45 protein-coding genes, 1 tRNA gene, 1 other RNA gene and 1 pseudogene are annotated in these 57,671 nt (G+C 71.7%); 13 read left to right on the top strand and 35 right to left on the bottom strand.

The features are described 5' to 3' along the window. Positions 1–24 precede the first annotated feature (24 nt). From ACZ45T_RS29345 to ACZ45T_RS29335, 3 genes are all read right to left on the bottom strand, one after another. Entirely contained in the window at positions 25–417 is a 393-nt protein-coding gene (locus tag ACZ45T_RS29345; protein ID WP_468446498.1) for a type II toxin-antitoxin system death-on-curing family toxin, read from the bottom strand. Positions 418–437: 20 nt separating this feature from the next. Continuing rightward, positions 438–638 (bottom strand): hypothetical protein, encoded by a 201-nt coding sequence (locus ACZ45T_RS29340; protein ID WP_468446496.1) that lies wholly within the window; start codon positions 636–638, stop codon positions 438–440. 170 nt (positions 639–808) lie between these two features. Continuing rightward, on the bottom strand, positions 809–2,269 hold the full coding sequence (locus tag ACZ45T_RS29335) for an MFS transporter (RefSeq protein ID WP_468446494.1): 1,461 nt from the start codon (positions 2,267–2,269) through the stop codon (positions 809–811). Between the two features lie 182 nt (positions 2,270–2,451). Between ACZ45T_RS29335 and ACZ45T_RS29330 the strand changes: the two genes are divergently transcribed. Together ACZ45T_RS29330 and ACZ45T_RS29325 are read left to right on the top strand one after the other, a co-directional pair. Beyond that, positions 2,452–2,523, top strand: a tRNA-Cys gene (locus ACZ45T_RS29330). 597 nt (positions 2,524–3,120) lie between these two features. Beyond that, entirely contained in the window at positions 3,121–3,690 is a 570-nt protein-coding gene (locus ACZ45T_RS29325) for a neutral zinc metallopeptidase (RefSeq protein ID WP_468446492.1), read from the top strand. A gap of 94 nt (positions 3,691–3,784) precedes the next feature. On the opposite strand, the pseudogene ACZ45T_RS29320 reads toward ACZ45T_RS29325, so the two are convergent. From ACZ45T_RS29320 to ACZ45T_RS29255, 14 genes and pseudogenes are all read right to left on the bottom strand, one after another. Beyond that, positions 3,785–4,624, bottom strand: a pseudogene (locus ACZ45T_RS29320) (tyrosine-type recombinase/integrase); the annotation flags it as partial. A gap of 169 nt (positions 4,625–4,793) precedes the next feature. Then, positions 4,794–5,954, bottom strand: coding sequence for a hypothetical protein (locus ACZ45T_RS29315; protein ID WP_468446490.1), 1,161 nt, complete (start codon positions 5,952–5,954; stop codon positions 4,794–4,796). Between the two features lie 515 nt (positions 5,955–6,469). After that, a complete protein-coding gene (locus ACZ45T_RS29310) occupies positions 6,470–7,036 on the bottom strand; it encodes a hypothetical protein (RefSeq protein ID WP_468446488.1) in 567 nt (188 codons plus the stop codon). After that, a complete protein-coding gene (locus tag ACZ45T_RS29305) occupies positions 7,037–9,322 on the bottom strand; it encodes a hypothetical protein (RefSeq protein ID WP_468446486.1) in 2,286 nt (761 codons plus the stop codon). It abuts the gene before it with no gap. Positions 9,323–9,333: 11 nt separating this feature from the next. Continuing rightward, on the bottom strand, positions 9,334–9,759 hold the full coding sequence (locus tag ACZ45T_RS29300) for a hypothetical protein (protein ID WP_468446484.1): 426 nt from the start codon (positions 9,757–9,759) through the stop codon (positions 9,334–9,336). Between the two features lie 72 nt (positions 9,760–9,831). Beyond that, positions 9,832–11,007 carry a type VII secretion-associated serine protease mycosin gene (gene mycP, locus ACZ45T_RS29295; RefSeq protein WP_468446482.1) on the bottom strand — a complete coding sequence of 392 codons (1,176 nt, stop codon included), beginning with the start codon at positions 11,005–11,007 and terminating at the stop codon, positions 9,832–9,834. 21 nt (positions 11,008–11,028) lie between these two features. Beyond that, positions 11,029–12,495, bottom strand: coding sequence for a WXG100 family type VII secretion target (locus ACZ45T_RS29290; RefSeq protein WP_468446480.1), 1,467 nt, complete (start codon positions 12,493–12,495; stop codon positions 11,029–11,031). Then, positions 12,492–13,001 carry a hypothetical protein gene (locus tag ACZ45T_RS29285; RefSeq protein ID WP_468446478.1) on the bottom strand — a complete coding sequence of 170 codons (510 nt, stop codon included), beginning with the start codon at positions 12,999–13,001 and terminating at the stop codon, positions 12,492–12,494. Before ACZ45T_RS29285 ends, ACZ45T_RS29290 begins: the two co-directional genes overlap by 4 nt. 186 nt (positions 13,002–13,187) lie before the next feature. Then, a complete protein-coding gene (locus tag ACZ45T_RS29280) occupies positions 13,188–15,488 on the bottom strand; it encodes a xanthine dehydrogenase family protein molybdopterin-binding subunit (RefSeq protein ID WP_468446526.1) in 2,301 nt (766 codons plus the stop codon). Positions 15,489–15,532: 44 nt separating this feature from the next. Further along, entirely contained in the window at positions 15,533–17,584 is a 2,052-nt protein-coding gene (locus ACZ45T_RS29275; protein ID WP_468446476.1) for a 2Fe-2S iron-sulfur cluster-binding protein, read from the bottom strand. After that, the gene (locus ACZ45T_RS29270; RefSeq protein ID WP_468446474.1) at positions 17,581–18,498 is read right to left on the bottom strand and encodes an FAD binding domain-containing protein; all 918 of its coding nucleotides are present in this window, start codon (positions 18,496–18,498) and stop codon (positions 17,581–17,583) included. Before ACZ45T_RS29270 ends, ACZ45T_RS29275 begins: the two co-directional genes overlap by 4 nt. 222 nt (positions 18,499–18,720) lie before the next feature. Continuing rightward, positions 18,721–20,358: a beta-N-acetylhexosaminidase gene (locus ACZ45T_RS29265; protein WP_468446472.1), complete on the bottom strand. Its 1,638-nt coding sequence runs from the start codon at positions 20,356–20,358 to the stop codon at positions 18,721–18,723. 146 nt (positions 20,359–20,504) lie between these two features. Further along, positions 20,505–20,789 carry a DUF3039 domain-containing protein gene (locus ACZ45T_RS29260; RefSeq protein WP_063754862.1) on the bottom strand — a complete coding sequence of 95 codons (285 nt, stop codon included), beginning with the start codon at positions 20,787–20,789 and terminating at the stop codon, positions 20,505–20,507. A gap of 28 nt (positions 20,790–20,817) precedes the next feature. After that, positions 20,818–21,378 carry a YqgE/AlgH family protein gene (locus tag ACZ45T_RS29255; protein ID WP_468446469.1) on the bottom strand — a complete coding sequence of 187 codons (561 nt, stop codon included), beginning with the start codon at positions 21,376–21,378 and terminating at the stop codon, positions 20,818–20,820. Between the two features lie 275 nt (positions 21,379–21,653). On the opposite strand from ACZ45T_RS29255, the gene murA reads away from it, so the two are divergent. Then, positions 21,654–22,994: a UDP-N-acetylglucosamine 1-carboxyvinyltransferase gene (gene murA / locus ACZ45T_RS29250; RefSeq protein ID WP_326590227.1), complete on the top strand. Its 1,341-nt coding sequence runs from the start codon at positions 21,654–21,656 to the stop codon at positions 22,992–22,994. Between the two features lie 316 nt (positions 22,995–23,310). On the opposite strand, the gene ACZ45T_RS29245 is transcribed toward murA, so the two are convergent. The 8 genes from ACZ45T_RS29245 to ACZ45T_RS29210 form a co-directional block, all read right to left on the bottom strand. Next, entirely contained in the window at positions 23,311–23,592 is a 282-nt protein-coding gene (locus ACZ45T_RS29245; RefSeq protein WP_007264399.1) for an HU family DNA-binding protein, read from the bottom strand. Between the two features lie 363 nt (positions 23,593–23,955). Next, entirely contained in the window at positions 23,956–25,359 is a 1,404-nt protein-coding gene (locus ACZ45T_RS29240) for an NAD-dependent malic enzyme (RefSeq protein WP_468446467.1), read from the bottom strand. A gap of 447 nt (positions 25,360–25,806) precedes the next feature. Next, positions 25,807–28,113, bottom strand: coding sequence for a HelD family protein (locus ACZ45T_RS29235; protein WP_468446465.1), 2,307 nt, complete (start codon positions 28,111–28,113; stop codon positions 25,807–25,809). Positions 28,114–28,218: 105 nt separating this feature from the next. Beyond that, entirely contained in the window at positions 28,219–28,779 is a 561-nt protein-coding gene (locus ACZ45T_RS29230; protein ID WP_468446463.1) for a CGNR zinc finger domain-containing protein, read from the bottom strand. Positions 28,780–29,033: 254 nt separating this feature from the next. Then, positions 29,034–29,588, bottom strand: a complete 555-nt coding sequence (locus tag ACZ45T_RS29225; protein ID WP_468446461.1) for a GNAT family N-acetyltransferase — start codon at positions 29,586–29,588, stop codon at positions 29,034–29,036. Positions 29,589–29,597: 9 nt separating this feature from the next. After that, positions 29,598–30,773 carry a uroporphyrinogen-III synthase gene (locus ACZ45T_RS29220; protein ID WP_468446459.1) on the bottom strand — a complete coding sequence of 392 codons (1,176 nt, stop codon included), beginning with the start codon at positions 30,771–30,773 and terminating at the stop codon, positions 29,598–29,600. Positions 30,774–30,868: 95 nt separating this feature from the next. Further along, positions 30,869–32,239, bottom strand: a complete 1,371-nt coding sequence (locus ACZ45T_RS29215; RefSeq protein ID WP_468446457.1) for a nitrate/nitrite transporter — start codon at positions 32,237–32,239, stop codon at positions 30,869–30,871. A gap of 97 nt (positions 32,240–32,336) precedes the next feature. Beyond that, positions 32,337–33,302: a LysR family transcriptional regulator gene (locus ACZ45T_RS29210; RefSeq protein WP_468446455.1), complete on the bottom strand. Its 966-nt coding sequence runs from the start codon at positions 33,300–33,302 to the stop codon at positions 32,337–32,339. A 94-nt stretch (positions 33,303–33,396) separates the two neighbouring features. Between ACZ45T_RS29210 and ACZ45T_RS29205 the strand changes: the two genes are divergently transcribed. Further along, the gene (locus ACZ45T_RS29205) at positions 33,397–34,632 is read left to right on the top strand and encodes an MFS transporter (RefSeq protein ID WP_468446524.1); all 1,236 of its coding nucleotides are present in this window, start codon (positions 33,397–33,399) and stop codon (positions 34,630–34,632) included. Between the two features lie 97 nt (positions 34,633–34,729). Here ACZ45T_RS29205 and ssrA read toward each other — a convergent pair. From ssrA to ftsE, 5 genes are all read right to left on the bottom strand, one after another. Continuing rightward, positions 34,730–35,118, bottom strand: a transfer-messenger RNA (tmRNA) gene (gene ssrA / locus ACZ45T_RS29200). Positions 35,119–35,220: 102 nt separating this feature from the next. After that, positions 35,221–35,706, bottom strand: coding sequence for an SsrA-binding protein SmpB (gene smpB, locus ACZ45T_RS29195; RefSeq protein WP_393748020.1), 486 nt, complete (start codon positions 35,704–35,706; stop codon positions 35,221–35,223). Between the two features lie 18 nt (positions 35,707–35,724). Next, positions 35,725–36,903: a S41 family peptidase gene (locus ACZ45T_RS29190; RefSeq protein ID WP_468446453.1), complete on the bottom strand. Its 1,179-nt coding sequence runs from the start codon at positions 36,901–36,903 to the stop codon at positions 35,725–35,727. A gap of 67 nt (positions 36,904–36,970) precedes the next feature. Next, a complete protein-coding gene (gene ftsX, locus ACZ45T_RS29185) occupies positions 36,971–37,939 on the bottom strand; it encodes a permease-like cell division protein FtsX (RefSeq protein ID WP_468446451.1) in 969 nt (322 codons plus the stop codon). 17 nt (positions 37,940–37,956) lie between these two features. Beyond that, positions 37,957–38,646 carry a cell division ATP-binding protein FtsE gene (gene ftsE, locus ACZ45T_RS29180; protein WP_030011324.1) on the bottom strand — a complete coding sequence of 230 codons (690 nt, stop codon included), beginning with the start codon at positions 38,644–38,646 and terminating at the stop codon, positions 37,957–37,959. 238 nt (positions 38,647–38,884) lie between these two features. Here ftsE and ACZ45T_RS29175 point away from each other — a divergent pair, with 238 nt between their 5' ends. Beyond that, the gene (locus ACZ45T_RS29175) at positions 38,885–39,079 is read left to right on the top strand and encodes a hypothetical protein (RefSeq protein WP_365177396.1); all 195 of its coding nucleotides are present in this window, start codon (positions 38,885–38,887) and stop codon (positions 39,077–39,079) included. A 65-nt stretch (positions 39,080–39,144) separates the two neighbouring features. Here the strand turns inward: ACZ45T_RS29175 and prfB are convergent, their stop codons facing one another. Next, entirely contained in the window at positions 39,145–40,254 is a 1,110-nt protein-coding gene (gene prfB / locus ACZ45T_RS29170; protein ID WP_468446448.1) for a peptide chain release factor 2, read from the bottom strand. A 314-nt stretch (positions 40,255–40,568) separates the two neighbouring features. On the opposite strand from prfB, the gene ACZ45T_RS29165 reads away from it, so the two are divergent. Continuing rightward, positions 40,569–41,573 carry an isopenicillin N synthase family dioxygenase gene (locus ACZ45T_RS29165; RefSeq protein ID WP_468446446.1) on the top strand — a complete coding sequence of 335 codons (1,005 nt, stop codon included), beginning with the start codon at positions 40,569–40,571 and terminating at the stop codon, positions 41,571–41,573. A gap of 113 nt (positions 41,574–41,686) precedes the next feature. Here ACZ45T_RS29165 and ACZ45T_RS29160 read toward each other — a convergent pair whose 3' ends face one another. Together ACZ45T_RS29160 and ACZ45T_RS29155 are read right to left on the bottom strand one after the other, a co-directional pair. Beyond that, positions 41,687–42,937 (bottom strand): serine/threonine-protein kinase, encoded by a 1,251-nt coding sequence (locus ACZ45T_RS29160; protein ID WP_468446444.1) that lies wholly within the window; start codon positions 42,935–42,937, stop codon positions 41,687–41,689. Positions 42,938–43,096: 159 nt separating this feature from the next. Then, positions 43,097–44,845 (bottom strand): serine/threonine-protein kinase, encoded by a 1,749-nt coding sequence (locus ACZ45T_RS29155; RefSeq protein ID WP_468446442.1) that lies wholly within the window; start codon positions 44,843–44,845, stop codon positions 43,097–43,099. A 448-nt stretch (positions 44,846–45,293) separates the two neighbouring features. Here ACZ45T_RS29155 and ACZ45T_RS29150 point away from each other — a divergent pair, with 448 nt between their 5' ends. The 5 genes from ACZ45T_RS29150 to ACZ45T_RS29130 all read left to right on the top strand — a co-directional run bounded on the left by ACZ45T_RS29150 (position 45,294) and on the right by ACZ45T_RS29130 (position 54,410). After that, complete coding sequence (locus ACZ45T_RS29150) at positions 45,294–48,332, top strand: FHA domain-containing protein (RefSeq protein WP_468446440.1); 3,039 nt, start codon at positions 45,294–45,296, stop codon at positions 48,330–48,332. A gap of 108 nt (positions 48,333–48,440) precedes the next feature. Beyond that, positions 48,441–49,805 (top strand): ABC transporter substrate-binding protein, encoded by a 1,365-nt coding sequence (locus ACZ45T_RS29145; protein WP_468446438.1) that lies wholly within the window; start codon positions 48,441–48,443, stop codon positions 49,803–49,805. Then, positions 49,802–51,112 (top strand): carbohydrate ABC transporter permease, encoded by a 1,311-nt coding sequence (locus ACZ45T_RS29140; protein ID WP_468446522.1) that lies wholly within the window; start codon positions 49,802–49,804, stop codon positions 51,110–51,112. The genes ACZ45T_RS29145 and ACZ45T_RS29140 overlap by 4 nt, the downstream gene beginning before the upstream one ends. Then, complete coding sequence (locus tag ACZ45T_RS29135) at positions 51,109–51,969, top strand: carbohydrate ABC transporter permease (RefSeq protein ID WP_468446436.1); 861 nt, start codon at positions 51,109–51,111, stop codon at positions 51,967–51,969. The genes ACZ45T_RS29140 and ACZ45T_RS29135 overlap by 4 nt, the downstream gene beginning before the upstream one ends. A 170-nt stretch (positions 51,970–52,139) precedes the next feature. After that, positions 52,140–54,410 (top strand): bifunctional glycosyltransferase/CDP-glycerol:glycerophosphate glycerophosphotransferase, encoded by a 2,271-nt coding sequence (locus ACZ45T_RS29130; protein WP_468446434.1) that lies wholly within the window; start codon positions 52,140–52,142, stop codon positions 54,408–54,410. A gap of 1 nt (position 54,411) precedes the next feature. Here ACZ45T_RS29130 and ACZ45T_RS29125 read toward each other — a convergent pair whose 3' ends face one another. Both ACZ45T_RS29125 and ACZ45T_RS29120 read right to left on the bottom strand, forming a co-directional pair. After that, complete coding sequence (locus ACZ45T_RS29125; RefSeq protein WP_468446432.1) at positions 54,412–54,765, bottom strand: hypothetical protein; 354 nt, start codon at positions 54,763–54,765, stop codon at positions 54,412–54,414. Between the two features lie 242 nt (positions 54,766–55,007). Continuing rightward, positions 55,008–55,658 (bottom strand): TetR/AcrR family transcriptional regulator, encoded by a 651-nt coding sequence (locus tag ACZ45T_RS29120; protein WP_468446430.1) that lies wholly within the window; start codon positions 55,656–55,658, stop codon positions 55,008–55,010. Positions 55,659–55,798: 140 nt separating this feature from the next. Here ACZ45T_RS29120 and ACZ45T_RS29115 point away from each other — a divergent pair, with 140 nt between their 5' ends. Both ACZ45T_RS29115 and ACZ45T_RS29110 read left to right on the top strand, forming a co-directional pair. Then, positions 55,799–56,737: an ABC transporter permease gene (locus ACZ45T_RS29115; protein WP_468446428.1), complete on the top strand. Its 939-nt coding sequence runs from the start codon at positions 55,799–55,801 to the stop codon at positions 56,735–56,737. After that, entirely contained in the window at positions 56,730–57,521 is a 792-nt protein-coding gene (locus tag ACZ45T_RS29110) for an ABC transporter ATP-binding protein (RefSeq protein ID WP_468446426.1), read from the top strand. The genes ACZ45T_RS29115 and ACZ45T_RS29110 overlap by 8 nt, the downstream gene beginning before the upstream one ends. The last annotated feature ends 150 nt before the right edge of the window (positions 57,522–57,671 follow it).

Raw genomic sequence — 57,671 nt, 5'->3', positions numbered from 1 at the left:
TGACCTCGGGAGGTGCGGTGAGCGTCACATCGCTTCGTGCAGCGCGCGCAGCCGGCGGGCGATCCGCGCGGTGTCCGCCTCGCCTCCCGACGCCACGTCGATGACCAGCGCGTACGCGAGATCCTGGTCGGCGTCGCCGAGATCGACGCCGTTCACGGCGAGGAAGGTGGCGGCGGCGAGCCAGGCGGTGCGCTTGTTGCCGTCGACCAGCGGGTGGTTGGTCGCGATGCCGTGGAGCAGCGCGGCGGCCTGCTCGTACGGATCCTCGTACGCGGGCGTTCCGAACATCCTCGCCCGCGGCCGGTGCACGGCCGACTCCAGCAGCCCGAGGGCCCGCAGCTCGACGGGCTGGTCCTGGGCCAGGCAGGCGTGCCGGGCCAGGTCGAGCACCTCGGCGAGCGTGAGGTGCCGGGTCATTCGCCGGGTCATTCCCCGGGTCATTCGCCGAGCCGCTTCAACAGCCCGGCATGCTGCCCGGCAATCCGCGCGGCGACATCCCCGACCCGCCCCCGCTCGGCCCGCAGATGCGCCCGTACGGCGCCCAGCGCGAGCTCCTCGGGCGGCTGCCCGGTGGCGTCGGCAAGGTCGGCGAGTTCCGCGCGCTCGGCGTCGGAGAGCCCGATGATCAGCTTGTCCATATTCGGAGCCTAGCCACTCCGAACCCACCGCTCCCCACCCTTTTCCGGGGCCCGGGGCGGAGCCCCGGCCGGCAGCCCCACCGGGCCAATTCCAGCCCCGCCGGCGTTTGAGGCGCGGGGTCCGGGGCGGAGCCCCGGCAACGGCGCCGCACCCGTGCCGCGACGCTCGCTCATGCCCCCGCTTCGGGAGCGTGCAGCCGGGTCGCGACCCAGGCCCCCACCAGCGCCACGGCGGCCATCGGGAGGAACACCACCACGAAGGCGGCGGGATGCGAGGCCCCCGCCCCCTCGGCGGCAACGGCATGGCCGGCCCCCACCGCTCCCCCGCCCAGCGCGGCGAACGCGGCGCCCCCACCGGCCAGCAGCACGACATTGGCCAGCGCGTCCGAGATCTGCAGCGCCGCCGAATTGGCTCCCGCCTCCTCCGGCGCCGACAGCTTCAGCAGCAGCACGCTCGTGGAGCCGATGACCAGGCCCATGCCCAGGCAGCCGACCGCCCAGGCCAGCGCCAGCGTCCACACCGGCACCGACTCGATCAGCACGGCCGGCGCGGCCGCGATGGCGACGGCCACCATCACCATCCCGCCCACCATCAGCCGCTCCCGGTACGGGGCCATCCGCCCCTTCGACTGCACCCACGAGCCGCCCGCCCACGTCACCCCGCCCAGCGCGAGCGAGAACCCGGCCAGGGTGGGGCTCAGCCCCCTCTGAGTCACCAGCATCAGCGGTACGAAGCTCTCCGCCGCGATGAACGACCCCGCGGCCACCCCGCGCAGCAGCACCACGGACGGCAGCCCGCGCCGCGCCAGGTACGTGCCGCGCGGCAGCAGCCCCAGCACGGCAGGGACGAGCAGCGCCACACCGGCGGCCCCCGGTACCAGCGACCACCACCTCAAGTCCTGGGCGGCGTACTGCAACAGCCCCGCCCCCAGCGAGATCCCGAAGGCCAGCCGGATCCGCCGCCGGTCGAAGGCCACGGGCGGGGCGTCCGGATCCACCGGCCCGGACGCGGTCCGCCGAATCGCCGGCAGGGCCACCACCAGCGGCACCACCACGAGGGCCGGTATCCCGAGGAACACCCACCGCCACCCGAGGTGCTCGGTGACGGTCCCGGAGGCCAGCGGCCCGACGATGGACGGCACCACCCAGCTGGCGGCGAAAGCCGCCATGATCGCGGGCCGCAGCCGCTCCTCGTAGGCCCGGCTGACCACCACGTACAGCGCGACGATGACCAGCCCACCGCCGAAGCCCTGCACGGCCCGGCCGATCACGAACACCCACATGGCCCCGGCGGTCCCGGACACCACGAGCCCCGAGGCGAACGAGGCGATGCCGACGGTCAGCGGCCGCAGCGGCCCCTGCCGGTCGGCCCACTGCCCGGACAGGACCATGCCGAAGAGGCTGGTCGTGAAGTAGGCGGAGAAGGCGAAGGCGTAGAGCCCGATCCCCTCCAACTCCCGCGCGGCGACGGGCATGGCCGTCCCCACGGCAGTCGCCTCAAAAGCAATCAGGAAAATGACGGAGATGATCCCGATGCTGAGCGTCCGGTACGCGGGCCCGAGGATCCCGCCCCGTGGCAGGGGCGGGACCGGCGCGGCTATCTGGGGCACACGGGGTTCAAGGGCACTCATCGCCCCAGCGTAAGGTGCGTAGCCGCGTCTCGACCCTGTCATTTCGACGGATCCCACCCTGGTCCCCGAGACCTAGGCCTCCGGCCCTGTGTGAACGCGGCATGGCAGTCGCATTGCGGCGCCCGGGAAACCCTTCCCCCGCCCCGCAGCCCCTCGTACGGTCGTACCCATCACCACCACACAGCCGTGTGCCCGAGTGGTTGAGGGACTCGCCTGCAAAGCGAGTTACGCCGGTTCGATTCCGGTCACGGCTTCTGATGCCTTGACCAGGCAAGACAAGAGGGCGGCACCCTTACGGGGGTGCCGCCCCTTCGTGCAGTCGTCTCAGTTCCCGTCTCAGTTGATACCGCGTCACGCGCAGAGCTTGCCGCAGCTTCGCTTTCTACCTGCCTCACAGCAGAAGTGCTCAGTCTCGACTCCCTCCGCCGCCTTCGATAGACGGTCCCCAGAACGATAGTCGCGGTCACAGCCAACAGAGGTCCGGCAACCACGGCCGACAGATGGAAGAGGGCCACTCCAGCCGCTGCGGCTGCGACCCTCAGGGCCGCAACTACAGCCCTGAGGGTCTCACGCAATGCTGCCCAAGACCGCCTTTCAAGTGTGTCCAGAGTGCGAGTTGAGCCTTGTTGGCGTTGACTAGTTGGGTAGTCCATTGCGGCAGCGCTTCCGACGTACGCGCTGGACATTTGAGGACCGGCACACTTCATGCTTCGGAGGAAACAATGGCCAGAGCATGTTGGATACGCATGTGGATGGCACTCGCTACCGCGCTGCTGTTGGCTAGCGGCGGCTGCGAAGATGGCGGGGGACCGTCCGACGGTCCTAGCTCTCCTGCCACGTCGGACGACACAATGGAACAAGACATCGATGCAGCAGTAAATGGGGTTGACGCGTACTGGAAGAAGCACTGGTATGAATTCTTTACCGGCACTTATAGTTCACCCACCGTCTACGGAGAATACGACGGCGCTTCGGCGGTTGAGCCACAGTGCGGAGGGAACCCACCTCTTGTTAACAATGCCTTCTATTGCCGGGACGGGACCGACTTTCTCGCCTGGGACACCCGCCTCATGGAGAATGGCTACGCCGCCGGGGATGTTTATGTGTACTTCATCATTGCGCACGAGTGGGGGCATGCAGTGCAACAGCGTTTGGATGTAACCCTGCGACTCGTAGCCCTCGAGTTGCAGGCTGACTGCATCGCTGGAGCAGAGCTCCATGGTGCCGCGCAAGACGGAACGATCCGCTTCGAAGAAGGGGACTCTGATGAGTTGGGCCGGGCGATCAAGAGCACCGCAGACCGCTTCCCTTGGAACAAGGCCACGGACCACGGTGACGTAAACGAGCGAATTAGCTACTTCAATACGGGGTGGCGGGGAGGAATCACAGCGTGCTTGCCGCAGTCTTTCTTTTCGCCGTAAGTGAAACGATCTCCGCTCCAATCGTCGTGACCTCTCTCAGACCGCCACTCCTGCGGAAGTGGCGGTCTGTCTGATGATTCGGCTCTGTCCGAGATCAGTCAGCCGCATGCTTCCGACTTGCGGTGTCCCAGATCAGGCCGTCCACCTGCCTCGCCACATCGGCCCGAACCGCGTCGACCATGTGCTGAGACCGGGCGGCCATAGCAGTTGTCGACCATCCCATGAGGCCCATGACGGCCCGCTCGGACACACCAAGGATCAGTAGAACTGTGGCGGCCGTGTGGCGCGCGTCGTGCAGACGCCCGTCCCGGACGTTCGCCTCTGCCAGTAGGCCTTTCCAGTCGGCCCAGTCCCTCCGGTGGGAAGGGCTGTGGCCGTATTCGTCGGGGAACACACAACCGCCTTCTACCCAGCGCTGCCCCGCTGCCTGCCGCTCCGCGTCTTGGGCCTCCCAGTGCGCTCGCAGCTGGTCAAGAAGCTGTTCCGGGAGACCGACCGCGCGGCGGCCGGCACGGGACTTGGTAGTAGAAGAAGTCTCCGGGTTGCTGCGCCGCCTCTGCGGGCAGTACCCGGCCTTACGGCCACAGGGGTCGGTGCACCCGTGCGCGTACTGCGGGCGGTGGCGACTACGGCGGACCACAAGGAACCCACCCTCAAGGTCTACGTCCTCCCACTTCAGGCCCAGCACTTCCCCCTGACGCAGCCCGAGGGCGAGGGTGACGGCCCAGCGCGCGGAGTTACGCTGCCGGCCAGAGGCTTCCAGCAGGCGCTGTACCTCTTTCACGGTGTAAGGCTCCACCTCGCAGTCCCCCGCCTTCGGAGCCTTCGCCAACTGAACCGGGTTCTTGCCGAGATGGCCGCGCCGTACGGCCTCGTTGAGGGCAGTGCGGAAGGTGCGGTGCACCTGGTGGGCGGTCCCGGGCTTGCTGCCGTCGTGGACCCTGCGACGGTCGGTAGGCGTTCAGCGTTGGAGGGCAAGGTGCGAGCCGCGCAGAAGCTGCGGATCCACGCCTCCACGGCGCCTTGCCGGTCGATCAGAGTGTTGTCGAGGTCGAAGAGAGCGAGCAGTTGCACCGAGGCAGAGTACGGGTATGAGCTGGCTCTCAGGTGACCGCTTGCTCAATCCGCCTGAGCACCCCGTCAGTCCGCTGAGGCAGCCTTCCCAGGGACGGCGAGTCAACTGCATCCGCACACATCCACGCTGTTCCAAATACGACCATCCCGGCACCCGCCAGCACTATGATCTTGCTCGGATCCGGCAGGAAGCTGAGGACATTGAGGACCCCGAGAGCTGTAATTGCATTTCTGGCATATCCGAGACGTTTGGCGTGCCTATGCTGAAGTTCGGTCAAGCTGGCCTCGGCTGTAGCAATCTCCGCCGGCGTGGCACTGGCCAGGAGATCCCGCCCCTTTGCGCCGACGTCTTCAGTTCGCAATGCCCATTTGAGTACAGCAGCGGCGATTTCTACGTCCCGGAGATCCTCCCAGCGCCCTTCCAGCCACGCCTTACCCTTTGCAACGATGGAATCTGGACCTGCCCCTCCGAGCCAAGCCGTGAGCTTATCCAGCGCCAACCCGACAAGTTTACCTATTTTTTTGCGGATGAGGCTAAGAGTTGCCACCGCCGATTCAATGGCATCCCCAAAACCCGCAGGGAGGATATCGGCGATGGAACTAGCCGTAATACCCACCGCTGGCAGCAGTGCAACCTTCGTGAACACGGAAGATATCGTGCGACCCGACTCGGTAACGATCTTCGATATTGCGGCTCCTACGAAGGCTGGTTCCAGGAGGTTTGGAACAGGCGTGCTCGCTCCCGCGTAGTATCGGCCAGCCACAGCCTGATCGGCCTCCCATACCCGGACTTCCAGTAGCGCGGGCGTAAGGTGCGGCACCGACTGCTCCGATTCAGCCCAGCTACGCAGGGACCTCCGGTCTGCCTCTTGGTCCATCAGGGCCAAGGTTTCAGCGAAGGCAAGGTCTGCGGCGCAAACGCTGAGAAGTGCACCCATCGGGTCATAGAGACCGGGGAGCAACTCACTCGCACCACTGTCATTGACTGCGGTTTCGGATAGATCTTCAGAAAGCAATTCGCCGAGCGTTCGCGAATTCTCCGCGTACAGGTCGATTACTGCTTCTATGGAATCAACCTCAACCTTTGCGAAGGCGTCTTCTACGTCGATCTGCTGGAGCTCTCTAGCTAGCGCATGGGCCGACTCTGTCCATGCCGCACGCTTGGTTTCTCGCACTTGAGAGGACGCCATGCCGATCACCTCTACATGCCGAGAGTGTGGACAACGTACCAACTTCTACGCTATTGGGAGGAGGCACTCACTGCATGTCGAGAACGCTTGTAAGCTTCGAATTGACACACCATTCAACTACTGCTCAGCAGCGGCAACCTGAACGTTCGCTCTGCGCCGGTGGGACCTGCTCTGCACGTGCAGGCTGACATTAGCCTGCCGAAGGATGGTCAACTCCCGTGCGACCGGCGATCCGAAGTGCCTGCGGCCTTTCGGCCAGCACTGCCGGGCTGCCCACCCATCTCAGTTTCCGTCTCGTTCACCCCTGTACGCGGCCGTCCAAGACCGTTCATGCGGTGTGGAAATCGCTGGCCGCGTACGGGGGTGAACGTCCTTGAACGCGTCCGGATCATGCGCTGCCCGACGTGGACAAACCTGCAAAGCGAGTTACGCGGTTCGATTCCGGTCACGGCTTCGCGGCGGGCCGCTCAGGGGCAGGCGCCTCCCCTGGGCGGCCTTCGCCTTTTCCGGCCGCCTCACACGCCGCACTGGGTCTGCTGCTTGGCGTAGTCCACGTACTTCTTCATGAGTTCGGCGAGCACCCGGCGCGACTCACTGGCCTTCTTGCCGTCGACGGATCCGCTCAGCCACAACTCCAGCTCGAAGGAGTCCGCGGCCCCCTTACAGGAGATACCGGCGGCGGCCCCCGTGTCCCACAGCTTGCCGTTCTCCATCGAGGGGATCGGCTCGGGGTTCACCTTCTCCAGTGGCCAGTGGAACCCTTGCCCAACGGGTTGCCGCTTCGCCCAGGCGAGCACGCCGCTCTTGCCGTCGACGTACACGTTGCAGGTCGCGCCGGACCGTTGCGCGGTCAGCTTGAGGTCGGCGGGAGAGTCAACGGTGACTTCGTCTCCGTTGCCCAGCAAGGGCGCCAGATCAGAGGGCGTGAAGGCCCCGAAGCACGTGGTCTGCGGCAGCTTCGAAGCGGCCGACGGCTTCTTCTCCTCGGCGCAGCCCGACAGCAGCAGGGCCGCAACGGCAGGAGCGGCTGCGAGTACGAGCAGGGTGCGGGTACGGGTACGGGCACGGGTGGCGCCGGGCATTCAGGAGCTCCCCTTCGACGAAGCGACCAGGTCCCGGCCCGCGCTGTACCCGTTGGTCGTCTCAGTACCCGCGATTCCTGCCAGTGCACCGATAGTCCGGTCGGTCATCCCTGAACCCTCCGCCGCCTTGCGTACGGAGGCCGCAGCCGATGCCCCCACCGCCTGCTGCGCATCGACGTAAGCGCTCGCCGCAGCCTGCTCGCTGTCGGCGGTCTTCTTCACGATGTCCTTCTTCGCGCCTTCGACCACGCTCTCGGTGATGTCCTCCTGGAGCCACTCCACGACGTCCCCGGCCAACGGGACCATCTCCAAGTACTTGCCGCCGGCTGCGCTGATGACGCGGTTGATCCACTTGGCGTTGTCCTCGACGCCCTTGACGTACTCCTCCTGCTTGTGACCGTTCTCGGCGTACACGCCTTCTGTCCGGGCCTCGGAGAGAATGCCCGCGATCTGACCGCCCGGGTGCACGGCAGAGTGGATCGCCGCGTCCAGATCGTCGTATTCGCTGCGGTGGGCGATGACGTCGTTGATGAGCGTCGTCGTGAACGCACGCTGGGAGTTGGTGATCGCTCCGTACGCGTCCGGGTCCTGCCCGACCGCTCCCAGGAAGCCCGCCATGTGGGACTTGTCGAAGTCGGCCATCACCCCATTGGCCTTGATCAGGCCGCTATTGTTCTCCGCCGAGGCCTGGATGTCCGGCATGTACTCCGCCGCCATCTGGCCGAAGTGCCCGGACAGCCCGTTCAACGGACCCTCCGGGTCCCCCGGCTCCGCGTCGACCAGTTCCGGCTTGTCGCCGATCTTCTCGACGATCCGTTCCATGACGGACGCCATCTCCTTGGTGTGCGCGACCGGCGGGGAGTCCTCGTCTCCGGGGCCGCGATGCGAGACCGCCGCCATCAGCGCGTCGCCGAGCGCCTGCTGGGCCGGGTGCAGGGCGCCGGCCCTGGGGACGTCGAAGCTGTCCATGTACGGCTTCTTGTCGAGCATGTAGTCGACCATGCCCTGGGGCTGGCCGTGCTGGCCCTTGACCGGCTTGTCGTCCTTCGTGACGATGCCGTCCTTGTTGGTGTCCTCACGGACCGGCTCGTTGAAGAGGGACGTCGCCGCGTCCGGGTTGTTGGCGAGGGCCTCCATGAGCCCGGTCAGCGGATAGAAGCCCCGGCCGCCTTCCTTGCCCTGGTTGAGGACCGACTCCATGCCGTACGGGGTGTGGAACTCCCAGGCCTTCGGGTCCTTGCGGTCCATCGCGATCATGTCGCGGCCGACCGAGGTCAGGAACTCCGTGTCGTACGACCCCTCGCGCATCAGCGCGCCGAGGGCCTGGTAGCCGTAGATCTTCCGGACGCCGCCGAAGACGTCCATCTCCTTGCGGCCAGCCTTCATCAGCTGGGTCGTCCAGGCCGCGTCGAGGTGGTTCGGTACGTCCTTGTGCGTCGCGAGGCCGAGCATCGCGCCCATGTCGCTCTGGATGTTCGCGACCATCAGCGCCCGGTCCTTGCCCGCCGGGCCCAGGCTCGTCGCGTCCAGGGACATCTTGGAGTACATCTCCAGGGTGCCCTCGGCACCGATCGTCCGGTAGAAGCCCGTCGAAAACTCGGGGTCCGCGCGGTTGTCGTCGAGCAGTTCCTCCAGCTCGCGCAGCGCCTCGGGGTTGCGCGCGGTGCCGCCCTCGCCGGTGACCTTCTTCATCAGGTCGGCGGCGCGTGCCGCCTGCTCGGCGTCGAGGGTGGTGAACTTCGCGCCGCTGGAGTCGTGTTCGTCCGTGACGTTCGCCTGGAGGGCGCGGACCAGGGAGTCGTCGGCGTCCTGGGCGTCCTCGACGGCTCGGTTGATACGGGACTGCCAGGCGTTGCGGTTCGCGTTCAGGGTCTGCTGGTAGTCGGGGTCGTGCCGGGCCGCGTTCCGGTCCGCCTCGGTGGGCAGGGGGATGGCGGACACCCTGCCGGTGGCGTCGACCTGGAAACCGGCCGCCGGGGCATCCGCGGCGAGCTTCTTCAGCTCGTCCCGCGCGGCCTTGAACGTCGCGTGCGCGTCGGCGAGGAGCAGGTGCATGCCCTTGGCCGCCTTGGCCGCGTCCTCGAACTCCTTGGCCGTCTTGTCGACGAACCCCCGTGCCACGCCCGCGGTGACCCCGCTCCACTCGGCCTTGTCGGACTTGGCCTTCATGCCGTTGCGAGCGGCCTCGGCCATCTCGTCCAGCTTGCCGGCCATCGCGATCCAGTCGGTGACCGCCGTCTGGAGCTTGTCCAGGGGCGCGTTCATCACGTTCTCGTACGTCAGCATGCCGCCGGCCCCTACTTGAGGTACTTGTCGATCGCGGACGCGGCGAAGTCCGCGTGGAGCTGCTGCTCGTCCTTGGCGTGGGAGCTGAGGGAGTAGTTCAGACCGTTGGAGATGTTGGCGCAGGCGGCCACGAGGGTCTTCACCTGGCTCTCCCAGAGCGTGTTGACCTTGAGCAGCGCCGCCCCGCTCGCGAAGCCCTCCTTGGTGAGGGCCCCGGCGGCTTCGGCGGTGGCGGTGGCGGCGTGCTTGCCGTCGGTCTGCAGGCGGGTGTGGAGCTTGTACGCCTCGGAGCCGATGGCACCGATGTGGTCCTGATTGAGTTCGAGATCGCCGCCACCGCCGCCCCCGCCTGGATCGGCGGGTACCTGGTTGAGCCGCATGGAGACATTGGCGGTGGCCGTGGCGCGAGCCGCCGACCATTCTTCGTCGAACGACATCGCGTGAACTCCCGAGTCAGGTCCGGTCAGGTCATGCAGGTCAGTCAGGTCATGCGGGTCAAATCAGGTCGGTCAGCGGTTGCGGCGCACCACGACCACGGTCACGGCTCCGCCGATCAGCACGCAGGCTCCCAGCCCGAGGGCGATCCAGGGGAGGGAACTGCCGCTCTTCTTCTCCTCCGCCTGGGCAGCCGGCTTAGACGCCGCCGAGTCGGGGGCCTTGCCGTCGGGGGAGGCCGAGGGGGACTTGCCCCCTGTCTGGGCCGCCGCCAGGTCGGGCAGCGGGTAGACGTCCGCCGGACCGGGGTCGCCGGGCGTTTGCAGCGCAACGCGGGGGCGGACCAAGCCGTAGCCGACGTAGTCGTTGCGCTGCGAGCCGTCGACGGGCTTGCCGGCGTTGTTCAGCAGGACCCGGAGGACCTGGTTGTTGGTCCAGTCGGGGTGGGCGGACCAGAGCAGGGCGGCCGAGGCGGAGGCGAGGGCGGTCGCGTCACTGGTACCAGAGGACTTGCACAGCCCCGTCTTGCCGGCACAAGCCGTAACGATGTCGATGCCGGGTGCGGCCATCTCCACCTGAGGACCGTACTGCGACTCCTTGGTCGGCTCACCATTGGCGTCCACCGCTCCGACGCCAACAACTCCAGGAGTCGCAGCCGGGTAGAGAAGTTTGTTCCCGCCGTCATTTCCGGTGCCAGCGAAGATCAGCTTCCCCTTGGAGAGGGCGTACTTCACCGCTTCGCTGCGCGCCTCGTCATCCTTGAGCGTGCCGTCCAAGGCCAGGGAGATGTTGATGATCTTGGCGTCCGAGTCTGCCGCATAACGAATGGCAGCGACCCACGACGGGGTTGCCCGACTCGTCTCATGAGGCACACGGATCGGGAGAATCTTGGCACCGGGCGCAAGCCCAAAGGCTCCATCACCACTTGGGTGCTTTCCGCTGCCCGCGATTACTGCGGCCATGGTGGTGCCGTGGCTACTGACGTCGGTCCGCTCGTCGCCCTCGACATTGTCCGGTTCGAAGTCCTTACCGGGAAGAACTTGCCCTTCGAGTTCCGGAATGCGGTTGACGCCGGAGTCGATCACCGCCACGGTGACGCCCTTACCCGTGCTGATCTTCCAGATGTCGTCCGCCTTCATGGCGTCGAGATGCCATTGCTGCGATCGAATGGAGTCCGCGTGGGCCGGGGTCGCGGCGACCCCAGCCAGCAGCAGACCCACCAGGGCCGAGGTCGCCTTACGCATGCGCATCCCGTGCAACGTCCGTTCTGCTCAGTCGATCACCGGCGGAGCAACACGACGGTTGCTCTGCCAGGTCTCTTCGTCCTCGGTCAGGTAATCGGGGCGTTCGCCGCCACCCTCTTCGTCCCGGCGCCGACCCGGAGTGTGCGCACCCGCGCCAACAGCGCCGTTGCGCACCAGTCCCGAACCGCCCTGGGTGAACGGCTGGCCACCGGTGATCGGGCGACCGGCCGCAGACTGACGCCCTCCGACAATGCCTCCCGGCTCCGAGGCCAGTCGACGTCCTGCCGCCGCTCCGCCCGCGCCACCGCCGTGAGCGCCGCCGCCCATCCCGCCACCCATGCCGCCACCCATCGGGCCGCGGCCCATGCCGCGGCCGGCCTGAGCGCCTTCGCCGATGACCGTGCCGCGCGGGATACCCGAGCTGGGGCCGTTGGACGTCACAGGACGACCGCCCGTGATGCCGGTGTCACGCGGGGGCATGCCCGGCGGCATGCCGCCGACCCTGCCACCCTGACCGCCGGGACCCGTCAGGGTCGGGTACGGGCCGAGGCTGGGGCCCGTGCCGAGCCCCTTCACGCCGCCGACCGGCGGGAGACCCATGGGCGGGACGAAGGGGCCGGGGGTGGGACCGACGGGGCCCGGGCCGGTGGGCAGCGGCCCACCGGGCGTGGTCGTCACCGGCGGCACGGTCCGGTCCGGGAGCGTGCCGACGGAGTCGAGGTCCACGTCCACGTTACGGTCCGGGATTCCCGGCACGGACACCGACGGGACCGTGTTGTCAGGCTTCGGCTGGTGCCCTGGCACCCACCCCGGCTCGTTCGCAGAGCCGCTGCCACTCGGTGCCGCCGACGATCCGTAGGAGGAGCCTCCTGTGTAGCTCCCCGATCCGGAACTACCCCCCGAGCGGGCCATATCGGTATCGCCTGCGACCCCCTCCGGCACGAGCACCTTCGGCGGCGGCGGGAACGTCGGGATCGGCGCCTGCTCCATCTGCTGGGACGAAAGGTCGTACCTGCCGGCCAGCTTGGTCATCGCGTCCACGGCCCGCGCGTGGTCCCCGCTCAGCTTCGACCAGGCCTCCTGGCCGAGCTTCACCGCATCCGGGTCGTTGTGGTACTCGCGGGACGTCGCGAGGTTCTCCTTGAGGGTCGCCTCGGCAGACGCGTTGTACTTGGGCATAGCGCCCTTGCCGTCGTCGGTCGGCTTCACCTCACGCATGACCTGAGCCGTTTCCGTCATGGCCTTGCCGCCCGCGGCGCTGTACTCGGCCAGCACCAGCGTGGCACTGCCCGCCTGGTTGACCCAGTTCTGGAAGGCCTCGGCCGCCTCGCCCTCCCAGCCCTTGACCTTGTGGTCCTTGAGCTTGTTCCCGATCTCCTCGATCGTCGTGGCGGCATTGGTGAGCTGCGTTCCGCAGTTACTGGCCTTGTCAGGGTCGATCGCAGCGATCATTGCGTACAGCTGCGCGTGCGTGTAGCCCTCAAACTCGCTCATCCGAAATCGACGCCCTTCTTGCCGTTCGGCTGCGGACTGTTCGGCGTGTCCTGCGGCCTGCTGCCCATCTTGTCCGCGTACGGGTCACGCTTCGGGACGTAATCGGCGTGGGCCTGCTTGGAGATGGCGACCATGCGCCGCTTGGTCTCCTCGTCCACCTCGCTGTAGCCGCCCCCCGCGGACTGGATGGCGATGCCCAGGGCCTCGATCTGCATCCCCAGTCCCTTCGAGAGCTTCTGCAGCTCCGTGTGGACGGTGTTGTACGCCTTGTAGAACTTGTCGGCCTGGGCGAATCCGTGACCCAGCGCGGCCGCCGGCAGGGTTTCGTCCGCCAGCTTCCCGTGGTGCGCCGGAGACTCCTGAAGCTTCTTCAGGAGGTCGTCCACCAGGATTTGATAGTCCTTCAGGTCGTCGTACTGGACCCGCAGCGCCGCGGCGATCCCGCTCGCCACACCCGCCGCTGCGATGCCGATCCCGAACAGACCCAGCCCGTTGTCCTCTGCCACGATGGCCTCCCCGACTCCCCGTCTCCCCGTAGTAGCGGCGCAAGCACCGCTACCGTCCCCGTTCGCACCCGTTCGCACCCGTTCCCACGAGTTCGCACGCGCACGTGCGTACTCTCACCGATCACTCTAGCGACCGGCGCCGACAGTCCCAAGTCCAGGGTTGCACGTGCAATGCGGGTCACACGGTCACGAGTTGGGTACAGCCACCGCCGCCGAGGGCCTGATCGGGAGCCTGTTGACCGGTCGGCCCGTGGCCGCCCGTACCGCCGAGGCTACCGCCGCGGGCGTCGTCACCACAGGGATCGCGCTCGCCGCCTTCGCGCCGAAGGGCGCCACCACGTCGCGCTCCTCGACCAGTTTGACGATGCGGACGGTCGGGGCGTCCAGCGACGTCGGCAGGGCGTAGCCCGTCAGGTCCGGGTGGCGGACCAGGCCGGAGACCGTGCGGAGGTTCTCCGTCAGGGCCGCGCCCATGCCCTGGGTGACGCCCGCTTCGATGCGGGCCTCCAGCTGACGGGGGTTCAGGATGCGGCCCACGTCCTGGGCGACCGCGAGTTCCACGACCCGTACCGAGCCCAGCTCGATGTCCACGTCCACCACCGCGCGGATCGCGCAGAAGGCGAGGCCCACGAACGCGTCGCCCTGGCCGTCCGCGTCCAGGGGTTCCGTCGGGTGGGGGCGGCACTGGGCCGTCGCCCAGAGCTCCTTGCCCGCCATGGCCTCCGTGACGGGCATCGAGAACGCGCCGTCGTACGACGTGATCCGGCCGTCCGCGATCTGGAGCAGCTCCGTCGACATGCCCAGCTTGTGGGCCATGGGCTGGAGGAGTTGGGTGCGGACCATCTTCGCCGCGCGCTCCACCGCTCCGCCCGACACCCACGTGTGCCGGCCGTGCGCCGACGGGCCCGCCGGCGGCTGGTCGGTGTCCACGGGGGCCACCGCCACCTCGTCGACGCCCAGGACCTCCTGGACGATCTGGCGGGCCAGCGTCGCGAAGCCCTGGCCGGTGTCGACGGCCGCGCAGATGACCGTGGCCACGCCGTTGACCACCTTCACGGTGGCCGTGGAGACCTCGTCGGTTCCCTCCGCGCCCAGCATGTGCACCATGCCGACCCCGTAGCCGACCCCGCGCCGTACCGCGCCCGGCTCGCCCGCGCCCTCCGGGCCGCCCGGGAGCAGCCACTCGTCCTCCGGGGTGTCCTTCGGGAGGGCGGGGAGCTCGAAGTCGCGGACCGCGCGCAGCAGTTCGGCCACGGGGGCCGGGCAGGTCACCGTCTGGCCGGTGGGGAGCAGGTCTCCCGTCGCCAGGACGTTGCGCATGCGCAGTTCCGCGCCGTCGATGCCGAGGGCGGCCGCGAGCTTGTCCATCTGGCCCTCGTACGCGGCGCACACCTGCATCGCGCCCTCGCCGCGGACGTGGCCCGACGGCGGGTTGTTGGTGCGTACCGCCCAGCCCTCGACGAAGGCGTGCGGGACCACGTACGGGCCGCAGGCGAAGGCCACCGCCGCCGCCAGGGATTCCGAGGAGGCGTCGGCGTACGCGCCGGCGTCCATCAGGATCTGTGCCTCGACCTTGACCAGCCGGCCGTCCGCGTCCGCGTGGTGGCGGTAGCGCAGCAGGGTCGGGTGGCGGTGGGTGTGGCCGAGGAAGGACTCCTCGCGGGTGGCGGCCAGCTTGACCGGGCAGCCCGTCCGCAGGGCCAGGAGGCCGAGGGGGAGTTGGAACGCCGCGTCCTCGCGGTCGGCCGTCGCGCCCGGCACGCCGGTGACGACCACGCGCACGCGGTCCGGTTCCAGGCCGAAGCAGGCGGCGGCCAGGTCGCGGTCGACGTGCGGGTCAGTGGACGCGGTGTACAGCTCCACGCCGCCGTCGGGGCGCGGTACGGCCAGCCCGGCCTCGGCGCCGATGGGGGCGGGGTCCTGGCGGCCGATCCGGTACAGGCCCTCGACGACCACCTCGCCGGTGGCCTCCGGGTCGCCGTAGCGGAGCGGGATGTGCCGGATCAGGTTGCCGTCGGGGTGCAGCGGGGCGGCGCCGAAGGACTGCTCCGGGTCGGTGACCGGGTCGAGGAGTTCGTACTCGACGGCGATCGCGGCCGCGGCGAGCCGCGCCGTGTCCGGGTGGTCGGCGGCGACAGCCGCGATGGGCTCGCCGTGGTGGCGTACGACGTCGTGCGCGAACACCGGCCGGTCGGCGATCCGGCGGCCGTGCGTGGTGGCGCCGGGGACGTCGGCGTGGGTGACGACGGCGCGCACGCCCGGCATCTCGGCGGCGGCGGTGGTGTCGATGGAGAGGATCCGGGCGTGGGCGTGCGGGGAGCGCAGCACGGCGGCCCACAGCAGGCCCTCGGCCCACAGGTCGGCGGCGTAGGGGAAGGTGCCCTCGGTCTTGGCGCGGGTGTCGGCGGCCGGGACGGAAGCGCCGATTCCGCGCGGTACCCGGTGCTCCTGCTCCGAGGCCTCGGCCGGTGCGGCCAGTGCCGTCACCGTCGTGCCGACCGTTGTCGTCGCCGTCGCCGCGTCCTGCCCGCTCACGCCGTGCCTCCGTGGTGGATGCCGCCCTCGCCGGGCGCTGCCTGGTGCGGGATGCGGGGCTCCGGCGAAGCCGCGGGCTCGGCGGCCGCCGCCTCGCGCTCGGCCACGACCTCGCGCACGGCGTCGATGACCCCCGAGTAGCCGGAGCAGCGGCAGAGGTTGCCGCACAGCGCCTGCCGGGTCTCCAGCTCGCTGGGGGCGTGATTGCCCTCAAGCAGGTCGTGGATGGTCATGGCCATGCCGGGCACGCAGAACCCGCACTGCACCGCACCCGACCTGCACAACGCCTGCTGCACGTCCGAGAGTTCCCCGCCCGTCGCGAGACCCTCGACGGTCCGGACTTCGCTCCCGGCGGCCGTGGCGGCCGGCACCAGGCAGGAGGCAACGAGCCGGCCGTCGACCTGCACGGCGCAGGCGCCGCACTCGCCCTGCGAGCAGCCGTCCTTGGCGCCGGCGAGGCCGAGGCGCTCGCGCAGCACGTAGAGGAGGGACTCGCCGATCCAGGCACCGGTGACGGGGCGGTCGGCGCCGTTGACGCGCAGGACGTAGGAGGCGTGCGGGTGCTCGTGGTGGGCGACGGCCTCGGCTGCCGCTTCTTCTTCGTACGTCGCCACCTCAGCCGGGAAACCTTCGGCGGTACCCGCGTCCGGGAGTTCCACACCGCTGTCGGCGGTGTCCTCACCCGGAGTACGGCCGGCCGGGATCTCCCCCGGCACCGGGGCGGCCTCGGCGAAGCCCCGCCCGTCCGTGTCGGCGGGCTCCGGCGCGGGTCCGGCGGATTCCGCGAAGGCGTGCCCGTCGGTATCGGCGGGCTCCGGCGCGGGCTCGACGGCCAGCGCCTCGGCGACCCGCGCCTCGGCGGGCGCCGCCTCGGCGCGCACCCCACCGAAGAGGTCCAGGCCGCCGGAAACCACCGCCTGCTCGGCGGCGGCGGCGACATGCTCGGCGGGCGCGGCGGGCGCGACGGTCTCGGCGGGCGCGGTGGGCTCAGCGGCCTGCGCCGGCTCGGCGCTCCCGCCCGCTTCGACCGCGTGCCCGAAGGCCATGAAACCGTGCCCGTCGGTACCCGCGGCCTGCACCGGCTCGGCGTGCCCGCCGGCAAACCCCGCGTGATCCACGTGCCCGACCGGCCCCGCGTACTCCGCGTGATCGGCTGCGCCGCGGACGTCCTCGGCCTGCTCCGCCGCCGGGCCGTGCGCGGCCTCGATGTCGTGCGGGGCCGGATGCGCCGGCTCGCCCTCCGGGAGCGGGGTGCCCACACCGGGGCCGCCCAGCACGCGCGGCCCGCGTCCGAGGGCGCCCACTCCGGGCCCCCCGAGCAGCCGCCCGGCGGCATGCGCCGTGGCGGCGGCGGCCGCCGCGTCGTCCGTGCCCGGCAGCACGCCGGCGTTCGGGTCCCCGGCGGGCTGCTGCGTCAGGTAGGCCCACGGGGCCGGGGCGCCGCCCGGCAGCGTCGCCGGGGCCTGGCTCCAGTCGGCGTCCAGCGCGCTCGGCCGGAAATCACCCTGCGCCTCGGGAACGGCCCACTGCCCTGTGGCCGAAGACGCATCCGAATCCGTCGCAGCCGCACCCTGCGGCTCCTGCGCCACCTCGGGGAACCGCCACTCGGCCGTAGCCCCCGGATCGTGCACGGGCGCTGCCACCGGCTCCGGCTCAGCCTCGGCGAACGCCGCCGCCACCGACGCCGGAATCGGGATCGACGCCGGAATCGGCCCGCCCACCGACGCGGACCCCGCGCCCGCCGCGGGCGCCTGCCCGGCCGGAGCCGAACCCGGCGCCTCGGGCCACTGCACCGGGATGGTCCACGTACCGGTGGCCGACGGATCCGTGCTGGCCGAGCCGAGCGGGACGATCATCGGCGGCGGCACGTAGCCGTGGCCGGGCGCCGCGAGGGGCTCGCCGGTCCCGAGCGCGTCCAGCATGTCCTGCGGCAGTTTCACGAAGGCCGTGGCGTCCGAGTCGTACTCGCCGCCCTGCGGGACGGGTTCCCAGCCCCAGCCCGCCGTGCCGTTCCCCTGGGTCACGTTCTCGTTCTCGTTCTCGCTCATGAGGTCAGCGCCCTCCCCAGGGCCCTGCGTGCCAGCACGGCCACCGTCCGCCGCAGATGCAGTACACCCGGAGCCACCGGTTCCCCCTGGTCGGGCACACAGGCGGCCGCGACGTACTCGCCGAAGGCCTCCAGCGCCTCGGGGGCCAGGCTCCGCTCGCCGTCCCAGTCGATCAGCGAGGCCACCCACTGCTCGGCCTCCAGCGGCCGCAGCGGCATCGGGGCGACCGCGCCGATCGCGCAGCGCACGCCCCGGCGCGCGGGGTCCAGTACGAGCCCCACGGACGCCACCGCGCGCCCCGGACCCGTACGCCCCGTGGCCTTCAGGAACACCTGCGGCGCGTGCAGCAGCGGCACCCGTACGAAGCCGATCAGCTCACCGGGCCGCAGCATCTCCCGGCCGGCCAGCAGGTGCGACACCGGGATCTCGCGCCGGCCTCCCGGCCCGACGATCACCAGTACGGCCTCCAGCGCGGCCAGCACGGGCAGTGCGTCACCCGTGGGCGCGGCCGTGGCGATGTTCCCGCCGAGGGTGCCGGCGTTGCGGATCTGCGGGGGCCCGGCGGCGCGCGCCGCGGCCGCCAGCGCGGGGATCAGGGCGGCGAAATCCGGCCGCCCCATCCGTGCGTGGGTGAGGCCCGCGCCGAGCAGCGCGTGGCCGTCCTGGTACTGCCAGCCGCGGATCTCGTTGATCCGGCCCAGGCTCACCAGCGCGGCGGGCCGCAGCAGCCCCGCGTTGACGGCGGCCATGAGGTCGGTGCCCCCGGCGACGGGAACGGCGGCGGGCATGGCGGTGAGCGCCGCCACGGCCTCGTCCAGCGAGGCCGGCAGCGTCACGGACTGCGCCGCCTGCGCCCCGTGGGCCCGCTGAGATGAATCCTGTGCGTGCGGTGCGTGCGGTGCGTGCGTGGTCAACCCAGCTGCCCCTTCCCGATGTCCCGGTCCCGGCGCTCACGCCTGTCCGCCGTACGGTACGTGCTCACCGCCGGGAGGTGGCAACTCTGGCACATCTTCCGGACCGCCCGGCGCGAGGGTCCGCCGGGTGCCCCCCTGCGCACCCCGCCCCGCACACCTCCCACAGATCGCCCGTTTTTCCCCGTATAACCGGACATCTAGATAGAGTTCCGGTTCCCTTCGTCATGCGTTCGGGGGCTCGCCCTCGATCGGGCGTCCGAGCACCCCGGGCCGCCGCTGCCACGGCAGCGGGCCGCCCGGCGGCCGGTAGCCGACCCCCAGCGCGTCCAGCCGCCCGCAGTGCGCCGTCACACGCCCCTCGAACCCCGCGAAGTCCCGCCGCTCCGGCTCCGGCAGCCGCGACCACACCACCTCCGCGAAGGCCGCCAGCCGCGGGAACACCTGGTAGTCGACCCGGCTCTGGTTCTCCATCACCTCGGTCCACACGTTGGCCTGCGCGCCCAGCACGTGCGCGGCGGCCTCCGGCGACAGCTTCGCCGGCACCGGCTCGAACCGGTACACGTCCTCCAGCGAACGCACGTACCCGATGGGCACCGGCTCGTCCCCGCCGCCCGCCTGGCGGTGGTCCAAGTACACCTGCTGCTCGGGGCACATCACCACGTCGTGCCCGGCCTCGGCGGCGGCGACGCCGCCCCCGTAACCGCGCCACGAGGACACGGCCGCCCCCGGCGCGAGCCCGCCCTCCAGGATCTCGTCCCACCCGATCAGCCGCCGCCCGCGCTGCGCGAGCCAGCCGTCGAAGTGCCGGATGAACCAGGACTGGAGCCCGTCCTCCCCGTCCACCCCCAGCTCGCGGATCCGCTCCTGCGCCGCCCGGGAGGCCTGCCACTGCGCCTTGGGGCACTCGTCCCCGCCCACGTGCACGAAGGGCGAGACCTCCGCCGGGAACAGCTCCAGCAGCTCCTCGAAGACCCCCTCGTAGAACCGCAGCACCCCCTCGGTCGGCGCGAGCACGTTCTCGGTGATCCCCCAGTCGTCCCACACCTCCAGCGCCGAGGTGTCGACCACGTCCGTGTTCCCCAGCTCCGGGTACGCGGCGATCGCGGCCTGCGAATGCCCCGGTACGTCGATCTCCGGGACCACCCGTACGTGCCGCTCGGCGGCGTACGCGACGATCTCGCGGATGTCGTCCTGGGTGTAGTAGCCGCCGTGCGGGGTCTCGTTCCACAGCGGCGAGGCCCGGTGCCCCCACCGGCTGCGCGCCCGCCACGCGCCGACCTCGGTGAGGCGCGGGTGGCGCTTGATCTCGATCCGCCAGCCCTGGTCGTCCGTCAGGTGCAGGTGCAGCACGTTGAGCTTGTGCGCGGCGAGCAGGTCGATGTAGCGCAGCACCCCGTCCTTGGGCATGAAGTGCCGGGCGACGTCGAGCATCAGCCCGCGCCACCCGAAGCGGGGGCTGTCGGCGATCCGCCCACAGGGCAGGCTCCACGCGCGCCCGGGCAGCGGCGCCTTGCGGTAGGCGTCCGGCCCCAGCAGCTGACGCAGCGTCTGGAAGCCCCAGAACAGCCCGGCCTCGCTCGCACCCACCAGCTCGACGCCCGTGGCGTCGACCGTGATCCCGTACGACTCGGGCCCCGGCCGCTCCGCGCCCTCCGGGTCCAGGCGCAGCGTCACGTCCGCGGCCGCACCGGGCCCGGCGGCCGGCAGGCTCCAGCCGGTGGCCGCACCGAGCTCCCGGCGAAGCAGACGCGCCACGCCCTGCGTGCCGGGACCGGCCGCGAGGGCCGGCTCGGGGCCGAACTCGTAGCGGAGCCCGTCCTCGTCGAAGACGGCGACCCGGGGTGCGGGGATCAGGTCCATGCGTCAGCCCTTCGCAGCAGCCTGTTGCACCCTGCGCAACACCCGTTCCACAGAGCGCTCGTCGCGCCGACCCTAGTACGCAGAAGGCCCCCGCGGCGCGACAATGCGCGCCCCGGGGGCCTTGGTCCTGCCAGGAGGGGTTGGACCTACTGGTCCTTGCCGCCCTTGTCCTTGTCCCCACCGGGGCCCATGGACTCGTAGATCTCCTTGCACATGGGGCAGACCGGGTACTTCTTCGGGTCCCGACCCGGTACCCAGACCTTGCCGCAGAGCGCGACGACGGGGGTCCCGTCGAGCGCGCTCGCCATGATCTTGTCCTTCTGGACGTAGTGGGCGAAGCGCTCGTGGTCGCCGTCACCGTGCGACACCTGCGGCGTCGGCTCTACGAGGGTTCCCGTGCCAGTCCCGCGCTCGGGCTCAAGAGTGCTCATGGACCCAGGGTACTTAACCGCGCGCCCGTCAGTTGAGCGACGGGTCGTCCGGATAGGTGGCGACCATCGCGAGTTCGCTGCGCTGGCGGCGCAGCACCGCCCGCCACAGCCGTTCCGGATCCGGGAAGGACACGTCGCCGGGCTCCGACTCCACCACGTACCAGGCGCCGTCGCCCAGCTCCGCCTCCAGCTGGCCCGGGCCCCAGCCCGAGTAGCCGGCGAAGATCCGCAGGCCGCCCAGGGCCGCGGCCAGCAGTTCCGGCGGCGCCTCCAGGTCGACCAGCCCGATCGCCCCGTGCACCCGGCGCCAGCCGAGGGGGCCCTCCTCGCCCGGGATGACGGCCAACCCGAGCGCCGAGTCCAGCGCCACGGGCCCGCCCTGGAAGACCACGCCCGGGGCGCCGGCCAGGGGCGCCCAGGGCAGCAGGACGTCACCGACTCCCACGGGAGTCGGCCGGTTGAGGACCACGCCGAGCGAGCCCTGCTCGTCGTGGTCGAGCAGCAGCACCACCGCGCGGTCGAAATTCGGGTCCGCGAGGGTGGGGGTGGCCACGAGCAGCCGCCCTGTGAGGGAGGACACCTCGGTCATGCCGCCATGATCCCGCACATTCGCCGATTACGGGGAGCGGGCGGAGAGATCGGATCGTACGCAGCTCAGGGCGCACGGCAGCAGGAAGGAGCGCGCACGGACGGCCCAACGGGACACCTCGCCGGAACGCAACGCTCCGCCATGTGGTCGGTACGGAGGGTGTTGTGCCGAATTCATGACAGTCCTACGGCCACGTCTGCCTTACGAACAAGGGGGTGGTGGCCCTTACCCTTTTCCCTGGCCCCCTGCCCACCCCACTCCGGAACGCGAGATTCATGACCGGCACAGACGATGTCCTGCTTGTCCACGGCGGTACCCCGCTTGAGGGCGAGATCCGTGTCCGCGGTGCGAAGAACCTCGTGCCCAAGGCCATGGTCGCCGCTCTGCTCGGCAGCGAACCCAGCCGGCTGCGCAACGTTCCCGACATCCGTGACGTGCGGGTCGTGCGCGGGCTGCTCCAGCTGCACGGCGTGACGGTCCGTCCCGGCGAGGAGCCGGGCGAGCTGGTGCTCGACCCCACCCACGTCGAGAGCGCCAACGTCGCCGACATCGACGCCCACGCGGGCTCGTCGCGCATCCCGATCCTGTTCTGCGGCCCCCTGCTGCACCGCCTCGGCCACGCCTTCATCCCGGGCCTCGGCGGCTGCGACATCGGCGGACGGCCGATCGACTTCCACTTCGACGTGCTCCGCCAGTTCGGCGCGACCATCGAGAAGCGCGAGGGCGGCCAGTACCTGGAGGCCCCGCAGCGCCTTCGCGGCTGCAAGATCCGCCTGCCCTACCCGTCGGTCGGCTCGACCGAGCAGGTGCTGCTGACGGCCGTCCTGGCCGAGGGCGTCACCGAGCTCAGCAACGCCGCGGTGGAGCCGGAGATCGAGGACCTCATCTGCGTCCTGCAGAAGATGGGCGCGATCATCTCCGTCGACACCGACCGGACCATCCGGATCACCGGTGTCGACCGCCTCGGCGGCTACAACCACAAGGCGCTCCCGGACCGCCTGGAGGCGGCCTCCTGGGCTTCCGCGGCCCTGGCCACCGGCGGCAACATCTACGTGCGCGGCGCACAGCAGCGCTCGATGATGACCTTCCTGAACACCTTCCGCCGGGTCGGCGGGGCGTTCGAGATCGACGACGACGGCATCCGCTTCTGGCACCCGGGCGGCCCGCTCAAGGCCATCGCGCTGGAGACCGACGTACACCCCGGTTTCCAGACCGACTGGCAGCAGCCGCTCGTGGTGGCGCTGACGCAGGCCTCCGGCCTGTCGATCGTCCACGAGACGGTCTACGAGTCGCGGCTCGGCTTCACCTCCGCGCTCAACCAGATGGGTGCTCACATCCAGCTGTACCGGGAGTGCCTGGGCGGCTCGGCCTGCCGTTTCGGCCAGCGCAACTTCCTGCACTCGGCGGTCGTCTCCGGCCCCACCAAGCTGCAGGGCGCCGACCTGGTCATCCCCGACCTGCGCGGCGGGTTCTCGTACCTGATCGCGGCGCTGGCGGCCGAGGGCACTTCGCGGGTCCACGGCATCGACCTGATCAACCGCGGCTACGAGAACTTCATGGAGAAGCTCGTCGAGCTCGGCGCGAAGGTCGAACTCCCGGGCGGCGACCTCGTCTGAGCCGTACCGCGTCCTGCCGTACGGACTGAGCCCCCCGGGCCCCCGCAAGGGCCCGGGGGGCTTTCCCGTGCCTCCTGGGCCCGTCCAGGGGCCGTGCGGGCCGTACGGGGCCCTGCGCAGGGCCTGCACGGGCCTGCACGGGCCCGCTCCCGGCCTGCGCGGCCCCGCGCCCGCCCCGGACCGGCCCAAAACCGGCCCCGGACAAGGCAGAAGGGCGGCCGCCCCTCCTGGGGTGACCGCCCTTCGCCGTACTACGTATTACTGCGCACTGCTGCCGTTCCAAAGGCCGGTGCGGCCTTCGGCGCCGGGGGCAGGACTACTTGCCCTTGGCGGCTTCCTTGAGCTTGGAGCCCGCGGAGACCTTCACGCTGTAGCCGGCCGGGATCTGGATGGGGTCGCCGGTCTGCGGGTTGCGCGCGGTGCGAGCGGCACGGTGGGTGCGCTCGAAGGTCAGGAAGCCGGGGATGGTGACCTTCTCGTCGCCCTTGGCGACAATCTCGCCGACGGTCTCGGCGAGCGCGGCCAGAACGGCGTCGGCGTCCTTGCGGGTCACCTCGGCGCGCTCGGACAGAGCGGCCACCAGCTCACTGCGGTTCATGTTGTACTCCCGTGTTCAACTTGCCTTAGAGGCGTGAGATCGAAGCCGATGCTGCCAGGGCCCTAGGACAGTCCCCGGACCCGGGTCTGAACGTCAGACCCTCTCGCCCGGTTACGCATCCTGCCCCCACCAGCGGCGGGAAAGCCAATCCGGCACCCGCCGGGGTCACACGAAAAGCGCCACAGTCACCCAGCGGTGACGCTCCGTCCACGCCCTCGCTCACACGCCGCTGCGGACCGCGGACCTCGCGGGCATCCCCGCAACCCTAGAGGCGGCCCGCCGGGCCCGCATCTCGCGACGCGCCGGGAGCGGCAGTCCGTGAGGGCGGTCACAAGGACCGCCCCACCGGCTTCGCGTCGGCTCTCAGCCCGCCGAGGCGGCCTTGCGGACGGCGCCCGCGACCGCGCCCGCGACCTTGTCGTTGAACACCGACGGGATGATGTAGTTCGCGTTCAGCTCGTCCTCGCCGACGACGTCCGCCAGGGCGGCCGCGGCGGCCAGCATCATGTCGGTGTTCACCGTGCGGGACTGGGCGTCCAGCAGGCCGCGGAAGACACCCGGGAAGACCAGCACGTTGTTGATCTGGTTCGGGAAGTCGGAGCGTCCGGTGGCGACGACGGCGGCGGTCTGGCGGGCGACGGCCGGGTCCACCTCGGGGTCCGGGTTCGCGAGCGCGAACACGATCGCGCCTTCGGCCATGGCGGCGACGTCCTCGCCGGAGAGCACGTTCGGGGCCGAGACGCCGATGAAGACGTCGGCGCCGACCACGGCCTCCTTCAACGTGCCCGTGTAGCCCTCGGGGTTGGTGTTGTCGGCGATCCAGCGCAGCGGGGAGTCGGGGGCGGCGTCGACGAGGTCGGGGCGGTCCGCGTGCACGACGCCGTGGATGTCGGCGCTGACGGCGTTCTTGACGCCCGCCGCGAGGAGCAGCTTGAGGATGGCGGTACCGGCCGCGCCGGCGCCCGACATGACGACCTTGACGTCCCCAACTGCCTTGCCCACTACGCGCAGTGCGTTGGTGAGGGCGGCGAGCACGACGATCGCGGTGCCGTGCTGGTCGTCGTGGAAGACGGGGATGTCGAGGGCCTCGCGCAGGCGGGCCTCGATCTCGAAGCAGCGCGGCGCGGAGATGTCCTCCAGGTTGATGCCGGCGAAGCCCGGGGCGATGGCCTTGACGATGGCGACGATCTCGTCGCTGTCCTGGGTGTCGAGGCAGATCGGCCAGGCGTCGATGCCCGCGAAGCGCTTGAAGAGGGCCGCCTTGCCCTCCATGACGGGCAGCGCGGCCATCGGACCGATGTTGCCCAGGCCCAGTACGGCGGAGCCGTCCGTCACGACTGCGACGGAGTTGCGCTTGATGGTCAGGCGGCGCGCGTCCTCGGGGTTCTCGGCGATCGCCATGCACACGCGGGCCACGCCCGGGGTGTAGATCATCGAGAGGTCGTCACGGTTGCGGATGGGGTGCTTGGACGCCATCTCGATCTTGCCGCCGAGGTGCATCAGGAAGGTGCGGTCGGAGACCTTGCCGAGGCTGACGCCCTCGATCCCGCGCAGCTTCTCGACGATCTCGTCCGCGTGCGCGGTGGAGGTCGCGGCGATGGTGACGTCGATCCGGAGCTTCTCGTGGCCGGAGGCGGTCACGTCGAGGCCGGTGACCGAGCCGCCGGAGGACTCCACGGCGGTGGTGAGCTGGGAGACCGCGGTTCCGCTCGCGGGCACTTCCAGACGGACCGTCATCGAATACGAGACGCTGGGCGCCGTTGCCATGGCCGTGTTTCCTCTTCTGTCCCTGGTTCCCTGTACACGCAGGGCCCGCTACACACCAGGTGTTGCAGGACCTGTTGTCCGATCGTCCCACCTACCAGCCAGTACAAGGTAACCAGCTACAAATTTCGGAAAGACTCTTCCACCATACGAGATTGCACGGGTGTTCGGAATGGTGGGTCCATACGAAACAGGTCCGCGCCCTCCACTGGTGGAGGGCGCGGACCTGGTGATGCACACGTATATGACACCGACCCGCCATGCTCGCCTCGCGGCAAGTGGTCGCTCTAAGCGACGAAGGTTGGGCCCGGGGGCTTGGATCGAGTCGGTGCCGTACCCAGGCTAACAAAGGATCGCCGGAACGGGCCCCCCTGCTCGAAGTCGGTTCAAAAGCACCACGCTCCTGGCCGCGGACCATACGGCCCTACGAAGCCCGCCCCCGGGCACCGCCTACGGCAGCAGCAGCTCCGGCACCCCGTCCGCGTCGGGCTTGTCCCGGTCTGCCGAGACCACCGTCAGCTGCTGCGTCGCGCGCGTCAGCGCCACGTACAGCACCCGCAGGCCCGCCGGGGACTCGTCCGCGATCTCCGCCGGGGAGACGACCACCGTGGCGTCGTACTCCAGGCCCTTGGCCTCCAGGCTGCCCAGCGCCACCGCCCGCCCGCCCAGGTCGGCGAGCCAGCCCGCGGCCTGCTCGCGCCGGTCCATGGCCACGACCACGCCGACGGTGCCGTCGACCTGCTCCAGCAGCCGCCGGGTCTCCTCCCGGACCGCGGAGCCGAGATCGCTCCCGGCGGCCGTGAAACGGGGCTCCAGGCCCGTGGAGCGCACCGCCGTGGGCGGCTCCATCCCCGGCATCGCCAGGCGCAGCACCCGGGACGCGACCTCGGCGACCTCCGCCGGGTTGCGGTAGTTCACGGTCAGCGTGAACCGCCGGCGCGGCCGGCTGCCCAGGGCCTCGTCGCGGGCCGCGGCCGCCTCCTCCTGGTCGGTCCAGGAGGACTGCGCCGGGTCGCCGACCACCGTCCAGGTGCCCATCCGGCCCCGGCGGCCCACCATCCGCCACTGCATCGGCGTCAGGTCCTGGGCCTCGTCCACGATGACGTGCGCGTACTCGGTGCGCTCCGCCGCGAGCCGCTCGGCCCGCTCCCACTGGGTCTCCTCGCGGGTCGGCATCAGTTCCTCCAGCCCGCTGAGCTGGTCCAACGGGTCCATCTCCCGCTTGCGCTTGGGCCGGGCGGGGGCGCCGAGCAGCAGCTGGAGCTCGTCGAGCAGCGCCACGTCGTGCACCGACAGCGGGCCCTTGCCGTCCGGGCCCACCCGGCGCAGCGAGCGGGCGAGCTGGCGGATCTCGCGCTGGTTCAGGTCCCGGCGCGCCCAGCGGCCCAGGTGGCGCTCGTCGGCCAGCGCGGCGAGCACGGCGCGCGGGGTGAGCTCGGGCCACCAGGCGTTCAGGAAGCCGATGAAGGCGTCCTCGGTGGAGATGTCCTCGTCGAAGGCGGAGCGCAGCTCGGCGGCCAGCTCGGGGTCGCTGTGCCGGCCGGCGCCGCCCGACTTCGCGTAGAGGGCGTCGAGCAGCAGCTTGCGGGCGCGCGGGCGCAGCAGGTTGACGGGGGCGGTGCCGCTGAGCACGTTCTGCCGGATCCGGTTCAGCTCGTCGGCCTCCAGCTCCTGGCGGCGGCCGAAGGCCACCACGCGCAGCCGGTCGGGGGCGCCGCCGAGCTCCAGTGCGCCCCGTACGGCCTTGCGGAGCACCTTGAGCATCCGGGAGGTGCCCTTGACGCGGGCCACGGCCGGGGAGTCGTACGTGGTGGCCTCCGCGCCGTCGACGAGCGAGCCGAGCGCCCGGATGGCCACCTGGCCCTCCTCGCCGAGGGAGGGCAGCACGCCCTCGGTGTAGGCGACGAGCAGCGGCGTCGGGGAGACGATCAGGATGCCGCCGGAGTAGCGGCGCCGGTCCTGGTAGAGCAGGTAGGCGGCGCGGTGCAGGGCGACGGCGGTCTTGCCCGTGCCGGGGCCGCCGGCGACCTCGGCGACGGACGCGGCGGGGGCCCGGATGACCAGGTCCTGCTCGGCCTGGATGGACGAGACGATGTCGCGCATGGAGTGCGTACGGGCCCGCCCCAGGGCGGCCATCAGCGCGCCGTCGCCGATGGCGGGGAGCTCCTGGCCGTTCAGGGAGGCGGTGACCTCGGGACGCATCAGGTCGTCCTCGACGCCCAGCACCTTGCGGCCCTTGGAGCGGATGACGCGGCGGCGCACGACGCGGCCGGGGTCCTTGGGCGTGGAGCGGTAGAACGGCGCGGCGGCGGGCGCGCGCCAGTCGATGACCAGCGGCGCGTAGTCGGAGTCGAGGACTCCGATGCGGCCGATGTGCAGCGTCTCGGCGATGTCGGCGGTGAGGTCCTCGCGGATCGCGTCGTCGGCCGGCTCGACCGAGGTGTACGCGCCGTCCGGGCCCTTCTCCCCGTCCTTGCCGAGCACCAGGTCGATGCGGCCGAAGAGGAAGTCCTCGAACTCGTTGTTGAGCCGGTTCAGGTGGATGCCCGCCCGGAAGACCTGCGCGTCGCGCTCGGCGAGCGCGCCGGGCGTCCCCACCTGGCCGCGCTTGGCGGCGTCGTTCATGAGGAACTCGGCCTCGTGGATCTTCTCCTCAAGGCGTCGGTACACCTGGTCGAGATGCGTCTGCTCGACCGCGATCTCCCGATCGCGGACGGAATCCGCCGTGCTGTCGACAGCGGCATTCTGCGCGGCCACCAAGGCCCCCTTCTGACGTGCATGGGCGACCGTCAACCGTACGCGAATCGGGCCCCTGTCCGCACGCCCGTTCCGGAACCGGGGGGTGCCTTGCCGGTCAGCGGGTCACGCGGACCCGGCGGCCAGGGCCCGGCGGCGGTGCCGGGCGACCCGCTCCCGGTTGCCGCACAGCTCGCTGGAGCACCAGCGGCGCCGGTGGCCGCGGGAAGTGTCCAGGTAGACCCGGGTGCAGCCGTCGCCCTCGCAGGCCCGCAGCAACGCCAGGTCGCCGGGGTCGGTGAGCAGCTCGACGGCGTCGCGGGCCACGGCCGCGAGCAGCGCCCCGCACTCCACACCGCCGCACAACTCCCGTACGAGGTGCCCTTCTTGGTCCCGTACGGCACACAGCCCGGGGGGTGGTCCGGCAGCCAGCGCGTTGACCCGGGCCAGGGCGCTCTCGTCGGGATCGCTCCCGATCAGCTCGGCCCGTACGAGGGTCTCCACGTCGGCGCGCAGGGCCCGGAAGGCGGCGGCCCAGTCGGGCCCCACCCGGGCGAGCGGAGTCCGGTCGGGCACCAGCCCGGCCCCGGCGAGCCAGAGCCGCAGCGCGTCGCCGTCCCGGATCCCCTCGCGGGGGGCGAAGGTGGCCACCAGGTCCAGGCAGACCCGCCCGCAGTCGAACCGCATGCCGTCAGCCTCCCGTCGTGGGGTGCCGTACCAGATTGCCGCCCGGCGGGTCGCAACGGAAGCCCCCGAACCGGTGGGGCTCCGGCTGCCACATCCAGCCTCGTCGGCGTTTGAGGCGCGGGGTGTGGGGCGGAGCCCCAGCAGCGGCGCGGGCGCCGAACCGCTTGGTTCCGGATGCGGCACCGTTGCCGGGGGCGCTGCTCCCCGGACCCCCGCGCCTCAAACGCCGGCGAGGCTGGAACGGTGCGGCGGGGCTAAAGGGGCGGCGGGTCGTCGTGCAGCAGCCGCTGGAACAGGCAGTGGTCGCGCCACTCACCGTTGATGTGCAGATAGCGCGGCGCGAGTCCGAACTGCTCGAAGCCCGCCTTCGCCAACACCCGCTGCGAGGCCAGGTTGTCGACCAGCGTGCCCGCCTCCACGCGGTGCAGGCCCACCTCGTCGCGGGCGATCCGGCAGACCTCCTTGGCCGCGGCCGTGGCCAGTCCCTTGCCGTGCCAGGCCGTGTCGACCCAGTAGCCGAGCCCGCCGCTGCTCAGCGGCCCGTGCTGGATGTTGCCGAGGTTGATGGTCCCCAGCGGCGCACCGTCGGCGAGGTCCACGAACACGTACGGCAGCAGCCGCCCGGCGGCCTGTGACTCGAGCTGCTGCTCGATCCGCTCCCGCTGCGCCGCCTCGGTGTAGAACGCGTCCGGCCGGAAAAGACCCGGCTCCGTGGGCGCCATGTACGCCCGGTTCCGCGCGAACGCCTCGGCCAGCCCGGCGGCGTCGCCCAGCGCGACGCCCCTCATCTCCACCCCGTCAATGATCATCCCCGCACGCTAGCCGAGGACCCCCCGGGCCGTCACCGCATCGAGCGGGAGCTCCCCGTACTTGGCTTCGCCGCCCGCGTCCAGCGACAGCCGGTAGCCGCGCTTGACCACCGTCTGGATCAGGTTCGGCGCTCCCAGGGCCACCCTCAGCCGGGCCATCGCCGTCTCCACCGCGTGCTCGTCGCGGCCCGCGCCCGGCAGTGTCCGCAGCAGGTCCGCCCGGGCCACCACCCATCCCGGCCGCCGGGCCAGCGCCCGCAGCAGGGCCATGCCGGCCGGCGGCACCGGCCGCAGCTCCTCGTCCACCAGGACCGCGTGGCCCCGGATCTCCATCCGGTGCCCGGCCACCGGCAGCACCCGGGCCCGGCCGGGCAGCTCCTGGCAGAGCAGCTGCACCAGCGGGCCCAGCCGGAACCGCTCCGGCTGCACGGTGTCCACCCCGTGCGCCTGCAACGGCAGCGCGGTCATCGGCCCGACGCACGCGGACAGCACCCCGCCGCGCAGCGCGTCCAGCACGGCCTCCCGTACGCCCCGCTCCTCGGCCCGCGACAGCAGCGAGGCCGCCGCCGGCGCCGAGGTGAAGCTGACGGCGTCCACCGCGCCGCAGGCGATCGCGTCCAGCAGCCGGTCCAGCGGAGCGAGGTCCTCCGGCGCCATCCACCGGTACACCGGGACCACGACCACCTCGGCCCCGCCGGCCCGCAGCGCCTCGACGAAGCCGGGCAGGGGCTCCCCGTGCAGCTGGAGCGCGATCCGCCGCCCGGCCACCCCGGCCGACAGCAGCCGCTGCAGCACCTCGGCGAGCGATTCGGACTCCGGGGACCAGGTCTCCACGAGCCCCGCGGCCCGGATGGCCCCCTTCACCTTCGGCCCGCGCGCCAGCAGTTCGGTGGCCCGCAGCCGTTCCAGCAGTTCCTCGCCGACCCCCCACCCGTCGGCGGCCTCGATCCACCCGCGGAAGCCGATGGCCGTGGTGGCCACGACCACGTCCGGTGCGAGGCCGATCAGTTCCTTGGTGGCGGCCAGCAGCTCGCTGTCGTCGGCGAGCGGCACGATCCGCAGCGCCGGGGCGTGCAGCACCGCCGCTCCGCGCCGCCGCAGCAGCGCGATGAGTTCGTCAGCCCGCCGGGCGGCGGTGACCCCGACGGTGAAGCCCGCGAGCGGGCCGGTCTTCGTGTCGTCCATCGTGACCTGCCTACTGACGCATGGGGGGGCGGTACGGGTGAACCGAGAGTGCCAAGGCGGCATGTCGGTCTCGGTTCACCTGTATTTCGCCCCGGTTACACCGACGTGAGCTGCGGCTTCGCCTCGACCCCGGCCGCAGGGACCACCGCGGCGGCCGGCCGGCGAAGGTATACCGCCCACGTCACCGCGCAGCACAGGGCGTAGAAGCCGAGGAAGGTGACGAAGGCCGCCGTGCCCGAGCCGGAGGTGCGGAACGCCTCCCGGAAGACCAGGTTGATGCCCAGTCCGCCGAGTGCGCCGACCGCCCCGATCAGTCCCATGGCGGCGCCGGAGAGCCGCCGCCCGTACGCCGCCGCGGCCTCGCCGCTCATGCCGCGGGCGAGCGCCTTGGCCTGGAAGATGCCCGGGATCATCTTGTACGTCGATCCGTTGCCGAGGCCGGAGAGGACGAACAGCGCCACGAAGCCGACGAGGAACACGGCCAGCGAGTGCCGCTGCGAGGCGAACACGACCACTCCGGTCGCCGCCGCCATCGCCACGAACGTCCCCAGGGTGATCCGCGCCCCGCCGAACCGGTCCGCCAGCGCCCCGCCCACCGGCCGGATCAGCGATCCGAGCAGCGGTCCGATGAAGGTCAGCGAGGCGGCCTGGAGCGGGGTGCGCCCGAACTGGGTCTGGAGGACCAGTCCGAAGGCGAAGCTGTATCCGATGAAGGACCCGAACGTCCCGATGTAGAGGAACGACATGATCCAGGTGTGCGCGTCCTTGACCGCCTCGCGGACCGCGCCGGTGTCGTTGCGCACGGGCGCCAGGTTGTCCATCCGTGCGGCCGCCAGCCCGGCCGCGATCACGATCAGCGGGATGTAGGCGCCGAGCAGGAGCCGCGGGTGCGTGGCCCCGGCGGTGGCGATGACCAGCAGTCCGGCCAGCTGGACCACCGGCACGCCGATGTTGCCGCCGCCGGCGTTCAGGCCGAGCGCCCAGCCCTTCTTGCGCAGCGGGAAGAAGGCGTTGATGTTGGTCATGGAGGAGGCGAAGTTGCCGCCGCCCACCCCGGTGAGGGCGGCGACGAGCAGGAAGGTCCCGTACGAGGTGCCGGGCTCCATGACCACGATCGCGGCCACTGTCGGGGCGAGCAGCAGCAGCGCGCTGAAGACGGTCCAGTTGCGGCCGCCGAAGCGGGCGACGGCGAAGGTGTACGGCACCCGCACGAGCGCGCCGACGAAGGTGGCGGTCGCGATCAGGAAGAACTTCCCGGCCGGGTCGATGCCGTACTTGGGGCCCATGAAGAGGACCATCACGGACCAGAGCGACCAGATGGAGAACCCGATGTGCTCGGAGAGCACGGAGTAGACCAGGTTGCGGCGGGCGACCCGCTCCCCCGTTTCCTTCCAGAAGGTCTCGTCCTCGGGATCCCACTGCTCGATCCAGCGGCCCCCCTTGCGCGGTGCGGTCGTACCGGTCATCACACGCCTCCACAGCTGTCGCGTCCGTGGTGACGACCGTAGGAAGGGCGCGTTTCGGCCTCGGTCCCCGCCGGATGACCGCCGGGAAACCTTGCTCTCACCCGCCGCCCGGAGCGTGTGTGAGCCCTGCCGGGAGCCGGCTGCCGGGCGGCGGTTCCAGCCATCGCCGCTCGGTGGCCAGGGAGGCGGCGGCGGCGCGCAGGGCGTCCAGTCCGGGATGGCCGAAGCCCTTGCGCCACACCATCGACAGCGGCGACAGGGGCACGGGATCGGTCAGCGGCCGCTTCACGCAGCCCGGCATGTCGAGGAAGTCCACGGTCGCCAGCACCGGATTGCCGGTCTTGGCCATCACCCGGCTGAACTCCTCCTTGCCCACCGCCACCGGGGCGGGCGGCGCCATCTCGATGCCCCGCCCGGCGAACAGCTCGCGCGCCAGCCCCGTCCACTCCAGGGTCCGCGGGTTCCCGGCGCCCGCGTACACGGTCTCCCCGGCCAGCGCGTCCAGCGGTACGGCCTCCCGCGCGGCCAGGGCGTGCCCCTCGGGCAGCAGGACGGCGAGCGGCTCGTACCGTACGGGCAGCTGCGCGAGCGGCGCCCGCAGCGCCGGGTCGAGCCCGTCGGCGTACCCGAAGGCGACGTCGAGCCGCCCGGCCGCGATCTCGGCGGCGGCGTGGGTCAGCCCGCTCTCGAAGCGGGCCATCAGCTCGCAGTCCGGGGCGAGTTCGCGGGCCCGTTCCAGGACGACGCGGCCCGTACTGGGCCCGGCCGTGTTCAGGTCGACCAGGAGCGGGCGGGGGGCGGTGAAGGCGGCGGCCAGCTCCTCGTGCGCGGCCAGCACGCGGCGGGCCGGCGGCAGCAGCCGCTCCCCGTCGGCGGTCAGCTCGACGGCGCGGGTGGTGCGGACGAACAGCACGGCCCCCAGGGCCTGTTCGAGCCGGCGGATGTCGCGGCTGAGCGCCTGCTGGGCGACGTACAGTCGGGCGGCGGCGCGGGTGAAGTGCAGCTCCTCGGCGACGGCGACGAACCCGCGCAGCAGTCGGGGGTCCACATCGCGGTGCATCATCCCCGGAGACTAACAACACAACGGCATGAATGGGCTCCGAACAGGTGTTGGACGGTGCACCCGGTCCCGTCCGAGGGTGGTCCTCATGCCCCTCATGTCCGTCACCGGCAACACCCTCGTCATCGCGGCCGCTCCCACCCCCGCCCGTACCGCCGGCCGGACACCCGCACCCGGCCCGTACCGCCGCCTGTTCACCCTCCCCGGCACCCGCGGATTCACCGCCGGGAACCTCATCGCCCGGCTCCCCATGGGCATGTTCGGGATCAGCGCGGTCATGATGATCGCCGGCCAGCGCGGCTCGTACGCCCTCGCCGGCGCGGTCACGGCGACCGGTCTGGCCGCCACGGCGCTGGTCGCGCCCTGGACCGCCCGGCTGATCGACCGCCACGGCCAGGCCCGGATCGCCGTCCCGGCCACCCTGATCGCGGTCCTCGGCTCGGTCTCGCTGATCGTGTGCGTCCGTACGCAGGCCCCCGCCTGGACCCTCTTCGCCTCGTACGCGGCGACCGCCACCACCCCCAACATCGGCGGCATGTCCCGCGCCCGCTGGACGCACCTGCTGCGCGACTCCCCCGCCTCCCACCACACGGCGATGTCCTTCGAACAGGCCGCGGACGAGCTGTGTTTCATGCTCGGCCCGGTCGTGGCGGCCTTCCTGTGCACCGCCGTCTTCCCCGAGGCGGGCACCCTCGCCGGCGCGGCCCTGCTGCTCACCGGCATGCTGGTCTTCACCTCCTGCCGCTCCACCGAGCCCCCGGTGACGACGGCGCCCCGGCGCGGCTCGCCGCTGCGTGCCCTGAGCCCGCTGCTGCCCCTCTTCGTCGCCACGGGCGTGGTCTTCGGCTCGATGGAGGTCACCTCGATCGCCCACCTCGACGCCCAGGGCCTGGGCGCGGCCTCCGGCCCGGTCCTGGCCCTCCAGGCGGCGGGCTCCTGCGTGGCCGGCCTGCTCTACGGCACCCTGCGCCCCCGCTCGCTGAAGGCCTGCGTGTGCGCCCTGGCCGTCCTGATGGCCCTTCCGTGGGCCGCGGCGGCCACCGGCTCCGTGCCCGCCCTCGCCGGCGCCCTGCTGCTGGCCGGCATGGCCACGGCCCCGACCATGGTCACGGCGATGTCCCGCGTGCACGCCCTGACCCCGCCGGGGCGCCTCAACGAGGGCATGACCCTCGCGGTCACGGCCATCTTCGCGGGCATCTCCGTCGGCGCGGCCACCGCCGGCCGGGCGGTGGAGAGCCTGGGCACGACCGCCGCCTACGGGGTGCCGGCCGCGGCCGCGCTGCTCGCGCTGGCGACGGCCGCGGCGATGCGCATCCGTCCGGCGGCCGAGTGATCGCGCCCGCGTGGGCGCCGTTCCGCCGGCGGCGGCCCGCCGGACATGACAAAGGCCCCGCAGCCGAGAGGCCGCGGGGCCTTTGCCCACATGGGATGAGTGGAGATGGCGGGAATCGAACCCGCGTCCAACGGTGCAGAAGCAGGGCTTCTCCGAGCGCAGTCCGCTGCGCTTTTCTCAGCCCCGGAGATCACACGGACAAGTCTCCGACGGGCTCAGTCACTGTTTGATTTCCCTCCAACCCCCGTGACCGGGGCTAGAGGTTTAGATCCCTTGTTGACGCCAGGATCCGGACCGGGACCACTTCCGGGCTGACGCTCCTCACAGAGGCTTCAGCTCACTGTTATTAGGCAGCGAGGGTGAAGCGGGAGTTATCGCTCTTGGAGTTGGCGATTATTGTTTGCGACATATGGTTAGCGAGATCATTGCCGCTTCCTCGGCTCGCTTCCCCTGCATCGACATCCGCTGTCGAAACCGATCATCCCCATGTTTCACGCTATTCAATTAGATGCTGCACAAAGTGCTCCACCCGCAAGCGGGGGGTGCTGACGCCATGGTACGCGAAGTGGACCACTGCGTGCCAGAAGATTAAACCGTGCCCCGCTGCTTGCGCCGCACGGCCGAGATCGCCCGGTTCGTCTCGCGGGTGTCCTGCTTCTCCCGCAGCGTCTGCCGCTTGTCGTACTCCTTCTTGCCCTTCGCCAGCGCGATCTCGACCTTCGCGCGGCCGTCCTTGAAGTACAGCGAGAGGGGCACGATCGTGTGACCCGACTCGTCCGCCTTGCGCTCCAGCTTGTCGATCTCCTCCCGGTGCATGAGGAGCTTCCGCTTGCGCCGGGCGCTGTGGTTGGTCCAGGTGCCCTGGCTGTACTCCGGCACGTGCACGTTGTAGAGCCACGCCTCGCGGCCCTCCACCGACACGAAGCCGTCCACCAGCGAGGCCCGGCCCTGTCGCATGGACTTGACCTCGGTGCCCGTGAGTACGAGACCGCACTCGTAGGTGTCGAGGATCGTGTAGTCGTGCCGCGCCTTCTTGTTCTGGGCGATCAGCTTGCGCCCTTTTTCCTTAGCCATAGTGCGGTCATTTTCGCACTACGGACCCACCCCGAGGCCACCCAATACTGTGGCGGCCCGTTCCTCGGCCCGCTCGCCCGCCGGCAGGTCCGGGGTGATGCCGCTGCCGTCCAGGCTGCGGCCCGCCGGCGTGCGGTACGTGCCCACCGTCAGCTCGGCCACCGAGCCGTCCGGGAGCTCGGTCGGCATCTGCACCGAGCCCTTGCCGAAGGTCCGGCTGCCCACCGCCACCGCCCGGCCCCGGTCCTGGAGGGCGCCCGTCACCAGTTCGGCCGCGCTCATCGTGCCGCCGTCGACCAGGGCCACCAGCGGCCGGGTCGTGTCCCCGCCCGGGGCCGCGTAGAGCGCGCGCTGGTCCCCCCGTACGTCGTACGTCGCCACGAGCCCGCCGTCCAGGAAGGCGGAGGCGGCCGTGACCGCCTCGGCGACCAGCCCGCCCGGGTTTCCGCGCAGGTCGAGCACCACCCCGCCGCCGGGCGGGGCCGCGCGGACGGCGTCCTTGACCCGCTCGCCGGAGCCGCGGGTGAAGGAGGCGACCTTGATGACGGTGACGCCGCCCGCGAGCTGCCGTACGGTCACCGGCTCGGTGCGCAGCTGCTCGCGGCGGACGGTCTCGGTGAGGTCCGCGCCGTCCCGGCTCAGGTTCAGCACGACGGGGGTGCCGGCCTCGCCGCGCAGCAGGGAGACCACGTCGGTCACCGCGAGGCCGGTGACGGCGTGCCCGTCGACGCTCAGCAGCCGGTCCCCGGCGCGCAGTCCGGCGCGGTCGGCGGGGCTGCCGGGCTGGACCTTGTCGACCTTGATCGTGCCGCCCGGGCCGCGCTCGGCCCAGACTCCGACACCGGTCCACTGGCCGTCGAGGCGCTCGCTGAAGGCGGCGTACTCGCCCTGGTCGTAGACGGTGCCCCAGCGGTCGCCGCTGCGGCTGACCACCTCCTGGGCGGCCTTCTTGCCGGACTTCCCCTCGGCGACGGCCTCGGCGGCGGCCCGGGCGACCGCGTCGCGGTCGGCGGTGCCGGTCTCGCGGGGCGCGGCGGGCGCGGGGGCGTCCGTACGGGTCGCCGCGGCGGCGCCCCCCTCGCGGTCCCAGCAGCCGGTGCACGCGCCGGCGGCGACGGCGGCGAGGAAAGCCAACGTCAAAACGGCCCCGCGACGCAGGTCGCGGGGCCGGAGACAGAAGGCGGGCAGACCCGGCATGGCGCCGAGTCTAGGACAAGCCCCGCGCCGGTACGGATGGTTGACCGGACCGCTCGCGGGGCGCTTGTCACACCTTCAGGTACTTGCGCAGGGCGATGAAGGCGGCCATGGAGGGCATCAGGAGGCCGATGAACAGCACGTAGGGCAGCTTGGCCAGCACCGATCCCCAGCCCATGAAGTCGATCAGCTGGATCTTGTCCCGCAGGCCGACACCGTGGTCGATCACGAAGTACTGGCCGGAAACGAGCATGGCGCAGGCGAAGAAGGCGCCGATGAGGCCGGCGACGGCGGCCTCCATGATGAAGGGGACCTGGATGTAGAAGCTGGAGGCACCCACCAGCCGCATGATCCCCGTCTCCCGCCTCCGGCTGAACGCCGAGACGCGCACGGTGTTGACGATCAGCAGCAGCGCCACGATCAGCATGATCAGCATGATGGCGATGGCGGCGATGTTGAGGTAGTTCAGGATCCGGAAGAGGTCGTCGATCGCCTGGCGCTGGTCGTCGACGGTGTGGATGCCGTCCCGTCCGGCGAAGGCGGAGGTGACGACCTTGTACTTCTCCGGGTTCTTGAGCTTGACCCGGAAGGACTCCTGCATCTGGTCGGGGGTGATGGAGGAGGCCAGGGCGGTGTGGCCGTACTGCTCCTGGTAGTGCTTGTACGCCTCGTCCGCGGACTCGTAGGCGACGGACTTGACCAGGGTCATCTGCTTGAGCTCGGACTCGATCTGCTTCTTCTGCTCTTCGGTCACCGCGCCCTTGCGGCAGGTGGCCACGCCCGCGGCGCCGCCTCCCGAGCCGTCGGGCTTGGCGGCGGCCTCGCTCGCCTCCTGGGCGTCCTGCTTGTTGCAGAGGTAGATCGAGACGTTGGCCTTGTCGTACCAGTAGCCCTTCATCCGGCCCACCTGCTCGCTCATGAGCAGGGAGCCGCCGAACAGGGCCAGCGAGAGGCCCACGGAGATGATGACCGCGAAGGTCATGGTGAGATTGCGACGGAGGCCGACGCCGATCTCCGACATGACGAACTGGGCGCGCATGACGTCTCAAGGGCCTTTCAGTGCTGGTAGCCGTAGACGCCGCGCGACTGGTCGCGTACGAGTCGGCCCTGTTCGAGTTCGATGACGCGCTTGCGCATCTGGTCCACGATCTGCTGATCGTGCGTCGCCATGATCACGGTGGTGCCGGTCCGGTTGATCCGGTCCAGCAGCTTCATGATCCCGACGGAGGTCTGGGGGTCGAGGTTGCCGGTGGGCTCGTCCGCGATCAGCAGGGCGGGGCGGTTGACGAAGGCGCGGGCGATGGCCACGCGCTGCTGCTCACCGCCGGAGAGCTCGCCGGGCATGCGCTCTTCCTTGCCGCCGAGGCCCACCAGTTCGAGGACCTGCGGGACGGCCTTGCGGATCTCGCCCCGCGGCTTGCCGATGACCTCCTGCGCGAAGGCCACGTTTTCGGCCACCGTCTTGTTGGGCAGCAGGCGGAAGTCCTGGAAGACGGTCCCCAACTGGCGCCGCATCTGCGGAACCTTCCAGTTGGAGAGCTTGGCGAGGTCCTTGCCCAGGACGTGCACCTGGCCGTGGCTCGCCCGCTCCTCGCGCAGGATGAGCCGCAGGAAGGTGGACTTGCCGGAGCCGGAGGAGCCGACCAGGAAGACGAACTCGCCCTTCGCGATGTCGAGGGAGACTTCTCTGAGTGCGGGGCGGCTCTGCTTCGGGTAGGACTTGGAGACGCTGTCGAATCGGATCACGGGTGCACCACGGTCGCCGGGAGTAGGTGTGCGTGACCATACGCGAACGGGCGCGAGGTGTGGACCCAGCGGCCGGAGTTGCCCGTTTTATCCCGAGGTGCGGGGTGGTCCCGATCGTGATTGCCCGGACGGGCCGCGCCGAATGTCGTCGAAGCTGGCACAGTGGTAGGGGGAACGGAGTGCTTCCCCATGCCGTTGTACATGAGTAAGAGGACCAAGGGGACGAGAGGAGGAGCGCATGACATATGACCGGCTCGTGTGCGCGAACTGCGCCGCACCCGTCAGCCAGGGCCGCTGCCCGGTGTGCCGGGCGAACCGGGAGCGCCTCCAGCAGCAGGAGGGCCCCTTCTCCGGCCTGAATCCCGTGACGCTCATCGTGCTCATGGTGATCCTCGTGGCGGCGCTGGTCCTGGTGGCCCAGCAGACCGCGTAGACGCACCGATCAAACGGAAGGGCCCGGACACCAGGGGTGTCCGGGCCCTTCACGCACATTCGCCCTTAGGCGGTCTGCTCCTGCTGCTTGCGCCAGCGGATCCCGGCCTCCAGGAAGCCGTCGATCTCGCCGTCGAGCACCGCCTGCGGGTTGCCGACCTCGAACTCCGTCCGCAGGTCCTTGACCATCTGGTACGGGTGCAGGACGTAGGAGCGCATCTGGTTGCCCCAGGAGCTGCCGCCGTCCTTGAGGGCGTCCATCTTGTCCTTCTCCTCCTGGCGGCGTCGCTCGAGCAGCTTGGCCTGGAGGACGTTCATCGCGCTGGCCTTGTTCTGGATCTGCGAGCGCTCGTTCTGGCAGGAGACCACGATGCCGGTCGGCAGGTGCGTGATGCGCACCGCCGAGTCGGTGGTGTTGACGCCCTGGCCGCCGGGGCCGGAGGCGCGGTACACGTCGACGCGCAGCTCGGCCTCGTCGATCTCGACGTGGTCGCTGGTCTCGACGACCGGCAGCACCTCGACGCCCGCGAAGGAGGTCTGGCGGCGGCCCTGGTTGTCGAAGGGCGAGATCCGCACGAGGCGGTGGGTGCCCTGCTCGACGGAAAGCGTGCCGTAGGCGTAGGGGGCCTTGACGACGAAGGTGGTCGACTTGATGCCGGCCTCTTCCGCGTACGAGGTCTCGTAGACCTCGGTCGGGTACCCGTGGCGCTCGGCCCAGCGCAGGTACATGCGCTGGAGGCGCTCGGCGAAGTCGGAGGCGTCGACGCCGCCGGCCTCGGCACGGATGTTGACCAGGGCCTCGCGCTCGGCGTACTCGCCGGAGAGCAGGGTCCGGACCTCCATCTCGTCCAGCGCCTTGCGGACGGAGACCAGCTCGGTCTCGGCCTCGGCGAGGGTGTCCGCGTCGTCCATCTCCTGGGCGAGCTCGAACAGCACCGCGAGGTCGTCGATGCGCCCGCGCAGGGTCTCGGTCTTGCGGACCTCGGCCTGGAGGTGCGAAAGCTTGCTCGTGATCTTCTGGGCGGCCTCCGGGTCGTCCCACAGGGACGGCGCGGCGGCCTGCTCCTCGAGCACGGCAATATCCGCCCTCAGCTTGTCGAGGTCCAGGACGGCCTCGATCGACCCCATGGTCGAGGAGAGGGACTTCAGCTCTTCGGAAACATCGACGACTGCCACGGGTCCAGCGTAGCCGGTCCTCGGACAAGGCCGTCCGGGCAGGCCGAATCACCCGTACTGATGGCGGGTCGTACGGGCGTACGCTCAGCGTATGACCGTTCTCCTCGTCAAGCGCCGCCATGTGGACCACATGCGTGTCACGACGACGAGCTGTCTGCCGCCGGACCTGTCCCAAGCCTGATCCAACCCGATCCGACTTGGTCCTGTACGCGGCCCAAGCGGTCCCGGCGCCATCCCTGCCGGTGATCCTCCCCACCCGCGGCCCCCGCCACCTCTGGGGAACAGGACCCCGTGACATCCGAAACGGAGCCGTCATGCCGTCCGCGCACACCTCCCTTCCCGTCCTTGACCTCTCCCAGGCCGACGACCCGGCCCAGCGGGCCGACTTCCTCAAGAAGCTGCACGCGGCAGCCCGGGACACCGGATTCCTGCACCTCACCGGGCACGGGGTCACCGCGGCCGAGAGCGACCGCATCCTGGAGCTGACCAGGGCGTTCTTCGCCCTCCCGGAGGCCGACCGGCTCGCCGTGAGCAATCTGAACTCCCCGCACTTCCGCGGCTACACCCGGATCGGCCACGAGCTGACCGGCGGGGCCTCCGACTGGCGGGACCAGCTGGACGTGGGCGCCGAGCGCCCGGCGCCGGTGGTGGGGCCGGACGACCCGGCGTACCTGTGGCTGGAGGGCCCGAACCAGTGGCCCGAGGCGCTCCCGGAGCTCCGTACGGCCGTCCTGGAGTGGCAGTCCCGCCTCGCGGCGGTGGCCCACCGCCTGCTCCAGGAGCTCCTCGTCTCGATCGGCGCCCCGGCGGACTTCTTCGACGCGGCCTTCGCGGACCGCCCCCACCTGCACACCAAGCTGATCCGCTACCCGGGATCCGCCCCCACGGGCACGGACCAGGGCGTCGGCGCGCACAAGGACTACGGCTTCCTCACCCTGCTGCTCCAGGACGCGGTCGGCGGGCTCCAGGTGGTCCGGGACGGCGGCTACCTCGACGTCCCGCCGCTCCCCGGTGCGTTCGTGGTGAACCTCGGTGAGCTGCTGGAGATCGCGACGGAGGGCTACCTGACGGCGACGGACCACCGGGTGGTCAGCCCGCCGGGTGCGGTGGAGCGGTATTCGGTGCCGTTCTTCTACAACCCGCGGCTGGACGCGGTGATCGACACCGTGCCCGGGGACTACCTGCGCTCGGCGCGGGGTGTCGTGCACGACGCGTCGAACCCGCTGCACGCCGAGTACGGGCGCAACGAGCTGAAGGGGTGGGTGCGGGCCCATCCCGCGGTTGCGCGGCGCTGGCACCCGGAACTGGTCGCCGCGTAGCCGCCCGCCGCCGCCCGCCCCTGCGCGGGACCTCCTGGGGCTCCGCCCCAGACCCCGCGCCTCAAACGCCGGCGAGGCTGAAATTCAGGGCCCCCGATCGCGGCGGCGCGCGGCTACGGGGTGCGGGGGCCCGACTGCTTGCTGTCCGGCGGGGTCGGGGACTCGTCGCCGCCGGACACGGCGAACCATGTGCCCAGCCCGACGGCTGCGGTCAGCGCCACGGCAGAGACGGACAGCACCAGCCGCCGCTTGCGCGCGGCCTCCGCCCGGTGCCGGGCGGAGCCCGGCCGGTGGCCACCCGCCGGCCGAGGGACCCGCGCGGTCCCCAGCGCGCCGCCCGCCAGCTCCTCCGGCCCCGGCACCCGCATCGAGGTGTGGGTGTCCCGGTTGGAGTCGGTCGCGGACCCCGGCACCAGCGGGACCACGCCCCGGCGGCGTACGGGATCGGCCGTGGGCTCGTCCGAGGGCTCCGGCTCCGGATCCGCGTCGTCCGGCTCGTCCACGTCCAGGGGCGGCATCCCGGCCAGCAGCGGCAGCAGGTCCCGCAGCCGGACCGACAGCTCCGAGGCCCGCAGCCGCGAGGCCGGGGCCTTGGCCAGGCACTGCACGATCAGCTGCCACAGCTCGTCGGGGATCCCCGGGAGGGGGACGACGGTCTCCGTGACGTGCCGCCTCAGCACTGCGCCCGGGTGGCCCCCGCCGAACGGGGTGAAACCGGCCAGCAGCTCGTACAGGACGGTGGCCAGGGCGTATATGTCCACGGCCGCCCGCGGGGGCAGGCCCTCCACGATCTCCGGCGCAAGGTAGTCCGGGGTGCCGATGATCCGGGTCGTCGGGGCCGAGGCCCGGCCGGCGGAGGCCCGCCGCGGGGAGTCGATGAGCTTGGCCACGCCGAAGTCGGTCAGCAGCGCCGGGTGCGCGCCGCCCGGGCCGAGCGGGCCCTGCATGTCCAGCAGGACGTTCTCCGGCTTGACGTCCCGGTGGACGACCCCGGCCGCGTGCGCCGCGGCCAGCGCGTCGGCCACGTCCGCGACGATCGCGACGGCCGCCTCGGGGGCGAGCCGCCGCTCGCGGTCGAGGCGCGTGCGCAGGTCCGTACCGCGTACGAGGTCCATGACGAGGGCCAGGTCGTTGCCGTCCACGACGAGGTCGCGGACGGAGACGACGTGCGGATGGTCCAGGCCGAGCAGCGCGCTGCGCTCCTGGACGAACCGTCCGACCAGTTCCTGGTCGGACGCGAGGTCCTCGCGCAGCAGTTTGACGGCGACGGGCCCGTCAGGCCCCTCGCCCAGCCACACCGTGCCCGCGCTGCCACGCCCCAGGATCTGGTGCGCGGTGTACCGGCTGCCGATCTTCCGTGCCACGACTGCTCCCTCAGCGGCTGGCGTACGCACCAAAGCTACGCGGCCGGATGGGCGTTGGAGGCCAGCAGGGGGCCGGATTCGCGGCGACCTTCACTTCTGCGGGCGAAATCACGTCCCAGAAGTCGACAAATCCACGAAGTCAGCGCTACAGGGCTCGTTTCAGGACTTGGTGGAGCCCGTCGAGCCCGTGGAGTCCCCTATGGCGCCGACCCAGTCGACGATGTCGCTGCCCCAGGTCCACAGCTGGTCCCACCAGCCGCGGCCGGTGCCGACCCACTCCTGGAGCGGAGTGAGCTCCCAGACCAGCCAGCCCGCCACGAAGAACAGCAGGATCACGACCAGGCAGCCCTTGAGGCAGCCGAGGCCGGGGATGTGCACCGGGTTGGCGCTGCGGCGGCGCGGTTCGCGCGGCTCCCGGGCGGCCGGCTGCTGTGGCGGCGGGGCCTGCGGGGGCTGCTGCTGCGGCTGGCGGTACTGCGGCTGCTGCGGCTGCTGGTACGGCTGAGGCTGGTGCTGCTGAGGCTGCGGCTGGTAGTGCTGCGGCGGCGGAGGCGCGTACTGCTGCTGCGGCTGCTGCTGCGGCTGCCGGTACTGGGGAGGCTGCTGCTGCGGCGGGCCCTGCCGGTACTGCTGCTGCTGTGGCTGCTGCGGCTGCTGGGGCCGGTGCTGCGGCGGCGGAGGCGCCTGGCGCTGCGGACGGCGCCGCAGCGGGTCCTCGCTCGGGTCGAGGTACTGCATCTGCGTCTGCTCGTTGCGGTCGCGGGCGGCCTGGAGCTGCGACTGCCACGGGTGCGGCTGGTCCGGCCGCTGCACGGGCGGCATGACCGAGGTGGCGTCGGCGGCGCCGACCGGCGGCATGACGCTGGTCATGGCGTTCGGGTCGTAGGCGCCCATGGGCGACGCGCCGGCGCCTCCGGGCAGCACCTGGGTGGCGTCCGCGGCGCCTGGGGGTACCCCCGGCGGTAGCTGGGGGAGGGTCTCGGGGACCGGCGCCGGCGAGGGGTCGGGCGCGAGCAGGGCGCCGACGCCGAGCGCGGCCTCCACCTCGGCGGCCGAGGAGTGCACGCCGATGCCGGCGGCGACCACGCGCAGGGCGCGGGCCAGGTTCACCGCGCTGGGGCGCTCGTTCGGCTCCTTGCGCAGGCAGCGCTCGATGACCGTCCACAGCGGATCGGGCACGGTCGAGGGGCGCTGCGGCTCCTCGCTGAGGTGCTGGTGCAGCACTTCGAGCGCGGTGCCGCCGCCGAACGGCGGGCGCCCGGTGAGCAGCTCGTAGAGGAGGATGCCGGCGCCGTAGATGTCGACGGCGGAGGTCTGCGGGCGGCCCTCGGCGGACTCGGGAGCGACGTAGGCCGGGGTGCCGACGAACTCGTGGGTGCGGGTCAGGCCCGGGGAGTCGGCGAGGCGGGCGATGCCGAAGTCGGTGAGCATCGGCTTCATCTGTCCGCCGCGCTCGTCGAGCAGCACGTTGGCGGGCTTCAGGTCGCGGTGGACCACGCCGTCGGCGTGGCTGGCGGCGAGCGCGTCCGCGATCTGGGCGGTCAGCAGGCTCGCGGCGACGGGTGTGAAGGGGCCGTTCTGGCGCAGGTACTTGTGCAGGTCCGGGCCGTCGATCAGGTCCATGACCAGGGCGAGCAGATCGCCCTCGACGACGAGGTCGCGCGTGCGCACGATGTTGGGGTGGGTCAGACGCAGCAGGACCGAACGCTCGCGCAGGAAGCGCATGACGATGTCGGCGTCCTGGGCCAGCTCCTCCTTGAGGACCTTGATGGCCAGGGTCTCGCCGGGCTGCCCCGCGACGGCCGCCTCGGCGCCCGCGGTCTCCCTCTGGCGTGCACGCCAGACAGTGCCCGTGGCGCCGCGCCCGAGCGGCTCCTCGAGCAAGTACTTGCTGCCGACTGGCCGCACGTCTCGCGCTCCCCTGCTGTCGTTCTGCTGTGGTCTTGTCGCGGTCGATCCGCTGATTGGTTTTCCGGCCCACTCTAGGGGGTGTCCCCGGGGAAGACGCCGGTCGTCGGAGGTTGGTTGCCGCACATATGTACGGAGGGTGACGTTTGGGGGGTATGCCGGAGGCGATTTTCCCCGACTTTCCCGGCCTCGCTGTCCGGATCCGGTTGCGGTCCGGACCGGACCGCGACCGATCAAGATCACTTGTCGGTGGGTGCCGGGCGTGTTGTCGGCGACAGGTGCGAGGATGCACACGTACGGAACGGCACGGGTCGGGAGCCCCGCCTTCCGTCAGACCTGACCGGACGACGCGTCCGTGCCGGGTGGGGGGCGATCGGGCAGCCATGTCCCGAAGTTCCCCTGCCGGGCGCACACACCGCGCACCGCGCAGAAGGGACCGCTGACGGCGATGCAGATCCGGCTGACCGTCCTTGGGTCGCGCAGCGGCCACCAGACCGCCCCCGCGAGCTGTGACGTGCTCGTCACGGCGCCCGCCGGTACCGCGCTGGCCGCGGTCGCCTCCGGGCTCGCGGCGACCGTCGGCGGACCCGACACCGGTGGCACGGTCGTGCTGTACGCCGGCTCCGAGCGCCTCGACCTCCAGCGCCGGGTGCTCGGTGAACCGCCGCTCGTGGACGGGGCGGTACTGGCCCTGCACATGCCTGTTCCGGACGTCCTGCCGGAGGACGGCCTCGGCGCACCCCAGCTGCACGTCGTCGCCGGACCCGACGCGGGCGGGGTGCACCTGCTGCACAGCGGGCAGATCCGGGTGGGCCGCTCGGCCGACGCCGACGTCCCCCTCGACGACCCCGACGTGTCCCGGCTGCACTGCGCGGTGACGGTGATCCGGGACGGCCGGGTCGCGGTGGCCGACCTGGACTCGACGAACGGCACCACGCTGGACGGCTCCCCGGTGGGAGCCCAGCCGGTCGCCCTGCCGCCGGGGGCGCTGCTGCGCGTCGGCGAGTCCACCCTGCGGCTGGCCCCGGCGGGCGCGGGCCCTCGCGCGGTGACCCCGGACCAGGAGGGCCACCTGGCCCTCGCGCCCGCGGCGGCGGCCGGTTCGAGCCGGTCGGGCGCCGGCCCGGCCGGGGCCGACGGGCCCTCGGGACCGCGCCCCGGCACCCCCGGCGGGACCCCGGACGCCTCCGGCGGAGCCGGACGCGTCACCGGGCCGCACGGCCCGGCCGGCGCGGCCGGCACGGCCGCCCCCGCCTGGTCGGCCGGGGCGGCTGGTTCCGGCGCGGCCGGAGAGGCGGGCCCCGGCCACGCGGTCATCGGCGGAGCCGGAACAGCGGGCCCCGGCCCCGTGACCACCGGCGGAGCCGGATCGGCGCCCCCCGGCGGCCGCCGCAAGGGACTCGGTGCGTGGGCCCGCAAGTGGGTGCGCGGGGAGGACCTCGCCGAAGCCGTGCCGGAAGCCGTGGCCACCACCGCCGCGCCCGACCCCGACGACCCCGCCACCCTGCTACTGGCCGCGATGGGGCCCACGGAGCGCCTGTGGTCCCGTACGCCCGGGCACCCGGCGGTGCTGGACGTGGGGCTCGGCGCCGGATGCCGCGTGTCCCTGCCCGCCGTCGGCGCCCTCGGCATCGCGGGGCCGCGGGCGCGGCTGGCCGGGGTCGCCCGCTGGGTGGTCGCGCAGCTGGCCGCCCTGCACGCGCCCGGGCAGCTGGAGATCGTGCTCGTCTCCACCGACCGGGCGCGCCCCCTCGCCGAGCGGCGGCGCGACTGGGGCTGGCTCGGCTGGCTGCCCCACGTACGGCCCGCGCACGGCCAGGACTGCCGGCTCCTCCTCGCGTACGACCGCGACCAGGCCGCCGCCCGCACCGGTGAGCTGACCCGGCGCCTCGACGAGAGCCCGCTCGGCACCCATTGGGCGGGCGCCGATCCCGAGCGGGTCCGGCAGGCCGCCGAGGCCTACGAGGGCCCGTACACGCTCGTCGTCCTCGACGGCGACACCGGCGCGGGCCCGCTGCGCGACCTCACCGGGCGGCTCGCCTCGCACGGCCCGGCCGCCGGGATCCACGTGCTCGCGCTCGCCGAGGCCCCCGCCGCCACGCCCGCCTCGCCGGTCACCGAGACGTGGGAGGCCGCGTGCGCGAGCACCCCCGCCTTCCGGGACTGCGGCGCGGTCGCCCTGCTCAGCGGGGACGTGGCCACGGCCGTACGGACCTTCGCGGTCGACGGCGGCAGGCCGGTCCCGGCCGGGGTGACCGCCACCGCCGACGCCGTCTCCGCCGCCTGGGCCGAGCGCTTCGCCCGGGCCCTGGCGCCCCTGCGCACCACCGACGGCGCCTGCGCCACACCGGTCCGGCCGACCGCGGCCACCCTGCCCGCCACCGCGCGGCTGCTGGACGAGCTGGGCCTCGCCCGGGCCACCCCTGCTTCGCTGATGGCCCGTTGGGCCGCCGCCACCGACCAGGGGCAGGGTGTGGGCGGCCTGGCCGAGATGGTGCTGGGCAGCGGGCGGCGCGGGCCGGTCGGCGCCGAGCTGGTCCACGACGGCCCGCACCTGATCATCGAGGGACCCGCCGGGAGCGGGCGGACCGAGCTCCTGCGGGCGGTGGCGGCCTCGCTGTCCGCGGCCGCCCGGCCCGACCGGCTCGGGCTGGTCCTCCTCGACGGGGCCGGTGGCGAGCGCGGCGACGGGCTGCTGCCCTGTACCGAGCTCCCGCACGTCTCCGCCCACCTGGTCGCCTCGGACCCGCTGCGCATGCGGGAGTTCGCGCAGGCGCTGGGCGCGGAGCTCAAGCGCCGCGACGAGCTGCTGGAGGGGCTGTCGTTCGCCGACTGGCACGCGCGGCGCGAGGTCTCCGACCGCATGGTCTCGCCCCGCCGGCCCACCGCGGGCGAACAGCGCGGCGACATCGACCCGCCCCGCACCGGGACGCTGCGGCTCCGCGCCGCAACCACCCGTACGGACCCGGCCGGCCCGAGCCCGCTGCCCCGCCTGGTGGTGCTGGTGGACGACCTCGACGCGCTGGTCGCGCCGGGGCTGGGCAGTACGGGCCGGCCCGCCGCGGGTTCGGTGGTCCGGGCGCTGGAGGCGGTGGCCCGCGAGGGCGCCCGGCTCGGCGTGCACCTGGTGGCCACCACCGCCCGTCCCGACCGTACGGCCGACACCGGTCTGGCCCGGCTGGCCACCCTGCGGGTGGAGCTCGACGCCCCCGATCAGCCGGGCCCGGGCCGCGGCCTGCTCCGGTACTCCGACAACCGGACGGTCCCGTTCCAGGCCGGCCGGGTCACCGGCCGGATCCCCCGGACGGCGACCCAGCGGCCGACCGTGGTCCCGGTGGAATGGGAGCGGATGGGTGATCCGCCGGCCCGCCGCCCGGTGCGTGAGCTGGGCAACGGACCGACGGACCTCGCCCTGCTGGCCAGCGCCCTGGACCGGGCCTCGCACCTGGTCTCGGCGATACCGGTGCTGTTCCCGCCGGCCCCCTGATACCCGGGCCGTCCACAACCGGAGCGCCGCGACGCGGTATTGCGGGGCCGCGCGGGTCGGCGTAGACCTTGTGGTCCGGGACACACCACGGGCATCGGGGGCAGAACCATGCGCAAGCACGGAACGGGCCGTACGACACTCACCTGGACGGCGCTCGCCGCCGCGGGCGCGCTCGTACTCAGCGCCTGCGGAGGCGATGCGGACGAGAAGCCGGACCCGCCGCAGGGCGGTTCGGCCCAGCCGAAGCAGAGCGTGCAGTTACCGAAGCTGCCGGGCGAGAAGCTGGAGGTCGCGGCGGTCTGGACAGGGCCGGAGCAGGAGAACTTCACCAAGGTCCTGAAGGAGTTCGAGAAGCGGACGGGGGCCTCCGTCACCTTCGTGCCGGCCCAGGACCCGATCGTCACCTTCCTCGGCACGAAGATCGCCGGCGGGGCGCCGCCGGACGTGGCGCTGCTCCCGCAGGTCGGGGCGCTGGTCTCGGCGGTCCGGAACAAGTGGGCGCAGCCGGTGGGCGCGGAGGCCCAGGCCCAGCTCGACGCGAACTACTCGGCGGGCTGGAAGACGCTCGGCGCGGTCGACGGCACCCAGTACGGCGTGTACTACAAGGCCGCCAACAAGTCGCTGATCTGGTACAACGCGAAGGCCTTCGAGTCGGCGGGCGTCAAACCCCCGACGACCTGGAAGGAGCTGATCGCCGCGGCCGACACCCTGTCCGCCTCCGGTACGCCGGCCGTCTCGGTGGCGGGTGCGGACGGCTGGACCCTCACGGACTGGTTCGAGAACGTCTACCTCTCCCAGGCGGGCCCGGCGAAGTACGACCAGCTGGCCAAGCACCAGCTCAAGTGGACGGACGACAGCGTCAAGCAGGCCCTGACCACGCTCGGCGAACTGTTCGGGCGCAAGGACTTCCTGGCGGGCGGGCCGAGCGGGGCGCTGTCCACCGAGTTCCCGAAGTCGGTGACGCAGACCTTCACCGGCGGCGACCGGCCGGCGGCCGCGATGGTCTTCGAGGGCGACTTCGTGGCGGTGAACATCGCGCAGACCGATGCCAAGGTGGGCGAGGACGCCCTCGTCTTCCCCTTCCCGGCGGTCGGCGAGAAGGCGCCGGTGGTCTCGGGCGGTGACGTGGCGGTCGCGCTGAAGCCGTCGAAGGGCGCCCAGGCCCTGCTGACCTTCCTGGCCTCGGCGGACGCGGCGGAGATCCAGGCCCGCGAGGGCGGTTTCGTCTCCCCGAACAAGGCGGTCGACCCGGGCGCCTACCCGAACGACATCCAGCGGAACATCGCCAAGGCCCTGATCGCGGCGGGCGACGACTTCCGCTTCGACATGTCGGACCAGGCCCCGGCGGCCTTCGGCGGGACGCCGGGCGCGGGCGAGTGGAAGACGCTCCAGGACTTCCTGGCGAACCCGTCGGACGTGGCGGGCACCCAGGCGAAGCTGGAGGCGGACGCGGCCAAGGCCTACGGGAACTGATCCCGGTGGCGGCCACCTCCCAGGAGGCCCGGCGCCGCCGCCTGATCGCGGCGGCGTTCCTCCTCCCGGCCCTCGTGCTGCTCGGCGCGCTCGTCGTGCACCCCATCGGATACTCGGTCTACCGCAGCTTCTTCGACCGCTCCGGCGACTCCTTCGTCGGGGCCGGCAACTACCGCGAGATCCTGCACGACGACACGATCCGCACCGCCCTGAAGAACACGGCGGTGTGGGTGGTGCTCGCCCCGACCACGGCCACCGCGCTGGGCCTGATCTTCGCGGTGCTCACCGAACGGGTCCGCTGGGGCACCGCGTTCAAGCTGCTCGTCTTCATGCCGATGGCGATCTCGATGCTCGCGGCGGGCATCATCTTCCGGCTCGTCTACGACCACGATCCCGACCGGGGCGTCGCCAACGCGGTCTGGGTCGGGGTCCACGACACCTTCGCGGAGTCCTCGGCCTTCCCCAAGGCCCGCCCGGGCCGGGACTCCCCGCTGGTCCCGGCCGACGGGGGCGCCTTCGTGACCCGCGATCCCGTACGGGCGGGCGCGGCGGTGCTGCTTCCGCTGGTCGGCGTGGCCCCGGAGGCCCTGCCGGAGGGGACCCGTACGGCCGGGAAGCCGGCCCCTCTGCCGGGGAAGGTCACCGGCACCGTCTGGCAGGACTTCACCCGGGGCGGGGGCGGCGAGACGAACGTGGTCGACCCGACGGAGACAGGGTTCTCCGGGATGCGGATCGAGGCGGTCAAGGACGGCAAGGTGGTCGATAGGGCGACGGCCCGCGCCGACGGCACCTTCACCCTGTCCGCGAAGGCGGACGGGGCCCGGCTGCGGCTGCCCGCGGCGAACTTCCGGGAGGCGTACGCGGGGGTGCAGTGGCTCGGCCCGACGCTCGTCACCCCGGCGGTCATCGGGGCGTACGTATGGATGTGGGCCGGTTTCGCGATGGTGCTGATCGGGGCCGGGCTGGCCGCCGTACCGCGTGAGCTGCTGGAGGCGGCGCGGGTGGACGGGGCGAACGAGTGGCAGGTGTTCCGCAGGATCACGGTCCCGCTGCTGGCGCCCGTGCTGGCGGTCGTGCTCGTCACCCTCGTCATCAACGTCATGAAGATCTTCGACCTGGTCTTCGTGATCGCGCCGGGAGCGGTCCAGGACGACGCGAACGTGCTCGCGCTCCAGCTGTACCGGACCTCCTTCGGCACGGACGCCGATCCCGGGCTGGGCAGCGCCATCGCCGTGCTGCTGCTGGTGCTGGTGATCCCGGTGATGCTCGTGAACATCCGCAGGCTGCGGAAGGAGGGCTCCCGATGAGCAGCACCGAAGCAACGGCCGGCAGGTGGGCGGCCAAGGCGGCCGGCGGGGCGCTGCGCGTGTTCCTGGTGCTGGCCGCGCTGTTCTGGCTGCTGCCCACCCTCGGGCTGCTGATCTCCTCGTTCCTGTCCCCCACCGACCTCAACGAGGGCGGCTGGTGGCAGGTGCTGAGCGCGCCCTCGCGGCTGACGGCCGGCAACTACGAGCGGCTGCTGGCCAACGACACGATCACCGGCTCCCTCCTGAACACCTTCGCGATCGCGGTACCGGCCACCCTGCTCGTGCTGGTCCTGGGCGCGTTCGCCGGATACGCCTTCGCCTGGCTGGAGTTCCCCGGCCGGGACTGGCTCTTCCTCCTCGTCATCGGGCTGCTCGTCGTCCCCGTACAGGTGGCGCTGATCCCGGTCTCCGAACTCTTCGGCTCCATCGGGCTGTTCGAGACCACGGCGGGCGTGGTCCTCTTCCACACCGCCTTCGGACTGCCCTTCGCCGTCTTCCTGCTGCGCAACTTCTTCGCGGAGATCCCGCGCGAGCTGCTGGAGGCTGCCCGCCTCGACGGGGCGGGTGAACTGCGGCTGTTCGCGCGGGTGGTGCTGCCGCTGGGCGGTCCGGCGATCGCCTCGCTCGGCATCTTCCAGTTCCTGTGGGTGTGGAACGACATGCTCGTGGCGCTGGTCTTCGCGGACTCCGCCAACCCGCCGATCACGGTCGCGCTCCAGCAGCAGGTACGGCAGTTCGGGAACAACATCGACGTGCTGGCGCCCGGCGCGTTCCTGTCGATGGTGGTGCCGCTCGTCGTCTTCTTCGCCTTCCAGCGGCAGTTCGTCTCGGGGGTGATGGCCGGCGCGATCAAGTGACGCGCCCCGACTGCCCCGATCGACGTGCGCCGGTCGGCGTGCCGCGATCGACGTGCCCCGTCCGACGTGCGCTGTTGACGCTGCGTAACCCGATTGCCACACGCTGCGTAACCCGAACACCACGCCGGGGGTTCCTGGGCAATATGCCCGCGCCGACCCCTGGATGTGCCGTGCCCCGGTTCAGCGTCATCGTGCCCGCGTACAAGGTCCAGGCGTACCTCCAGGAGAGTCTGGACTCGGTCCTGACGCAGTCGTACCCGGATCTGGAACTGATCGCGGTCGACGACGCCTCCCCGGACGCCTGCGGTTCGATCATCGACGAGTACGCGGCACGCGACCCCCGGGTGACCGCCGTTCACCTGGCGCACAACCTGGGGCTGGGCCCGGCCCGCAACGCGGGCCTGGCCCGGGCCACCGGCGACTACCTGGTCTTCCTCGACGGAGACGACACCCTCGCCCCCGGCGCCCTCCAGGCCATCACCGACCGGCTGAAGGCCACCGGCTCCCCCGACGTCCTGGTCTACGACTACGCGCGCACCTTCTGGACGGGCGAACTGGTCCGCAACCGCCTCTCCCACCGGCTGTCCGAGGAGGGCCCGGCCAGTTTCCGGCTCGCCGACCGCCCGGCGCTGCTCGCCATGCTGATGGTGGTGTGGAACAAGACCTACCGCCGCGAGTACGTGGAGCGCGAGGGCCTCGCCTTCCCGCCCGGTTTCTACGAGGACACCCCCTGGACCTACCCGGCGCTGCTGGCCGCGGAGTCCGTCGCCGTCCTCGACCGGGTCTGCGTGCACTACCGCCAGCGCCGCACCGGCTCGATCCTGACCACCTCCAGCCGCCACCACCTCGACATCTTCGACCAGTACGACCGGGTCTTCGGCTACCTCTCCGGCCGCCCCGAGCTGGAGCGCTGGCGCCCCGCCGTGCACCGCCGGATGGCCGAGCACTTCTGCGCCCTGTACGCCGACCCGCGCCGCCTCCCGCGCGCCAGCCGGGCCGAGTTCTTCAAGCGGGCCTCGGCCCTGCTGCGCCGCTACCGCACCCAGGGCCACGCCCGTGCGCTGCCCCTCTCGCTGTCCCGGACCGACCGGCTGCGGCACCTGCTCATGCGGCTGGGGGTGCGGCGCACGTACCGGCTGCTGTCGGTGCTGCGCTCGTGCGGCCTGGCCTCCGCCCACGGGACCACCGCGCTGGCCCGGGGCCTGCGCGAGGCCGCCCTGCGCCTGCACTACCGCCTCCAGCGGCTCCTGCCCCTGCGCCGGGACCTGGCGGTCTTCTCCGCGTACTGGCACGGCGGTTACGCCTGCAACCCGGCGGCGATCGAGGCCAAACTGCGGGAGCTCGCGCCGGGGATGCGGACGGCGTGGATCTGCGACCCGGCGCACGCCGCGACCCTCCCCCGGGAGACGACCGCGCTGCGCCCGGGCTCGGCGGCGTACTGGACCGCCCTGGCCAGGGCCTCGTACCTGGTCACGAACGTCAACTTCGACCGCGCCCTGGTCAAGCGGCCGGGCCAGATCCTGCTCCAGACGCAGCACGGCACCCCGCTCAAGCGCGTCGGCCTCGACCTCCAGGACCGCCCGGCGGCCACCCCGACGACGGACTTCGCGGGCCTGCTGCGCGGCGCCGACCAGTGGGACTACCTGCTCTCCGCGAACCGCCATTCCACCCTGGTCTGGGAGAAGGCGGTCCCGTCCGCCTACACCACCCTCGAATACGGCTACCCGCGCAACGACGTCTTCCACCGCACCACCCAGTCCGAGGTCCTGGAGCTGCGCGAACGCCTCGGCATCCCGGCGGGCTCGACGGTGATCCTGTACGCGCCCACGCACCGCGACTACCGGCGCAGCCGGCCGGACCACCTGGACTTCGAGCGGGTCCTGCGGGACCTGGGGCCGCGCTTCACGATCCTTTCCCGCACCCACCTCACGTACGCGGACGCGCCGGCGCCGGCGGACACCCACCCCCGCCTGATCGACGTCTCCTCCCATCCCTCGGTGGAGGAACTCTGCCTGGCGTCGGACGCGTTGGTGACGGACTACTCGTCCCTGATGTTCGACTACGCGGCGCTGGACCGGCCGATCGTGATCCACGCGGACGACTGGGAGGCGTACGAGGCGGCCCGCGGCACCTACTTCGACCTGCGGGCGTGCCCGCCGGGCGCGATCGCCCGGACCCAGGACGAGCTGGTGGACATCTTCACCACGGGCCACTGGCAGGGCTCGCGCTCGGCGCAGCTGCGGGCGGCCTTCCGCTCGCGCTTCTGCTCGTACGACGACGGCCACGCGGCGGAGCGGGTGGTGCGCCGGGTCTTCCTGGGCCAGTCGCAGGACCTGCCCCCGACCGTCCCCCTGGAGGACCGCCGCCCGTGCCCGGCGGCGGCCTCCGGCCCCTCGCCCGACCTCCCGCTGGCCGGACTGAGCCCCTCGCGCTGGCCGTAGGTCAGCCCAGGAAGACGACCGACCGGAGCTTGAGCCGTGCGGTGCCGTAGCCGGTGCGCGGCCGGAGGTGGAACTCGTCCCCCGTGCAGTCGGGCCCGGTGAAGACGATCGCCTCCTCGTCGCTCCGGTTGCGCGGCGACTGCGCCGGCTCGCCGGCGCCGGGGTCGACCACCTCCGGGAGCTCGATGCAGCTGTTGCTGGGCGGGTCCGTCAGCACGACGGCCTGCGGCCGGCCGTCGAGGCCGATGAACGAGTACTGGAACTCACCGCTCGCCGCGGCCGCGGGCGAGGCCGGGATCGCCAGAGTGAGCACGAAGGCGCCGAGGGCGGCGACGGCCGCGTTGCGCACACGCATGCACTGCTCCTTGCACAGGAAGGGAATCGGAAGAGGAGGGCACCAACCTGCCCCCGCCGCCACACTCCCGCGCCCCGCCCCCCACCGAACCACCCGCCCCCGAAGAATCGATCCCCCATCCCCCGAACAGCCCCATCCAGCCCAACTCCAGCCCCGCCGGGCCAACTCCAGCCCCGCCGGCGTTTGAGGCGCGGGGTCCGGGGCGGCGCCCCGGGTCCTTCAGCCCAGCCGCCCCGCAGGGCTCAGGCGGCCCGCAGCCCCGCCACCACCGACCGCGCCAGCTCGTCCAGATACTCACCGGGGACGGAGTCCCGCACCACCACCTGCCGCCAGTACAGCGGCCCGATCGCCAGATCGAGCGCCCGCTCCGGATCGGCCCCCTCCGGCAGCTCCCCCCGCGCGACCGCCTCGCCGACGATGCCCGCGGCAAGCCGCCGCTGCCCCTCCAGCAGCGCCCCCCGCACCGCATCCGCGATCTCCGGATTCCGCGCCGCCTCCACCAGCAGGTCGGGAATCACCGCCGACGCCACCGGATGCCGCAGCACGTGTGACATGACCTCCAGCAGGGCCCGTACGTCCCCGTACAGCGACCCCGTCGCCGGCACCGGCAGCCCGTCCACCGCGAAGGCCCCCACCAGGTCCAGCACCAGGTGCAGTTTCGACTTCCAGCGCCGGTACACCGCGGTCTTGCCGACGCCCGCCCGCCGCGCGATCCCCTCGATGGACATCCGGGAGAAGCCGACCGCGGCCAGTTCCTCCAACACCGACGCCCGGATCGCCTCGGTCACGTCCTCACGCAGGACGGCGGCCCCGGCGGGAGCCCGGCGGGCAGGGGCAGCGGCAGGCGCAGCAGGGGCAGGGGCAGGGGCAGGGGCGGCAGGCTCCGTGGTCATGCACCGAGCATAACTCGACACCGTCACGACGATACGGTTGCGTTCCGACCCTCGCACGCCCTAACCTCGCCGTAGCGACGATACGGCCCCGTCCCATCGCATCGCAGCGAGACGCCCTGACCCCGGCGAAAGCGACTCTTGTGACCACCGCGACCGCACCCCCGCCCGCCGCCCCCGCGAGCCCCTCGGCCCCCTCGGCCCCGTCGACCCCGTCGACCCCCGCGGAACTGGCCGCCGCCCACGGCCTCACCCTCAGCGGCGCCCGCCCCACGCTCCCCCGCTACATCGCGCAGCTCTGGGGCCGCCGCCACTTCGTCACCACCTACGCCACCGCCCGCATGCAGGCGCAGTACAGCAGCGCGAAGCTCGGCCAGGTCTGGCACCTGGTGACCCCGCTGCTCAACGCGGCGGTCTACTACTTCATCTTCGGCATCGTCATGCACGCCAGCCACGGCGTGCCCGACTACCTGCCCTTCCTGATCACCGGCGTCTTCGTCTGGGACTTCATCGGCAGCTCCGTCAACGCCGGCACCCGGGCCGTCCACAGCAACCTCGGCCTGGTCCGCGCCCTGCACTTCCCCCGCGCGAGCCTGCCCATCTCCACCGTCACGCAGCTCTTCCAGCAGCTGCTCGTCACCATGGGCGCCCTGGTCATCCTGCTGCTGGCCTTCGGCCAGACGCCGAGCCCGTCCTGGTTCCTGGCCGCCCCGACCCTCTTCCTGATGGCCGTCTTCGCCGCCGGCTGCGCCATGGTCATGGCCCGCATCGGCAGCAAGAGCCCGGACGTCAGCCAGCTGATGCCGTTCGTCCTGCGCACCTGGATGTACTCCTCGGGCGTCATGTGGTCCATCGACACCATGCTCAAGACGGCAGACCTGCCGCACTGGGTGTCGATGGCGCTCAAGCTCAACCCGGCGGCCGTCTACATCGACCTGATGCGCTTCGCGCTGATCGACAGCTTCCAGGCGCACTCGCTCCCGCACCACGTGTGGCCGATCGCCATCGGCTGGGCGCTGCTCGCCGGTGTCGGCGGATTCATCTACTTCTGGAAGGCCGAGGAGGAGTACGGCCGTGGCTGACACCGCAGTGCAGACCGACACCCGCGTCCCCACCGTGATCGCCGACGAGGTCCACGTGATCTACAAGGTGTACGGATCGGGCACCCGCAAGGGCGGAGCCACCGCCGCACTCAGCCGGATCTTCTCCCGCAAGCCCGCCCCCGGCGTCCGCGAGGTGCACGCGGTCAAGGGCGTCAGCTTCACCGCGTACAAGGGCGAGGCCATCGGCCTCATCGGGTCCAACGGCTCGGGCAAGTCCACCCTCCTCAAGGCCATCGCCGGACTCCAGCCGGTGGCCCGGGGCGCGGTCTACTCCCACGGCCAGCCCTCGCTCCTCGGCGTGAACGCCGCCCTGATGAACGACCTGACGGGCGAACGCAACGTCGTCCTCGGCGGCCTCGCGATGGGCATGAGCCGCGGGCAGGTCAGGGACCGCTACCAGGACATCGTCGACTTCTCCGGCATCAACGAGAAGGGCGACTTCATCTCCCTGCCGATGCGTACGTACTCCTCCGGCATGGGCGCCCGGCTGCGCTTCTCCATCGCCGCCGCCAAGGACCACGACGTCCTGATGATCGACGAGGCCCTGGCCACCGGCGACGCCGCCTTCCAGCGCCGCAGCCAGGCCCGCATCGAAGAACTCCGCGAGCGCGCCGGCACCGTCTTCCTCGTCAGCCACGGCATCAACACGGTCCGCGAGACCTGCGACCGCGCGATCTGGCTGGAGGCCGGTGTGCTCCGCATGGACGGCCCCTCCGACCAGGTCTGCGCCGCGTACGAAGCCTTCACATCAGGCAGAAACTAGCGCTCGGCTCAAAGACCTGGGGCTCCGCCCCAGACCCCGCGCCTCAAACGCCGGCGGGGCTACATTTCAGCCTCGCCGGCGTTTGGGGGGCGGGGGGCCAGGGGGGGGGGCCCCCGTAAAAAAAGCGGCAAAACAGCCTGGCAGGGAAAA

This window comes from Streptomyces sp. NPDC030995 (genome assembly GCF_055571215.1).
This window is presented reverse-complemented; position numbering and strand designations above follow the sequence as displayed.

Bases quoted from the DNA above. Each gene is read 5' to 3' on its own strand.
- ACZ45T_RS29345 (WP_468446498.1), bottom strand. From the start codon at position 417: ATGACCCGGCACCTCACGCTCGCCGAGGTGCTCGACCTGGCCCGGCAC.
- ACZ45T_RS29340 (WP_468446496.1), bottom strand. From the start codon at position 638: ATGGACAAGCTGATCATCGGGCTCTCCGACGCCGAGCGCGCGGAACTC.
- ACZ45T_RS29335 (WP_468446494.1), bottom strand. From the start codon at position 2,269: ATGAGTGCCCTTGAACCCCGTGTGCCCCAGATAGCCGCGCCGGTCCCG.
- ACZ45T_RS29325 (WP_468446492.1), top strand. From the start codon at position 3,121: ATGGAACAAGACATCGATGCAGCAGTAAATGGGGTTGACGCGTACTGG.
- ACZ45T_RS29315 (WP_468446490.1), bottom strand. From the start codon at position 5,954: ATGGCGTCCTCTCAAGTGCGAGAAACCAAGCGTGCGGCATGGACAGAG.
- ACZ45T_RS29310 (WP_468446488.1), bottom strand. From the start codon at position 7,036: ATGCCCGGCGCCACCCGTGCCCGTACCCGTACCCGCACCCTGCTCGTA.
- ACZ45T_RS29305 (WP_468446486.1), bottom strand. From the start codon at position 9,322: ATGCTGACGTACGAGAACGTGATGAACGCGCCCCTGGACAAGCTCCAG.
- ACZ45T_RS29300 (WP_468446484.1), bottom strand. From the start codon at position 9,759: ATGTCGTTCGACGAAGAATGGTCGGCGGCTCGCGCCACGGCCACCGCC.
- mycP (WP_468446482.1), bottom strand. From the start codon at position 11,007: ATGCGCATGCGTAAGGCGACCTCGGCCCTGGTGGGTCTGCTGCTGGCT.
- ACZ45T_RS29290 (WP_468446480.1), bottom strand. From the start codon at position 12,495: ATGAGCGAGTTTGAGGGCTACACGCACGCGCAGCTGTACGCAATGATC.
- ACZ45T_RS29275 (WP_468446476.1), bottom strand. From the start codon at position 17,584: ATGAGCGAGAACGAGAACGAGAACGTGACCCAGGGGAACGGCACGGCG.
- ACZ45T_RS29265 (WP_468446472.1), bottom strand. From the start codon at position 20,358: ATGGACCTGATCCCCGCACCCCGGGTCGCCGTCTTCGACGAGGACGGG.
- ACZ45T_RS29260 (WP_063754862.1), bottom strand. From the start codon at position 20,789: ATGAGCACTCTTGAGCCCGAGCGCGGGACTGGCACGGGAACCCTCGTA.
- ACZ45T_RS29255 (WP_468446469.1), bottom strand. From the start codon at position 21,378: ATGACCGAGGTGTCCTCCCTCACAGGGCGGCTGCTCGTGGCCACCCCC.
- murA (WP_326590227.1), top strand. From the start codon at position 21,654: ATGACCGGCACAGACGATGTCCTGCTTGTCCACGGCGGTACCCCGCTT.
- ACZ45T_RS29245 (WP_007264399.1), bottom strand. From the start codon at position 23,592: ATGAACCGCAGTGAGCTGGTGGCCGCTCTGTCCGAGCGCGCCGAGGTG.
- ACZ45T_RS29240 (WP_468446467.1), bottom strand. From the start codon at position 25,359: ATGGCAACGGCGCCCAGCGTCTCGTATTCGATGACGGTCCGTCTGGAA.
- ACZ45T_RS29230 (WP_468446463.1), bottom strand. From the start codon at position 28,779: ATGCGGTTCGACTGCGGGCGGGTCTGCCTGGACCTGGTGGCCACCTTC.
- ACZ45T_RS29225 (WP_468446461.1), bottom strand. From the start codon at position 29,588: ATGATCATTGACGGGGTGGAGATGAGGGGCGTCGCGCTGGGCGACGCC.
- ACZ45T_RS29220 (WP_468446459.1), bottom strand. From the start codon at position 30,773: ATGGACGACACGAAGACCGGCCCGCTCGCGGGCTTCACCGTCGGGGTC.
- ACZ45T_RS29215 (WP_468446457.1), bottom strand. From the start codon at position 32,239: ATGACCGGTACGACCGCACCGCGCAAGGGGGGCCGCTGGATCGAGCAG.
- ACZ45T_RS29210 (WP_468446455.1), bottom strand. From the start codon at position 33,302: ATGATGCACCGCGATGTGGACCCCCGACTGCTGCGCGGGTTCGTCGCC.
- ACZ45T_RS29205 (WP_468446524.1), top strand. From the start codon at position 33,397: ATGTCCGTCACCGGCAACACCCTCGTCATCGCGGCCGCTCCCACCCCC.
- smpB (WP_393748020.1), bottom strand. From the start codon at position 35,706: ATGGCTAAGGAAAAAGGGCGCAAGCTGATCGCCCAGAACAAGAAGGCG.
- ACZ45T_RS29190 (WP_468446453.1), bottom strand. From the start codon at position 36,903: ATGCCGGGTCTGCCCGCCTTCTGTCTCCGGCCCCGCGACCTGCGTCGC.
- ftsX (WP_468446451.1), bottom strand. From the start codon at position 37,939: ATGCGCGCCCAGTTCGTCATGTCGGAGATCGGCGTCGGCCTCCGTCGC.
- ACZ45T_RS29175 (WP_365177396.1), top strand. From the start codon at position 38,885: ATGACATATGACCGGCTCGTGTGCGCGAACTGCGCCGCACCCGTCAGC.
- ACZ45T_RS29165 (WP_468446446.1), top strand. From the start codon at position 40,569: ATGCCGTCCGCGCACACCTCCCTTCCCGTCCTTGACCTCTCCCAGGCC.
- ACZ45T_RS29150 (WP_468446440.1), top strand. From the start codon at position 45,294: ATGCAGATCCGGCTGACCGTCCTTGGGTCGCGCAGCGGCCACCAGACC.
- ACZ45T_RS29145 (WP_468446438.1), top strand. From the start codon at position 48,441: ATGCGCAAGCACGGAACGGGCCGTACGACACTCACCTGGACGGCGCTC.
- ACZ45T_RS29135 (WP_468446436.1), top strand. From the start codon at position 51,109: ATGAGCAGCACCGAAGCAACGGCCGGCAGGTGGGCGGCCAAGGCGGCC.
- ACZ45T_RS29125 (WP_468446432.1), bottom strand. From the start codon at position 54,765: ATGCGTGTGCGCAACGCGGCCGTCGCCGCCCTCGGCGCCTTCGTGCTC.
- ACZ45T_RS29120 (WP_468446430.1), bottom strand. From the start codon at position 55,658: ATGACCACGGAGCCTGCCGCCCCTGCCCCTGCCCCTGCCCCTGCTGCG.